Source organism: Legionella sp. PATHC035, assembly GCF_026191115.1.
Lineage (GTDB): Bacteria > Pseudomonadota > Gammaproteobacteria > Legionellales > Legionellaceae > Legionella.
The window spans coordinates 2465001-2522671 of record NZ_JAPHOT010000001.1 but is presented as its reverse complement, the minus strand read 5'-3'; the positions used below and the strand labels follow the sequence as shown (position 1 = coordinate 2522671).

Here is a 57671-nt window from a genome sequence, read left to right as displayed (position 1 = left end):
TCTTTAAGAATAAAACTCGAGTTTTTTTGATACTCGTGCTTGCTTGTTACTTTGAAAAAAGAAACGCCTAAGGATCTCTATCTTATAAAGATAATTTTGCAATGACATTGCTTTTGATTATATGTTTTTTTAATTGACTTAGATAGCTTTAACCAAGATCAAACTCTTGTCCGCGACGAACGAAACCGGCAAAACCATGAGATTTGGCGTCAGGTAACGTTCCATCATTGTAGTGATATAACCAAAGCTTGGCTTTGATCTTAGGATCCAATGTATCTAATTGATTGAAATGGGTATGCACCCCACTAGGCACATCTAATGTTTCGCAATCATGAAAAATTACTGTTGCGTCTCGAAAATAGTTTTTGAAACGATCTGGGGTAAATTGTGCATCAGTAGTGATAAAAAATGATTTTCCTTTATGGCCAATATTCAAACCATAGCTTGGCATCAATTCCTTATTTGAATGGATGTGAATTGTCTGAACTAAACTTAACTTCAAGCCCTCCCAATTGAAAATTTCACCATCTTTGACGATTTGAACCACAAAATAATCACTCAACGTTGCTTCTTTTTCATTAAGTGTTCTCAAGCCCCCACTTAAACTATGCTCCCATAATTGCTGCACCAAGTGTTCATGAATGATCAATTGAGGGGTTCCATTCTGAGCAGCAAATTTACGTTGAAAAGCGAGCCACTCGATTCCACCTATGTGATCAGCATGCAAATGGCTAACGTAAAGCGCATCTATATCTTGAGAACGATAACCGGCGTGAGTCAATGAAAAACGAATATCGGTGCCACAATCTATCAATAGTTTTTTACCATTATCGGCTATAAGTAACATATTGGATTGGAAGTTTCCAAAATCCGTTCCTATACCGCTGCCAGCCCCTAGAAATAACAATTTCATTAAATAATCCCTGAACTAAGTTAAGACTCGGCCTAAAATTCCTTAATAAAACAACCATCTTCTTCACTAAGAATAGCATTTAAAATGAGTTATTAGAAATAGCTCAACAATTATAAATGAGCTATTCTTCAAAGTAAGTTGACAAAGAACATGAGTCAAATGTGCTAAAAAAATTCCATCTTAAAAATACGCGCCTTTTAAACTATTTTTTCTTTTTTTTAGTAATCACGCTTGTGAGTTTGATCGTGTGTTTATTTGTATTAAAGTACATTGCTGTTCAAGAAGTTATTGATGGAAACGAGCGTTATCAACTGTATAAATTAGCCAATAAGCTCCGTCAGAGCTCCGATGACTTAACGGAGTTGTCTCGTCTTTATGTAATAACCGGTGAGAAAAAATACCGTGATTACTATTATGAAACTTTGGCCATACGTAATGGTACCTCCCCTCGCCCTGTAAATTATGACGAATTATACTGGGATTTAGTTATTGGTGATGATGTACCCCAATCCTATGGTCCAGCAAAATCATTAGCATCAATGATGTTAGAACATCATTTTACGCTCAAAGAGTTTTCCCTATTGACCAAAGCAGAAAATAAAAGCAATAAACTTGCAGAAACTGAAATTAAAGCGATGAATTTGGTCGATGGAACACATCAAGATAAATCAGGAATCGATAAACCTAATCCCGAATTAGCCAAACAAATGCTTTTTGATCAGGAGTATATGAAGGCAAAATTACAGGTGATGGAACCCTTACAGGAATTTTTTACCCTCGTTAATGACCGAACCTTCTTAACGAATGAAAGAATTGAAACCAAAATGTCCCAAATTATTGCTTTGGCACTCGCACTCTCATTTTTATCAACATTACTGATGCTCGTTTTTATTATTCATGCATTCAAAACATTATCAAGGGTCAATGAGGAAAATGATTTATTGCTATTGAATATCTTGCCTGAATCCATTGCCTCGCGCTTGAAAATGGGAGAGCAGGGTATTGCTGACGAATATCCGCAAGCCAGCGTGATGTTTGCAGACATTATTAATTTTACACAAATGACAGAACAATTAGGCGCCAAAAAGACCGTTGATCTCTTAAACCGCTTATTTGCTGAATTCGACAAACTCACAGAAAAATATTATGTAGAAAAAGTGAAAACCATTGGCGATAACTATATGGCTGTATCAGGCGTTCCGGAACAAACAACTCGACACGCGATCAATATTGCGAACTATGCTTTAGCTATCCAGGAAAGATTACTGACTTTTAATCAAGAAAATCAAATGAAACTCCAATTGCGCATTGGCATTACCTATGGTCCGGTAATCGCTGGGATCATAGGCCATAAAAAATTTGTTTACGACATATGGGGTAATGTGGTCAACTTAGCCAGTCGTTTAGAAGAATCCTCTCTTCCTAATAAAATCCATATTTCCGAAAAAATGGCTTTTATGCTTCAAGATGAATTCATTGTCGAACCACGAGGAACTGTGGATATGAAAGGGATCGGTGAAATAAAAACCTATTTCCTTTTGGGAAAAAAGGAAAAATAACGGCAGAAGTCTTTAGCAGTCTGAATGACAGCGTGGACATATCCCATATATATTTAATGCATGATCAGTCATCTTAAAATTGGCGCGTTCCGCTATAGTTTTTTGTCTCAGCTCAATAATTTCATCGACAAATTCCTCAACACAGCCGCATTTAATGCAGACGAGGTGATCGTGATGAGCTCCCTGACTCAATTCAAATACTGAATGTCCTCCTTCAAAATTATGTCGATTAACGAGTCCGGCAGCCTCAAACTGCGTTAATACACGATAAACCGTGGCAAGGCCTACATCTTCTCCAGTTTCCAATAAGGCCTTATAAACACCTTCCGCACTTAAATGATGATTTGGAGATTGTTCCAATATTTGCAATACTTTTAAACGTGGTAAAGTGATTTTTAATCCAGCATTCTTAAGTTGCTTGCTTTCTTCCATCAATGCCCTCTTCGCAGTTATGAACTTAGGTGTCTTTCAGTAAATGACGTGTTATTATGGCGAAATTTTTCACGATAGGCAAAAAAAATGAGAATAATAATCTTTCTACTAGGAATTGTATTTACTTTGACCCTAACTCAATGTACCACCTTTGACTTATCTCGACGCGTAGTACAGCAGGGAAATTTATTACCGCAATCTCGAATAGACCGACTTAAAGTAGGAATGAGCAAGAATGATGTTGCCATACTCATGGGTACCAGTCTGTTAAGCCCTACATTTAATAATAACCGCTGGGACTATGCATACACCTGGCGTAGAGGTCATGGGCCTATAACTATGTCTACATTAAGTTTATATTTCCACAACGACACCCTAACCCGTATAGAACGTGATCAATTTAAACCAGGAGCTGGACTCAATCACCCAGACATTAATCAGGAATAATAGAACTTATCAAGACATACTCATCCCGAGCATAGCGCATCCTTGAGACGCTCGGGATGAGGGCAAAAAAGCCCGGATCACGCTGCACTAATCCGGGCTACAAAGTATCCAGGCTACTTGCGTTGTCGAGCATGAGTCGCTTTTTGACGTCGTTTCTCTTTAGGATCCAGTATCAAAGGTCTGTATATTTCTACCCGGTCACCTTCCTGCAAAACCTGCTCCAAAGAAACTTGCTTTGCATAAATACCCACGGGCATATCTCGAGTTTCCGGGTAAGTTTGGTATATTCCTGAGGTACTCAATGCATCAGAAACAGTTGCTCCATGATGAAGATCGAGCGTCATATGAACTGTCTTTTTTTCCGCAGTCACGTATACCAGTTCCACTTTAACCATAAATAGCCTTGGCTCGTTCACAAAATGAATCAACCATTTTATCTGTTACTTGTTCAAATACTGGGCCAAGCAACATAGAAAACATACGCCCTGCAAATTCAAACTCTAAATCAAAAGAAACCTTGCATCCCTCTTCAACCTCATCAAAGCGCCAGAACCCTTCTAAATGGCTGAATGGACCGTCTACAAGACGAATTTCTATCATTTTATTAATTTGCAATCTATTGCGGGTAGTAAATGACTTACTCATCCCAGCCGCCCCAATAACTAAAGTGGCCTGAACCTCATCCTCATCACGATGATGTACTAAACTTTCTGCGCAATAAGGTAGAAACTCCGCATAGCGCTCTACTTCATTCACTAACGCAAACATTTGTTCACAGGTGTAATTAACGGTACGTGCCTTTCTCACTACGGGCATTATGCTTCTCCCCGAATTTTAAGTCTCAACCAAAGACTCAGATCTTTAATTTCCTCAAAACAAATTGAATGTTCCATGGGATACTTATAATAGGAAATATGTTCGTATCCCTTATTCAATAGCCAATCTTTACTTGATTCAGTCCATTGAGATAAAACAAGAGGATCAAATTGTCCTGCCCCCATAAAAAAAGGTGTGTCCTTATCCAGTTTGGGTCGGGTATGGGCTGCTAAAGGTAAATAAGCAGATAAAGCCACAACTCCAGCTAAACGAGCCGTTGTATGCAGCGCAGTATGTAAGGCCATCGCCCCACCTTGCGAAAAGCCTGCTAGGAAAATCTGATTGTAAGTAAAACCATCATTTAACTGTTCATCCATGACTTTACGAATCAGTAACTCGGATTGTTCAATCCCCTCTTTATCTTCCCTATCAATTAATTTCATGCCAACAATATCATACCAAGCAGGCATGATCATTCCGCCATTCAGGGTCACAGGGCGCTGGGGAGCACTAATAAATACATGACGTAACGCTACATCAGAGACAGTTAACTGATCGGCTAACCCCATCATATCGGACGCATCAGCTCCTAACCCATGCATCCAAATGACACATGCCTGCGCTTGAGCCTGTGACTCATTGATAAAAACATTCAAAACAAATCCCCTCACAGACAAAAAAGAGAAATTATCGCTAATGCCTCAACACAGTGCAAGTTATACCTTCTCGATATTTCATAGAATCTCCGAACAACAAAAATAAAAACAAAATCACACCATTTTGACCAATTTAAAAGCAAAAACCCCGTCCAAGCTATTTTATTATTAGGCAAGATGTATTATAGTGCGCTACAGTGGGTCAATAAGCGGCAAAAATATGTTAAAGAAATTAGAATCTAGATCATTTACCCTTACTATGTTGGGGACAGGCACAGTCTATACCCCTACTCTAAAAAACAAGAAAAAAGTACCTGTAAAAGCAGGAGATAAATTGCAAGAGTATTATCCTAAAGGAGAAACTCTCAGTCTTGTATCAATGTTGGTCAATACAAATAACCCTGTGGCTGATCAAAACCCGCTTGTTCCTTATCACTCCCCAGACATCGCTGTTGTTAATGGCCCTAAGAATGAGGGAACCGATGTTGGCGAAAAAATTGGAATTGGTCTGGGTATCGCATTAAATGCTCTTGTTCGAGGACAAACTGAACTCAATGAGATTGCCCACAGCAGAGGCGGGGTTGAATCCATCCTGATTGCTCATGAAATCAATGCGATAAAAGAGGCGATTCCCCTATGTGAAGATTTTGAGCATCTAATCAAAGAACTGACACGACAACAAACAGAGCGACACAAAGGTAAACCCACGAATAATACCCCAGACATTATTAAATCACTATTAACCCAATTACCTCAATCAACGGCAGAGAGAGAGCAATGGTTTCAGTCGTTAAAAACCAATATCTCTGACGTGTCAATGAACCTATTTATCATTGACCCGGTTCCTGGGGATCCATTCTGGCCGATAACATGGTATGACTCAAGATTCTATACCATTCCTCCTGTTGTTAAATATGCAGAAGTTATCTATTACGAAAATGAACACTCAGACTGGGGCTTTACACCAATCTATCCAGAAGCATCCGATCCAAAACAACAGGTAGTGATTCGCAATACCCTACCCGGACACCATGGTACAGGTTCTTCCGGCAGTAATGCATCACAACAGAGCATGGTCGTTTCTCCTGATAAAACCAAATCGACACACGTACAAAAATTAATGATTTTTAAACTGCTTCATTTTTTATTAAATCATGGTGTTGAATTTAAAGATGCTCAAGAAATTTTTCATAAACACACCGGACTAGGTAGAAAATATCTCGCTTTTCTGGAAGGCGTAGGAATTAATGAGAATATTGATATAGCTAAACTTGATTTTCCAACCATATTTCGTACGCTTTATGACAAAATTTACGCCAATAGAGCGGCATATGAAGCATTCAATACGACGCATTACACTGGGATGGGTGTTGCACCACAAAGAAAAGTGCTACGTACTGACCATAAATATGGTCTTTTAACGGAAATATTCCCTAAAAACATAGGATATGTTAATGAAGAGCACAGTGTATTAATGAAAGAGTTTTTCTTCAAAATATTCCACGAACCGTCACAAAAAGATCAAACCATTTTAGAGCTCATTCAATCAGCACATACTGTATTGTCTAAAAACATAAAAGTCATTACCAATCTTTCATCTTCTGTTTGTGAACATCAAATCGCTCCTGCAGCAATACTTGATAGTGAAAGTGCACGTAAAGATGTCTTGAGTTCTTTTGGGACATTGATTCAAAGAGTAAGCCAACAATATTTAATGGATGATTGGAGTAGCGAGAAGAAGCAAATTGAAAAAGAAGGACTTTTTGTTGCCATCATTGACCTATGGGCAGAATTTGCAGAACTAGCAAAAAGTGAAAATCAAACCATACAAGTATTTGTCGCATCACTCATCGATTTGACCCTAAACGGGATTAGTCAGACCGTTGCGCAACAACATGCGAATCTGGATGAAAAGTTTAATCGCCTTAGCACCCCAACTGATGCAAACTTAAGGTCCTTTTTTAATACCTTATTAACTCAGCTCAATAAAGAGGGGGCTTATTCTGATTTTGAAATTCAACAGGAAATTAATCAAATCTTTACCAGCCTTGAATTTGCTCAATTAGCAGATCATCCCATCACAATAAAAATAGAATACATTTGCAAACAACTAAAAGAAAAGCTGCCTCAAATTGAAATTGGAGAGAATTTAGTCGAGCAATTTGTAACACGGTTTGAAGAAAATTATGGCAGTTCTTTTGATGAATTTGAAAAACTGTATCATCAGATTGGAATTTTTATTAATGATGCAGCCGCATTAGGTCGACAATTCAAAACTGCAGAAGCGGTGTTTAACAAACATGAACTCTCTTTACGAAAAAAAGCTGAGGCATTAATTGATGTCGCCGCACAAAAATTTTATCGGGATAGGCCAAATGCATTACCTGAACCAGCAGAAAAAGGCACCTTTAAAGAATTAGTTGAACGACATGCCATAAATACTTATGGCGTAGTTGACCGGCTCAAACAAAAAAAAGCGCATTTGGAAGAAGAAAAGGAACACCTAAGTGCCCGTATCAAACTAATGGAGCAACAAATAGCGGAAAAGGAACAAATAGCAAAAGAAACAAACGCCTCACTCGAGTCAGAAAGAGCAAAAAAAATTGAATACCATTCGGCAATGAATAATGATAAAGAAGCTGAATATCTATTGCTCATTAATAAGAAACTTGTTCCATTAACCAAAGAGTATTTGGCCTTTCTCGACACCCAGTTGTCTCACAGACCTCCGGAGCTCGAAAAAAATGATGAGATAAAGGAAAAAGATGATAAAGTAAACTCTAAAATTCGCAGAGTAACGAAGTTGTATGAGATTTTGACCGACACAAACAAAATACCTCATCCCAAAGACCGTTTGCACTCCTTTTACACCAAGCTGGATAGGTATGAAAATCAATTCATAGCTCATCATGATCCTGATTGGGTCACCTTTCGCAGAAACCTGGTCATTGCCGCAGGCGTTCTTTTGACGCTTATCGTCCCTGGATTAATTGCACTGGCAATTTATGCTAATGTAGGTCATTCCTCTGTGAAATCATGTTATTTTTGGCGATCCTCCGGACAAAATGCAGTGACTTCATTTAACCGATACAGAGCAGCTGCTGATATTCCAATCGCTGTTGCAGATAAGGATAAAGAGGAAGGGAGCAGCCCGCCATCAATGCTTGAAGTGATGTAGTGATCTAGCTTGAGGTACAGCATACTCCAAGGTAATGGAATAGGATATTTTATCTCAAACCTGGGTTCCTGCGGTGCCTAACCCAGGCTAGAATCAGAAACAGTTCCTAGTACTTGAATTTTTATCTAAATAAATGGATAGTTACCGTTCTAAAACCATTTAACTACTCTAATGAAACAAATTCACTTTTTATTTATGCTTTGCCTTGCCATACTCTTAGTAGGTTGTGGACAAAAAGGACCACTCTATTTGCCAGAACCAACAACAAAGACGCAAGTGAGTAACGAGAATTCAAAATAATCCAGTTCAACAGGCAAATTATGAAAATTAAATTTACCAAAATGCATGGCTTGGGTAATGATTTCATGGTGATTGATGGCATTAATCAGCAGATTAATCTAAATTCTCAACAAATAATGTCTATGGCCGAACGCCATACTGGCATTGGTTTTGATCAATGCTTGCTTATTGAAGCAAGCATGCAGGACGGTATTGACTTTAATTATCGAATTTTTAATGCCGATGGCCAAGAAGTCGGTCAATGCGGTAATGGAGCACGTTGTCTTGCCTTATTCGCTAAATATTACGGATTAACTGATAAAAATCACTTAACTGTCGCAACGCGCACCACACAGATGAATTTGCATATCAATTCAGACTCTAGCGTTAGCGTCGACATGGGAATCCCACGCTTATCCCCATCGGATATACCATTCATTACCGAGCAACAATCCCCTGAATATTTTTTAGAACTTCAAGCGAACAAAACAGTACACTTTCATGCCTTAAGTGTGGGCAATCCACATGCGGTCTTGGTGGTAGAAGATACCGACAAAGCCCCTGTTCATGCCTTAGGAAAAGCAATCAGTTTACATCCCCGTTTTCCGGTCCAGGCCAATGTTGGATTCATGCAAATTGTGAATCAAAACCATATCAAATTACGAGTCTATGAACGTGGTTGTGGCGAAACACAAGCATGTGGAAGCGGCGCTGTTGCAGCAGCTGCCATTGGCCGCTTATATCATCAATTGGACCAACAAATAAAAGTAACCTTACCTGGTGGCGATTTATTAATTGAATGGTCATCCTTTAATGAGCCGATCATTCTAACCGGGCCAGCCGTTTTTGTTTATGAAGGTATCTTGTTTTAGCTTAAATACATTTCCTATGCAAAATTAACACAAGTATTGAATTTTCTTTACAAAGAGTTATTCTGAAAGAACGCCTCACACTCGCACTGTTCCAAATTTACACTAGACTTCGCTTCAAAGTGCGAAGGGAAGCGCAGAACCGCAGTGTACACCCAAGTACATGAGAACTCAGGCACCTGCTCGATGAATTAGTTTGTCGCTACGATAGAGTATCGAGAGAACTCTATTTGGAAATAGGGCGCTTGGTTAAAAGGAGAGTGTCATGACAGGAAGCAAAATACAAAGTTTTGACTTATTCAAAGCGGCTATGGGAAACCCGGACTATTTAACGGAAATTAATAAGGATACAAAAAGCCAAGCTCACTTTTTAACGACCATTGAGGAAGGGGAATTGACCATCCCGAATATTCTCGAGTCCATTCAAATTGTTAAAAATCCACAGATAAAATCGCTCTTAATTATTTACTTATTAAGTCAAAAAGAATATTTATCGTGTTTAAAGGGTGAATCACTGTTGCACAGGTTAACCCTTCAAGATCATCATATTCCTTCACGTCTTAATGCTCTAGTACATCAATTAGACTTAAAAACGCTCTCACCCCAATTAATAGAGAAACTAGAACCTGAGTCAGCAATTAGTATTCTTTGTTCTGTTCCTCATTTTCATCAATTGACTAAACTCCAAGTAGAGGCCCTTCTTGAACGATACCCTCTCTATGAAAGACACCAGGTTCTTACTTATTGGATTAATCATTTTGCTTTAATGCCTAATGCGCATTATGTTTTGGCTCATTTTATGAACATCGCAGGTCCAAATGTTATTGAGGAATTAGGCAAAATGGAACCGAGCCAAAAAGAAGCAGTGGTGGTTAATATCATTGAGAATTTAGGATTATTTCATACCATTCCTAATAAGTTTTTCGACCATGCGAACCAAGAATCTCATTTGCTATTGGCAATACGTCTCTATCTTAATGGTCACTACAATAGAACCTGTGCCTTTTTTATCAATCAATTAACGAAAAAACTGTTAGATAAAAATTACCCTTTCTCATTAGAGGCAGTAGAACTGCTTTTTTTCTTAAATGATAAGCTCGCATTTAAGGAGTTAGCAACTAGAACCGCATACTTAACCAATCGCTATTTACGAACTAACGCATTAAAAGGCAATGCGGCATTATTTTATCAAAATAAGCGAATCAATATGCCTAGGATGCTCCAAAATATGCATTTAAATCCGCCCATCCCCGGAATTCCTAAAGAACAAAAACCATCAGCCTCCCCTGATGAAAGTCCCTTTATAAAAGAGGTGGTTCAGCGTGGCAAGTCAATGAATTGTTTTGAGTATTTTTTAATACACTATAAAGGCAGTTCGGAGCCCATTCTTAAGTTACTTAATGATTATATTGAGTTTTATGAGCGGTCTGTGGACATCAACACCCGCAACAAAGCGATCCACCACATAGGGTTCATGTTGAAACGTCCCGAAATCGACCAAACGGTAAAAGAAACCATTTTTTCCGCTTTTTTAAACCACCCTGCTTTTTTTGATGAACAAATTATTTATCACTTATTTTTATTTGATGCAAAGAGAGTTATTCGTTATTTTGGTCTTCGTGGTGGAAAAGAAAATTATCAACGAGTCATTGACTTATGTACCTTAGCTCTAAAAAATCTTAACGCTGAAAAAAATCAGGAAACCATTCAAATCGCTCAAAAAGCCCTCTCTGAAGCACAATTAGAATTAAATTTTTCTAATGAGTATGGACTTATTTCTGATTTCATTAACTGGATTAAACGATGTTGGATATATGGATGGACCGGTTTTTTTAAACCAAATTCTCCCAATTTTGTTGCACCAACATCATACTATTTGGAAGAAAACAACAGCTCATCATCCTTAAGTCGAACAAAAAATGCCGAATCACCCCAAGAATCAGAAACAACGCTTCTGAATTTGTTGAACAAAATTGCCCTTCCTTTAACACAAGAAAAATTTGAAGAAATCATTAAAGCACTCGAAAGATTTTCGCTACAAACAATGCCAAAGAGTGAGTTAATTACTCGACAAAAATTGCATCAGTTATATCATTATGTAATGAAACATAGGGAAGAGAATGAACCTCTTTATCATTGGCTAAAAGACAACCAGAATCCATTCGTCGTAAATCAATTTCGTCTTGTAGCGCTGATGTTAAAGGAAAAATCACGCGGAGAGATTGATTCATTACTTGCTCAGGTCAACGAAGATTCTGATCAGCTGCAATATATTTCTGATGAGTTGGATGAGCTGATGCCCGAACTTGTAGTTGTTCCCATTAAAAAACCCGCACCAAGCTCTGAAACAAGTGATTTTGTAGCAAGTGCGGGTAAAATACTCTCCAAATATACATGCGAAGCAACTGTATATGCACAAAGTGCCTTGAGTTGGGCTGAAGGTTTTTTTGCCAAAATGAAAAAACCTGAACTAACGGAAGAAGATACCTTTGAAGTAGAACATATTGAATCGTTTAAAACGATAATAAACAGTAAAGGAACGATTACGACTTGAGTTTCCAACGTTTATGCATCCAATTCCATTGTTCTGGATGAGCCAAAATAATGCGTTCTAACGCTTGATTATAGGCTAAGGTATTATAATAAAGAGACTCTTGAGCCGTATCATAATCTTTCCATGGAATGGGATCATAAAACTCCAGCACATGTTTCCCATTGGGTAATCTATATCCAGCAGCCGGAATTACCGGAACGCCGGTATAACGAGACAGGGTTGCAAGGCTGCGGTAAGTTCCTGCCTTCACGCCAAAAAACTCAACAGCGATACCATCTCGGTTGGCCAGTGAGGCGTGTTGATCAAGGACAAAAATTACTGCATGATTTTTTTCCAAAGCAGCACAAACCTTATCTAGAGAATTTTTTTTAGGAATTACATTTAAGCCGACTTGGTAGTACTGTTTAAATAAACTTCGTTCGATAAATTTAATTGACAAAGTCCGACGAATAAAATGAAACTGGCCTTGGAATTCTTTAAAATTTAAAACACCTCCAATGGGTGCAACCTCCCAATTGCCAAAATGTCCTGTCAGAACTAGAACTCCTTTTTGTTGTGCTACAACTGCCAACATATGTTCATGGCCACGCACCTCTACCAGATTGCGTAAATCCGCTTCTGACATAAAACGTAATTGAATTGCTTCTTTAAAGGATTTAAGCAAATGTGTGTAGTATGATGTAGCCAGTCGTCTTTTTTGCGTGCTATTCAATTGCTCGCCAAAAACACGATCAATATTTGCCATCACGACTTTTCGCTTATAGGGCAAAAACTTATAGACGAATCGACCAAGTAAACTTATGGGCAATTCATTAATTTTTTGTTCTAATTCAGTCACAAGCTTTGATCACCAAACAAGCATTCATACTGGCAAATCCTCGATTGATCGTCAGTGCATAAGGACCACGTTTTAACGCTTGATGCTCCGTGCTTACAGATAATCCTTGGCAACTGGGTGCAACCTTTTGCAAATTCGCTATACCCGGTACACACTTGGAAGAGAGTGCATAAGTAGCCATTACTGTGTCAATCAAACCAGAGGCACATATAGTATGCCCCATAGACCATTTGAATGCCGTTACAGGAATTTCTTGTTCGGCAAAAACACTTTGTATCGCCTGAGATTCACTGTAATCGGATTTACTGTTCCCATTACCATGCGCAACAATAAAACCTAAGTCATTAGGATTTAATTGGACACATTCTAAAGTACGATCTATCAAGTCAGCCAGTTGCGCCCCACTTGTATCCAGAGAAAACAACCCTTCCGCTTCAGTGGTTGATAATCCCCCCATAACTTCACCATAGCACGTGGCTGAGCGCGCACGCATACTGGCCTCACTTTCTAATACTAAAGCAGCAGCACCTTCGGCCAAAATCGTACCATCATGCGACTCATCAAAAGGTTTTAAGTGTTGATTGCTTAATACCCCTAATTGCTCATAGTAAAATAAGGCTTGAGGTTCAGTAGCCATATCATAGGCAACTACTACCGCTCGCTCGGCCTGACCACTGCGAATAGCATGATAGGCTTCCAATAAAGCTTGTGTTCCACCAACCGCATGGTTTGTTACATTATGATTGGGGCCTTTAAACTCATAGGTTATTCCTGTGTATGCAAGAACATTATTAGGCAATATGCGTAATAACCACATCGGGTGAACTGTTTCAAATAGATGCTGTGCAAATTGGTGCATATCCTTTTGAGTTTTTGCAAGTAAAGGTAAAAAATCATATTGTTGAAAATATTTATTCCCTGGCGAACCCACGAAAACCGCCGTTTGTTCATTAAATGAATTAGGGTCTTCAAGGGTATCACGATAAGCAATCATTTGACTGTGCTCGATTGCTTGAACTGCAGCATGAATTCCCATGACATCCTGTCGTGAGATGACTTTCATCAACTTGCGATCGGGGAGCATTTTTGCTGGATTAAATTCTTTTAACTCCCCACCCAAACGATGAGGCCATTGCGATAAATCCCAGTGAGTTATTTCAGCAATTCCATTTTTACCCGAAAGAATTGCATCCCAGGTTGCATCCGCAGTAGCGCCTGAAGCGGTTAGTGCACTTCGTCCTGTAATAAATACTCTGTTACTCTGACTCATATACCCGCTCCTTCAAATTCAGGATGCTTAAATAACAAGCAACTATTGGAGCCACCAAATCCAAATGAGTTGGAGAGAACCACTCCCAAAGAGCGTTCACGCGGTCCATCAACCACATAATCCAAATCACACTCCGGATCGGGAGTAGTTAAATTAGCAGTCTTGGGTATCGTTGCTTGCTCTATCGATTTAATTGATAAAACAGCCTCCAGCGCACCGGCCGCAGCAATCAAATGTCCGGTTTGACTTTTGGTCGAACTCACAGGCAAGTTTGCGACAGACTCTCCAAAAACGGCTTTAATGGCATTGGTTTCACTTAAGTCATTCATTTTCGTTGAGGTACCATGAGCATTAATGTAATCCACATCAGAAGCTTGGACTCCCGCATCTTGCAGAGCACGCTCTATTGCTTGTATTGCCCCATCGCCATTTGGATGCGAATCAGTAATTCGATAAGAACTTAATGAATTTCCTTCGCCAGCCAATTCTGCGTAAATACGAGCGCCACGCGCTTTTGCCTTACTCCATTCTTCCAGAATTAAAAAAGCAGCCCCTTCTCCTAAAACAAAACCATTACGGGTCCCATCAAAAGGTCTACTTGCTGTTTCAGGCGTGCTGTTATAAGTAGATAAGGCACCTAATAAGCAAAAACTGGATAATCCCAAAGGATTAATCATTGAATCAAATCCTCCAGCCAGCATAAAATCAGCTTCACCCCGACGAATGACTTGCATTGCTAACCCCAGTGCTTGTCCACCTGATGCACAAGCTGTATGCACCGAGGAAGCATAACCTCTGATGCCAAATTGTTGGATCAACAAAGAAAGTCCTGAATTTGGCGTTGTTTTACCGAAATCAGATAATTTATAAAATTCTTGCGTATTCGCCAGCAAACGCGCCCAATCTGCTTCACCATTTGGGGCACAAATTTCTTGAAATCGAGATAAGTAATCAAATTCAGCAGTCATCATCCCACTGCCGGTGACAACCCCCCACTGCGCTGCGGTTTGTGCTGTTGGCAAAATCCCTGCGTCATCAAAAGCCTGCTGGGCTGCTTCAAGCGCATAGCGGGTAAAATACACGGAAAAGCGACTGCGTTTGGTAGTTAAATGAGGGGCAAGCGAAAAATTCTTCACCTCGGCCGCAATATAGGTTGGAAAAGCACTGGCATCAAATTGTTTGATTTCAGAAATACCTGAACGTCCCTCCAATAAATTGGACCATGTAGACTGAACGTCAAGCCCTAAAGGAGAAACAGCTCCCATACCTGTAATCGCAACTCGTCTTTTTTTCACTTTTATTTACCTCTGGGAATAAGCACTACATCGACCACACAAACCCGTTTACCTGAAACCTCACTACGATAAGCAAGAATTAATTCATCTTCTGTTTGCTTTTTGACTGTTACAAAACATTCAAGAACATCACCTGGATAGACAAACTCATTCATTTTTATTTTGCGACACTCGCTCACTTGATAGTCAACTGCATACCCTGCGCGCCGAATAAATTCGCGCGCCAAATTTAATTTACATTCCAATAATACCGTCATGGGTAATACCGGTTTTTTGGGAAAGTGGTCTGCGAAATAAAGGGCCGCGCGGGATATTCTTTTTTCTGCGGTTAAACTAACCCCTGGTTGACTGGAACGAATTCGGTCAAACGTCATGGACACTACAGGCAAGTTCAAATCCATAATCAGATCGTCACTCAATATTGGGGCGCTCTCCTTACTGATAGCCAACCAATCACCTGGTCGATTAATTTCGCAATATTGCTGTTTCACTTCATCTAAATCGATAAAATCATCCATAGGAAGTAACGGTCCTAAGGCGCCTTCGATACTGAACACACGTTCATTACCCACTCTCGCTTCACTATGATATTGCATTACTGAGCTATCTAAGTGCTCAATAAAGGACTCAAGCAATAAAGTTTCACCTACATAGGCGGGCCGATGCATGGAAGATTTAGCAACAATCCCCGCCACAGGTCTGCAGGTAAATTCTTGGAGCGCCATCACATTCCATGCAGCCAATTGCCCCAGGGTTTCTCCGATTAATGAGGGGATAAAACAGGGGCGTCCCTGCGCATCAACTGTGAGGCATGTATCATTAGGGGTCACATGTTTGATTCCCCGGATCACCTGACCAGGAGATGACTCCACTATACGATCAACGAATAAGAATCTCATCAGTATTTATTAAGCCCTATTAACCTTGAATTTAAAAAAACACCCGAATTAAGCTTCAGATCCAGCAGTTTGTTGTTCTTTGATTGCAGCAACAACTAATTTACAAAATGTTTCAATGGTAAATAGCATCGGTATTTCATTGACTTTCATATTGGGCTTAAATTGCTCAGCAGGAACTTCACTTAAATAATTTTGCAATACCTTCAAACCCTTTTCGGTAATAATACCGCCTTTCTCGAATTCATCTTCTGCTAAGTCACCACGTGCATTTTTTTCTAATTGACCACGAGGGATTTTAATTTTGAATTCTTTTTCTAATTGGAATACCAAATCAAGAAAATCAATGGATTCTGCGCCTAGATCTGCTATCAACCGACTGTTAAGAGATACTTCTTCTACATCAATCACTAGCACATCAGCAACAATTTCCCTAACTTTAGGATAAACGTCTGCTACATTCATATTTTTTCCTCAGAGATAGCTAATTTACAAAGCCGAAAATTATACCATACATTTTTTTAAAGGCATAAAGTTAAGAATGATTAGGTATTAACCAACTTGACTATACCCTGCATCAACAAATAAAGTATGCGCATTAATCATGGCGGCTTCAGGCAAACATAAGAGATAAATGGCATTAGCCACATCTTGAGTTGTCAAGGGTCTATCACTCAATGAGTGCGCCTGATATTCATCAAGCAACTGTTCTCTATTTGGAAAATGCTTCAATGCGTCGGTATCAACTACTCCAGCAGAAACAGTATTCACAGTAATACCATCAACAGCCAACTCAAGGCTCAAAGAACGTACTAAAGCTTCAAGAGCTGCTTTAGATGCTCCAATAAATGCATAATTTGGAATCGCTCGAGACGCACCAAGACTTGATAAAGCAATAATTCGACTCCCCTTGGGCATCAATGAACGTGCTTCCGTTGCCAAATGATTTAACGCCAAAGCATTAGTTTCCAAGCACCAGCGCCAATGTTTGGTAGACATCTTAAGTGCTGACTTTAAAACACCACTTGCCGCATTACTGATTAGAAAATCAAGGCGATCAAAATGTGTACGGAATTGAGCAAACATTTCTTTTACCGATTGATGATCGGCAACATTCGCCTGCAGAGCGACCGCTTTGCGCCCCATAGCCTGGATTTCTTCGACTAAAGATTGAGCTTCATCAGAACTGTTGTAATAAACTATGGCGATATCACTTCCTGCTTGAGCTAACTTTAATGCAGTTGCTTTACCGATGCCTCGAGCCCCGCCAGTAATTAATCCAACTTTACCTGCAAAAACCAAACTCATGGAATATTCCTCATTAACTTCACGTGATTAAAAAAAGTAGTGTTGATGCAATACCATCGTGACAGCCCATAAATCATAGTCCGTTTAGCGCGTAAATTGACCAACAATTACAAAAAACTACATTTTCATTTTTATTGAGCAATAAAGCAATGTTTCATGTATTAAATTTTTAAATATCTTGTTTCTAGAAGGCTAACTTTGTACTATCCGCACACGATAAAGATAAATATATATTAATGAATGAAGCATTCCTGGTTTAAAACGGTATTTCCTATAGCCGCGATTTTTTCTTTCCGCATGATGGGTTTGTTTTTACTCATCCCTGTATTCAGTATTTATGCAGAAAATTTACAAGGCGCAACGCCGACACTAGTAGGGCTTGCTCTAGGAATTTATGGTCTTGCTCAAGGGCTCCTGCAAATGCCTTTTGGTATGCTCTCCGATAAAGTTGGAAGAAAACCTATAATCGCCATAGGCTTAGTCCTATTTGCTTTAGGTAGCCTACTTGGTGCGATAACGAATTCTATTTATGGGATGATAATTGCCAGAGCCTTACAAGGTACGGGTGCAATTGGTAGTGTTTTAATCGCCTTACTCGCCGATTTAACCCCTGATGAGCAACGCACTAAAGCCATGGCAGTCATTGGGATGACTATTGGAACCTCTTTTAGTCTCGCTATGGTTTTGAGTCCCGCTCTTACCCACCATTTTGGTCTAGCTGGTATTTTTAACTTAACGACTCTATTAGCAATAGCAGGGATCATCTTGCTTTATTTGGTCATACCCAAACCGATCAATGAACGTTTTCACGTTGATAGTGAAACAAATCCCGCTTTATTTAAGCAAGTTATTTCTAACATGCAACTGCAACGCCTGAATGTTGGCATTTTCTGCCAACATTTTATTCTCACCGCCACCTTTTTTGCTATCCCCTTCATCCTGAGAAAGCAAGTGGAACAAGGCCATTTATCACAGCAATGGCATTTTTATCTGCCCATTATGGTCATTTCATTTATACTCATGATCCCGTTTATTATTCTTGCGGAAAAGAAAAAGCGCATGAAAAGTGTTTTTCTGTCATCCGTATTCATAATGGCTTTGACTCAGTTATTATTGGCCTACTCCTTTCAAAATTGGATGAGTCTCTGTACGCTCATACTCATTTACTTTATTGCTTTTAATATCCTCGAGGCCGCATTGCCCTCTTTAGTATCCAAGCAGGCAAATCCTAATAATAAGGGAACTGCTATGGGTATTTATTCAACCAGCCAATTTTTAGGACTATTTCTTGGTGGGGCATTAGCAGGTATTTTGTATCAATGGAATAGCAGCCAGGGCATTTTTATTAGTAATGCCATCTTAGCTATTCTATGGTTACTTATTTCTCTGCCAATGAAATCAAACGTGTCTTTTTCAACCCTTATTTTACCCTCTCCTTGGCTCCAGAAAAATGAACAAATTATCAGTCAACTATTGAATGCTGACGGAGTAATTGAAGTCGCATTCGCAGAAAAGGAGCAGGTTATTTATTTGCGTGTAGATAGAGAGCGCTATCTTGAGGGCAGTGCAGAAAAAATCATTTATCACGGAAAACACCAATAATGGAGCTATGAATGAAAATTTCTTTGAAACATCAAGCCACGGAACACAGTAACGCAGCATCCTGTACCGTCACCGAGCATCATCTTAATGATCCCATGCTTGATTGTGCTATTGCAAAAATATCAGGTCGATACCCTGAGACACGACGCGTCGTCAATTTAGCATGTAATGAATTAGCTTATGTCTTCCAAGGAGAAGGGAAACTCGTTGTCAATCATACGGAATATAAATTATCTGCTGGCGATGCAGTATTAATTGAGGCTGGTGAAAAATACTACTGGGAAGGGACTATGCAACTGTTTATTTCTTGTCGCCCTGCCTGGAGTCAAGAACAGCATCAATTGACCGATTAAATAGCGCGCCCTTAAGCAAACAGGCAATAGTGTCAACGTAAACGTTTAGATGTAGCCCGTATTAGCGCAGCGTAATACGGGATTGAAGATTTATTTCCCTATCAAGAGTGTGTCTAATTCGGGCTACCGAAGTTAATTTTCTTCACAGTTACTGGCGAACCAGGCGCAAATTTTTACCTGTAAATGGGGTCTTTTCAGTAGAACGGTATGGATTGATATCCAAACCGCCTCGCCTTGTATACCGACCATAGACCGTCAACTTTTCTGGTTTGCAATAATTCATGATATCGACAAAAATTCGTTCGATACATTGCTCATGAAACTCATTATGATTGCGGTATGAAACCAGATATTTTAATAAACCCTCTCGATTAATTTTTTTGCCTTTGTAAGCAATTTGTACGCTTCCCCAATCAGGTTGATTTGTAACCAGACAGTTTGATTTTAAAAGATTTGAATACAAAGTTTCTTCAACAAGTTCATTGCCTACAGCAAGAAATGCGGGTTCAACTAGATATACCGAACATTCTATATCAAGCTGATCAAGCGAATCCCCCACTAATGAGCGTTGTATAGAAAATTGATCCGAAGAATCCAAAAGATGAATGTTGACCCAAACCTCTGCGCCAACACGCTCCTGTAAATCCTTTTTAATTGTATTTTCTAATTCACTCACACTTGAAATCCGTGTGTTGTTAAATGAATTAAAATAAAGTTTTAAGGATTTTGATTCGATTAAGTTAGGGGAGTTGCACTCATAAAACAACTCAGCAACCGCAACCATAGGCTTCCCTTTGGCATTAAGCCAGGAAACTTCATAGTGATTCCAGCAATCAAAGCCATAAAAAGGTAATCGAGTCGGATCCACTCCAATTTCCTGTCGTTTTCCTGCCCTGGGAATAGGATATAACCGATTTGGATTATAGGTTTCATCATAAGCAGATTTTTTACCTAATTCAGATTGTTCCGCGTCAGATTGATATTGTTGCAACACGTCGTCATTCATTGTATTTAACTCCAAGATTTCTATTATTTTTGCGGTACTTTTCCAGTTCACAGGCTGATTCATTTCCATTTGACTGGAAATATAAGTAAGGAGAGCTGCCGCTTCATTGATTCGAGCTGCTTTTTCAGTCAGTTCACGTGCTTGTATGCCTATAGAAGTCATCACATCAAAATTAGGATTTTCCATGATCTTTTTTATGGTTGACAAAGAAAAGCCCAAAAATTTTAGCGTAGTAATCTGCTGCAATCGAATTAAATCCATTTCAGAATAGAGACGATATCCATTCTCTAAACGCTTTGTAGGTTTTAATAAGCCAATTTCATCATAATATTGTAAAGACCTAACTGTTAATGAGGTCATTTGGCTAATTTCTTTAATTTGGTAATATTTCATTTAATCTTCTCCTGAATCATAATTTTAAACTATCACGTAACGTGATAGTCAAGAGAATAATTTATAAATATACTGCAAGGACTACAAATAATGTCTAAAAAAGACTTTGGTTGGTTAAAATATATTACAGAAATCCAAGCAATCGCTCAAAATGGATTGACCTATGCAAATAATGAATTTGATAAAGAGCGTTATTTAAGACTCCGTGAGGTTGCTTCTGAATTTATTGCGAATTATTCAGACGCTTCACTCGCTGAGATAAAGCAAATATTTTCATCAGAAAAAGGATATGCAACGCCTAAAGTTGATGTGCGGGCTTTTATTCTAAAAGATAATAAACTCTTATTAGTGAAAGAGCGCACTGATGCGTTATGGTCCTTGCCTGGTGGATGGGCAGAAACAAATGAATCAGCATCGGAATCAGTGATTAGAGAAGCTAAGGAAGAAACTGGATTTGATGTTTCTGTCATCAGACTACTCGCTCTATGGGATAAACAAAAACATGATCATCCATTACAATGGCCTCATACCTATAAATGTTTCTTCCATTGTGAAATTGTGTCCGGGACAGCAAAAGAAAATCTCGAAATTTCTGAAATCGATTTTTTTGATTTAGCACGTCTTCCGCCCCTCTCAACACCTAGAGTTACACAAAAACAAATTACGCGTCTTTATGAACTTGTTGCTAATTCAGATAAAACTCTTTTTGATTAAAGGTATATTGGCAGCGACTGTATGCCTACATTGTTCATAAAGAACAAAAAATGAAAAAACTATTTGAAAAGAATTGCAATGAACTATTGTGAATCAACAAGCATATTACCTATGGGATACACTTGCTGCATTTATTTAGAAATAATCCAATTAAAGTTCACTGCAACACATCAGTGCAAGGGATATATAAATTAGGTATACTCTTCTCCTAACTTTCGCATACAGGAGATCAGAAATGGCACGTGGTATAAATAAAGTCATCTTAATTGGTAACGTCGGTGTTGACCCTGATGTACGCTATTTACCCAATGGCAATGCGGTAACGACACTTTCCATTGCTACCAGTGAAGCATGGAAAGATAAAGCAACTGGTGAAAAGCAAGAGCGAACCGAATGGCATCGCGTAGTCTGTTTTAACCGCTTAGGTGAAATCGCTGGTGAATACGTCCGTAAAGGTTCTAAACTCTATATTGAAGGCAGTTTAAGAACGAGAAAATGGCAAGATCAACAGGGTCAGGATAGATATACTACAGAGATTGTAGCAAATGACATTCAATTGTTAGACAGTAAAGGGGCTGGTTCATCCAGTTTTGATGAAATGCCACAGGCTCAATTTGCGCCAAGCAATCAAAGTGCGGCAAGACAGCAACCAACTCAAGTACCACAAGATGCATTTGATCAATTGGATGATGATGTCCCATTCTAAGTTCATCTGAATATTAGCCTCATCTCTTGTTTTACTGCCCTTACTGATAAGGCGCCTTTTATTCACTGTTACTTGGGCGAGGCCGGAGCCTTAACCTAGGTTTCAGTGATACAATCATTTCCGGACTAGGTCTTCTCCTGCCACTCAACTCGATACTTTGCTTTTCATTATTTAAAATTTAGGAACACAAACTGTTATATACACTATATGCTGAACCAATAATTTACTCATTCATCCTATTGAGGTTCTTATGGATAAAATAAATTTAATTGAAAAATTTAAACTTTTTAACGAGTTCTGGTCGCCACATATTGTTGGGGAGCTTAATGGCCAATATGTCAAACTTGCAAAATTCAAGGGAGAATTTATCTGGCATAGCCATGCGAATGAAGATGAGCTATTTTTAGTTGTTAAAGGAATTCTAGACATTGAGTTCAGGGATAAAAGAGTCAGCTTAAATGAAGGCGAATTTTATATCGTACCAAAGGGCGTAGAACATAAGCCGATTGCTCATGAAGAGACCCATGTTCTCCTGATAGAGCCCAAATCAACCGAACAAACAGGGGGAATCGAAAGTGATTTACTCGTCAACAAACAATCTTGGATTTAACTTTAACGAAAAAAGACTAACACTCGTTAATACTCACCGGAGCATAGAATTTTCTACATACTTCTTTATTAATTTAGGCTGTAAGATAGTCTACGATTGTCAAAAAAAAACCCGCAGGAAGCGGGTTCTTTAGTTAGTGAGGATGCTGAAATTTATTCTTCAGATTCATCACTAACTACAGGTCTGTCTAAGAGCTCAACAATTGCCATAGGCGCGTTGTCACCATCTCTAAAACCACATTTAATGATACGTACATAACCACCTGGACGCTCAACAAAACGTGGGCCTAAATCTTTAAACAATTTACCAACAGCAGACTTAGATCTCAAAATATCAAACGCATGACGGCGTGTCGCTACTGAATCAATTTTTGAAACAGTAATTAAAGGTTCAATATAACGTCGTAGATCTTTAGCCTTGGGCAGAGTTGTTTTTATCAACTCATGCTCAATCAAAGAACAACACATGTTTGCAAACATAGCCTTTCTGTGGCTACTTGTACGGCCAAAACTACGACCTGAATTACGGTGACGCATAACCAAAACTCCTAAACTTTATTCGCCAAGATTTGCTGGCGGCCAATTCTCAAGTTTCATACCCAGCGATAATGAACGTGAAGCTAAAACATCCTTAATTTCGGTTAAAGATTTCTTACCAAGGTTAGGAGTTTTTAAGAGTTCATTTTCAGTTCTTTGTACTAAATCGCCTATATAATGAATATTTTCTGCTTTCAAACAATTCGCAGAACGAACAGTTAACTCTAAATCATCGACAGAACGTAGTAGAATAGGATCAAAATCATTGCGTTCTTTATTATCTGCGCGTGACTCTTCAAATTTCATGTCTACAAAAGCATGAAGTTGTCTTTGAAGAATACTAGCAGAAATTCGTATTGATTCTTCAGCATCAATAGTCCCATTAGTTTCTAACTCAATAGTTAACTTATCGAGGTCAGTTCGATTTTCTACACGAGCACTATCAACATAATAAGCCACTTTTTTAACTGGAGAGAAACTATTATCAATTTTAAGTTTCCCAACTGATTTTCTTTCTACTTCATCATCGAAATGTCTAATGAATGAATCAGTACTGTGGAAACCAATTCCTCGTTCAACCTTCAATGTCATATTTAATTTGCCTTTTTCATTCAAATTAGCTATGACCAACTCTGGATTAATAATTTCTAATCCGTGAGTCAATTGAATGTCTCCAGCTGTAACTTGACAAGGACCTTGCTTGCTTAACGTTACAATCGCTTCTTCACCGACTGTCATTTTTGTCGCAACTAACTTCAGGTTCAGTAAGATGTCCACGACATCTTCCTGTACACCTTCAATTGTGCTGTATTCATGTAGAACACCATCAATTGAAACTTCGGTAATCGCACTTCCGGGCATTGATGATAGTAAGATACGTCTCAAAGCATTGCCGAGAGTATGACCAAAGCCACGCTCCAAAGGCTCTAAAACTATTTTAGCTTTATAGGGCGATTCTGCCTGGACCTTAAGAACATTAGGTGTCAACATTTCATTGATTTCAGTATACATTCAGCTATTTCTCCGAGCTTACTTAGAGTAAAGTTCTACAACTAAGTTTACGTTGTAGTCTGAAGATAAGTCAGTTAACGTTGGTGCTGTAGAGAATGTTCCTTTGAAAGAAGAAGTATCTACAGTAATCCAATCGCATGCAGCTCTTTGTTCTGATAAAGCTAAAGCAGCCTGGATACGACCTTGAGCTCTTGCTTTTTGACGAACAGATATAACATCACCTGGTTTTACTAGGAATGATGGAACGTTAACTACTTTATCATTAACAAGTATCGCTTTATGCGTAACTAATTGACGCGCTTCAGCACGTGTACTTGCAAAACCCATACGATAGACAACATTATCTAAACGTCGTTCAAGCAACGACATCAGATTTTCGCCTGTTGCACCTTTCATACGAGCAGCCATTTTGTAATAGCCACGGAATTGCTTTTCAAGAACACCATATAATCTTCTGATTTTTTGTTTCTCTCGAAGCTGAATTCCATAACCATTCATACGTGGTTTTTTATCACCATGTTGTCCAGGTAACTTTTCTGATTTACATTTGGACTTATGATCACGGACACCGCTTTTAAGTAATAAATCACAACCTTCACGACGTGATAACTTACATTTTGGACCAAGATATCTAGCCATTAATTACTCCTGAGTCTTATACACGACGTTTTTTCGGTGGCTTACACCCATTATGAGGTATACCAGTAACATCGGTAATTTCAACAATTTTGAAATCCTGTGATATTAATTCACGAATAGTGGATTCTCTTCCAGGTCCGGGACCATGAACAAATACAGCCACAGATTTCATACCGTATTCTTTTGCAACAGCAGCAGCACGCTCAGTAGCAACCTGTGCAGCATAAGGAGTACTCTTTCTTGACCCTCTAAACCCTGAGCCACCAGATGTTGCCCAACACAGTGCATTACCTTGTCTATCAGTAAAGGTCACTATCGTATTATTAAAAGAAGCATGAACATGGACGATACCATCAGATACGACACGTTTTGCCTTTTTGCGTACTTTTTGTTGTTTTGACTTAGTTATTGCCATCTTACTTTCCTACATGAAAAATCAAACGGTAGTGCCTTTTCTGCGACCTTTTCGTGTACGAGCATTAGTTTTCGTACGTTGTCCGCGCAATGGCAACCCTCTTCTGTGTCTTAGACCACGATAACATCCTAGATCCATAAGGCGCTTAATGTTCATCGTCACAACACGACGCAAATCACCTTCCACTGTTATTTTTGCAATTTCTGTTCTTAAAGACTCAAGTTGAGCATCGGTCAGTTCTGAAACCTTTTTAGAGGGTTCAATACCAACTGTAGAACACAGTTTTAAGGATGTAGGTTTACCAATACCATATATTGCTGTTAAAGCAATCACAACATGTTTGTGATCAGGTATATTTACTCCTGCAATACGAGCCATTAACTTCTCCGAACGTTATTTGTTCTGTCGAAAGGGACAGAAGAATACTATTTTTATAAAATTAAATCAAGCAGAGTTTAACCTTGCTTTTGTTTATGTCTGGCATCTTTACAAATAACTCGTATAGTGCCACTTCTTTTAATAATCTTGCAATTGCGACAAATTCGCTTTACAGATGCTCTTACTTTCATTCTTAACTCCGAAAAAAATCATAAAAGACCAGGTAATTTAGTACCTTTAAAATTAGCCTTTTTCATTAAAGAATCATATTGCTGGGTCATTAAATGTGCTTGTACCTGAGCTACAAAATCCATAATAACAACTACGATAATCAGCAATGACGTTCCTCCGAAATAAAAAGGGACATGCCATGTATACATCAGAATCTGAGGCAAAAGACAAACCAGAACCAAATAAATTGCACCAACTAATGTCAAACGAGTCATTACACCATCTATATATTTAGTTGTTTGTTCACCTGGTCTAATTCCGGGTATGTATGCACCAGATTTTTTTAAATTATCAGCAGTATCTTTGGGATTAAACACCAGAGCTGCATAAAAGAACGCAAAAAATATAATAGCAACTGCATATACTATTAAATATAAAGGCTGTCCAGGAGATAATGCCATTCCAACATCAGCAAGCCACCCTAAACCTTTAGTATGTGAGAAAAACTGTGCCAAAGTTGCCGGTAATAAGATAATGCTGGATGCAAAAATAGGTGGTATTACACCAGACATATTAATCTTTAAAGGTAAATGACTTGTTTGAGCGGCATAAACCTTTCTACCTTGTGTTCTTTGGGCATAGTTAACTCTTATACGTCGCTGTGCGCGCTCCATAAATACTACAAATCCTGTTACTACTACCACTACCACTGCAATAATAATTAACGTCAAAGCTTGCATTTGCCCTTCTTTAACTTGCTGAAGAACAGAGGCAATTGCTGTAGGCATGCTTGATACAATTCCTGAAAAGATAATTAGCGATATTCCATTGCCAACACCTTTTTCAGTAATCTGCTCGCCTAACCACATTAAGAACATAGTTCCTGTAACCAAAGTCACAACTGCAGTAAAGTAAAACGAAAAGTCAGCTTGAAGTGCAATTTGTTGTCCAGCTAACCAACGTGCCATCCCTAAAGATTGAAACACAGAAAGCAGCAGAGTTAAATACCGGGTGTATTGGTTTATTTTCCTACGTCCAGACTCACCTTCCTTTTTAAGTTGTTCGAGCTTGGGTGATACAACTGAGAACAACTGGATGATAATGGACGCTGAAATGTACGGCATAATACCAATAGCAAAAACCGTAACACGCGATAATGCACCACCAGAAAACATATTGAATAAGCCAAAAATTGTATTCTGTTGTTCATTAAAAAAATTAGCCAATCGTGCGGGGTCTAAACCTGGAACAGGGATATGAGCACCCAACCGATAAACTAATATGCCAAGAACAACGAACAATAATCTTGATTTTAGTTCAGCCAATCCACCACGTGATTGGCTTGCATTATGTTTTTGGTTTTTCATAGTCACTCTTCTATGCTGCCGCCTAAACCTTCAATGGCTAAACGAGCTCCTTTAGTGACCCTTAAACCTTTAAGTTTGATGGCTGTAGTTAATTCACCGGATAAAATAACTTTTACATCTTTAATAGAACTGTTTATAAGGCCCGCTTCACGTAAAACATTTAAATCAATTACATCAGCAGACAACTTTGCCAGTTCACTCAGACATACTTGATCTACAGTTTTACCAACTCGTGATTTAAAGCCCATTTTTGGCAGTCTTCTTTGAATAGGCATTTGTCCGCCCTCAAAGTTTATCTTATGATAACCACCAGCTCTTGCTTTTTGACCTTTATGTCCTTTACCACTTGTTTTACCTAGCCCGGATCCTATACCACGTCCTAAGCGTCTTTTAGGGCGTCTTGAACCAGGATCTGGTGATAGTGAATTTAAATTCATTATGCACTCTCCTCAACCAGCAATAAGTAATCCACTATATTAATAAGACCACGGATTGCTGGCGTATCATTATGTGATACGCTTGAATTAGTTTTACCTAGACCTAATTGTTTTACTATAGAAATATGCTTTGGCTTTCTGCCTATAATGCTTTTTACCAAAGTGATTTTAATTTTCTTTTCCATAATTAGCCCGCCATAACTTCTTCAACAGTTTTACCACGCTTGGCCGCAACATAATCTGGAGTACCGATATTAGTTAAAGCAGCGATCGTAGCTCTTACTATATTACTTGGATTGGTTGAACCAATACTTTTAGCTAATATATTTTGTACGCCTAAAACTTCTAATACGGCTCTCATCGCGCCACCGGCAATAATTCCAGTACCTTCACTAGCTGGTTTCATAAATACTTTAGAAGCCCCATAATTCCAAGTAATTTCGTGGAAAATAGTTGAACCGGAAAGTGGAATATAAACCATGTTTTTCTTTGCTTGTTCCATAGCTTTTTGAATTGCAATTGGAACTTCTCTCGCTTTACCTCTACCAAAGCCAACTTTACCTTTGCCGTCGCCAACAACAACAAGTACTGCGAAACCAAAAACACGGCCTCCCTTGACAACTTTAGCGGTACGGTTAACCGACACTAACTTTTCTTGGTAGCCATCTGATTTTGGTGATGATTCATCGTATGCCATAATCGTTCCTTAAAAATCTAATCCAGCTTCGCGGGCACCTTCTGCAAGGGCTTTCACTCGGCCATGATATTTATAACCAGCACGATCAAATGCAACTTGAGTAATGCCATGCTCACTCGCACGCTTACCTAGTAATTTCCCAACTAGATTAGCTTGTTCTACTTTACATTTACCAGTCAAGTTAGCTCGTAACTCTTTATCCTTAGTTGAACATGCTACCAGTACTTTATCTCCAAGCGTGTCTGCTTGAACAATTTGCGAATAAATATGCAAACCGCTTCTATAAACTACCAGTCTTGCTCTTCCCGATTTACGAATCAGTGCTTTTGCTTTTAATCCACGTCGAGCACGTGAGTTGTGTTTATTCATGACTTAAACCTTATTTCTTTTTCGCTTCTTTACGAGCAATATACTCGCCAGCAAGTTTAACACCTTTACCTTTATAAGGCTCTGGTGGTCTAAATGCTCTTATTTCAGAAGCTACTTGACCCAAAATTTGTTTATCAACACCTTTCAGTAATATCACGGTATTACTTGGAGTTTCAACTTGAACACCTTTTGGTAAGTGGTATTCAATAGGATGAGAGAAACCTAAAGATAAGCTAATTGATTTATCTTTAGACTGTGCTCTATAACCTACACCAACTAGTTCCAAGGTTACAACAAAACCTTCGGTTACACCCTTAACCATGTTATTCACTAATGCTCTTGCCGTGCCAGCTTGAGCCCAAGCTTTAGGATCATTTGCAGCAGGAGCAAACTCAACATGATTAGAATCTTTGTTCTTAGTTACTTTGACTAACCTATTGATTTTTTGGGTTAGTGTTCCTTTTGGCCCTTTTACAGTAATTTCACCATCACCTATTGTGATTTCAACATTTGCTGGTTGAACTACTGGGGCTTTTGCTACTCTAGACATATTATTCCTCGCAAGTATTAAGCCACTTCACAGATGACTTCGCCACCAACGCCTTTCATCTTTGCAGATATATGGGTCATTATACCTTGAGATGTAGACAATATAGCCACTCCAAAACCAGGAATAGAGGTTAAATCCTTATAAGATTTATATACTCGTAACCCAGGTCTACTAATTCTCTTAATGAGCTCAATAACAGGTCTGCCATGGTAATACTTCAGCTTTATCGTCATTAATTTAAGATTATTATCTAGTGGTTCTACAAAGAAGTTTTCAATATAGCCTTCTTCTTTTAAAACACGAGCAATTTCTTCTTTCAATTTAGAAGAAGTTAAAGTTATTTGCTGATGTTTTGCTTGTTGACCATTTCTAATTCGGGTCAGCATATCAGCAACTGGATCATGCATACTCACAATCGTTCTCCAATTAAAAAATTACCAGCTGGATTTTCTTCCGCCAGGTATATTACCAACCATTAGTTGTTGTCTTAAGCAAATTCTACAAAGACTAAATTTACGATACACGCCATGTGGACGACCACAGCATTGGCATCGTGTTTTAAAACGAACAGGATTTGAATTAACAGGCAATTTAGCTAACTTTAACTGACTATCCATAATTACCTGAAAATCATCAGATGATTTAATCAATTGTTTTAATTCGTTTCTGCGTTTACTGTGCTTATCTACTAGTTTTTTACGCTTTAACTCTCTCATAAGCATTGATTTCTTAGCCACAATTTCACCCTTATTTTTTATCTCTATCTTTCAATGGAAGGTTAAAGGCTTCTAATAAAGCTTTAGCTTCTTCATTTGTTTTAGCACTTGTAGTAATACAAATATCTAAACCTCGGATACCATCTGTTTTGTCGTAATCAATTTCTGGAAATACGATTTGTTCATGTATTCCCATACTGTAGTTACCAGTTCCATCAAAAGATTTAGGATTTAAACCACGAAAATCTCTCACACGCGGTAAAGTTACGGAAATTAATCGATCTAAGAACTCGTACATACGTTGACGTCTTAGTGTTACTTTACAGCCTATTGGCCATCCTTCTCTAATTTTAAAACCAGCAATAGATTTTCTTGCTTTAGTAACAACAGGTTTTTGACCAGCAATTAAAGTCATATCTTCAACAGCATGATTCATCACCTTTTTATCACCAACAGCTTCACCAACACCCATATTCAAAGTGACTTTGAGCAGTTTAGGAACTTCCATAACGCTGGAATAGTTGAACCGTTTCATCATCATTGGGATGATTTCTTTTTTATAAAATTCATTAAGTCTTGCCATTTCAACCACCTAATTAAACACGGTCAATTATTTCATTGTCAGATTTAAAATATCTAACTTTTTTACTAACACCGTTACTCTCAATAAATTTAAATCCTACTTTATCTGCTTTATTCGTGTTGGGATTAAAATGAGCAACGTTTGAAACGTGTACTGGCGCCTCAAGAGTAATAATTCCACCCTTGTTTTCAGGCTTTTGTGGGTTAGGCTTAACATGTTTTTTTATTAAGTTTCCACCTTCAACAACAACGCCATTTTCAGTGACACGTAGGACTTTACCTCTATGACCTTTACTTTTACCGGCAATTATAATTACATCATCGCCTTTTTGAATACGTTTCATATCTAAATCCTTCTCACAAAACTTCTGCAGCCAGAGATATTATTTTCATAAATCTCTCTCGTAGCTCGCGAGTAACGGGGCCAAATATACGAGTACCTATTGGCTCGTTTTGGTTATTTAAAAGTACTGCTGCGTTGCCATCGAAACGAATTAAAGAGCCATCATCTCTACGAACGCCTTGTGCTGTACGGACTACTACAGCTTTCATTACAGCACCTTTCTTTACTTTACTTCTTGGTATAGCATCTTTAATGCTAACTTTAATTACATCACCTACACGGGCATATCTACGGTGCGACCCGCCAAGCACTTTAATACACATAACTTTACGTGCTCCGCTATTGTCAGCCACTTCGAGCACTGTCTGCATTTGGATCATTTTTTACTCCAGCTCTGATTTCGACCAGAAAAAGGTTGCTGATTATATCAGGCCTTTTAGGGTTTTAAAAGTAAATCAACAGGGTTGATTAAGAAATTACTTCGACTAATACCCAGCTTTTTGTTTTAGAGAGTGGTCTTGACTCACGGATCTTGACAATATTACCAATTTTACATACTTGATTTTCATCATGAGCATGTAATTTGGATCTACGTTTCATAATTTTTCCATACTTTGGATGCTTAACAGAACGTTCAATCATCACAACTATGGTTTTATCCATTTTGTCACTAACTACTTTTCCAACCATTGTTCTGGCATTTGATTCACTATTAGACATGTCACTTACCTGCCTTTTCAGTCAACATTGTTTTAACTCTTGCCACTGACTTACGCACCATGGTGATGAGATGTGTTTTATCTAGTGAGCCACTTGCTTTCTTCATTCGCAAATTTAATTGTTCTTTACGCAATGAAAGCAATTCGTTTTGCAGTTCTTCTACAGACAAACTGCGTAATTCTTCAATCTTTTTCATTACATCACCTTCCTTTCTTCGAATATAACTTTGAAAGGAAGTTTTGCTTTAGCCAGATCAAAAGCTTCCATCGCAAGCTCTCTGGATACACCTTCCATTTCAAATAAAACCTTACCTGGTTGTATTTGAGCAACCCAGTATTCAACGCTACCTTTACCTTTACCTTGTCGCACTTCTAAAGGTTTTTGTGTAATAGGCTTGTCAGGGAATACTCTAATCCAAATTTTACCACCACGTTTAATATGACGTGTCATTGCTCTTCGAGCTGCTTCGATTTGTCTTGCGGTTAAACGACCACGCTCAAGAGCTTTCAAACCAAATTCACCGAAGCTGATGTTGCTGCCGCGTAAGGCTAAACCTCTATTACGGCCTTTCATCTGTTTTCGGTATTTTGTACGTTTAGGTTGTAACATGATTCTTAATCCTCACTCACTGGGCAACGTCAGATGATCTTTTCTTTTGTGGGAGAATTTCGCCCTTGAAGATCCAGACTTTTACACCAATAATACCGTAGGTAGTTTTAGACTCTGCTGTACCATAATCAATATCTGCTCTGAAAGTATGCAAAGGAACTCGCCCTTCTCTATACCACTCACTGCGCGCGATTTCAGCACCACCAAGTCTGCCGCTGACACAAATTTTAATTCCTTTAGCACCAGCCTTAAGAGCAGAAGTTACTGCACGTTTCATAGCGCGTCGGAACATAACACGTTGTTCTAACTGTTGCGCAATTCCCTCAGCAACTAAGGTTGCATCAAGTTCAGGCTTTTTAATTTCTTCAATATTAAGGTGTACTGGTACGCCTAATTTGCTGGAAATTTCACTACGTAATGTTTCAATACCACCACCTTTTTTACCAATAATTACACCAGGTCGTGCGGTTTGTATTGTAACTACAGCATTATTAGCAGGACGTTCAATAAGAATTTTGCTTACAGCAGCAGCCATAAGTTTCTTTTTCAGTTCAGTACGTAATTTTATATCTTGAATTAAAAATTCAGCATATTTTTTACCAGCGAACCACTTAGAGTTCCAGTCTTTAATAATACCAAGGCGTATGCCTATAGGGTTAACTTTTTGTCCCATTGCTATTCCTCGTCAGACACTTTAATCGTGATATGGCAGGTACGTTTACAAATTCTATTTGCACGTCCTTTAGCTCTGGGACTAATGCGTTTTAAAGTCATTGCTTCATCAACACAGACCATACCTACTTTTAAATCATCAATATCTGCCCCATTATTATTTTCAGCATTAGCAATTGCTGACTCCAATAATTTGAGCATTAATTGAGCACCTTTTTTTGGTGTAAACTTGAGGACATCAAGTGCACCAGATACTTTCATATTTCGTATCATATCTGCTACCAATCTGCCCTTTTGAGCGGATAAGGGAGCACCTTTCAATTTTGCTGTAACTTCCATCATATCCTCTTATTTACCTTTAGCCTTTCTGTCACCAGAGTGGCCTTTGAAAGTTCGAGTCATGGCAAACTCACCTAATTTATGACCGACCATATTATCTGTTATGTAAACAGGGATATGATCTTTACCGTTATGAACAGCAATTGTCAGGTCAATCATTTCAGGAACGATTGTTGATCGTCTTGACCATGTTTTAATTGGTTTCTTTGATTTCGATTCAATTGCAGCTTCTACTTTGGCAATCAAATGATGGTCAACAAAAGGACCTTTTCTTATAGAACGAGCCACTTGATATCCTCTCAATAATTATTTCTTTTTACGTCTTCTGACAATAAAATTATCAGTACGCTTATTACTTCTGGTTTTGTAACCTTTAGTAGGTAAGCCCCATGGAGACACTGGATGACGTCCACCAGAAGTACGACCCTCACCACCACCATGTGGGTGATCAACTGGGTTCATAGCAACCCCACGTACTGTTGGACGAATACCTCTCCAACGTTTTGCTCCGGCTTTACCTAATGCGCGCAAACTATGCTCACTATTACTTACTTCACCAATTACCGCTCTGCAAAGAACATGAATTTTGCGCATTTCGCCTGAACGAAGTCTTAATGTTGCATAAATGCCTTCTTTAGCAACTATTTGTCCGCTCGCTCCAGCACTTCTTAAGACCTGGGCACCTTTTCCTGGTTTCATCTCAACACAGTGAATTGTAGTACCAACAGGAATATTTTTTAGTGGAAGACAATTACCTATGCTAATAGGTGAATCAGCACCACTTACTACTGTATCGCCCACGTTTAAATTAGATGGAGCAATAATATATCTTCTTTCACCATCTTTATAAACAATTAGTGCAATGAGTGCAGTACGGTTTGGATCGTATTCAATACGCTCAACACGAGCTTCGATCCCATCCTTATTGCGTTTAAAATCAATAATACGATATTGGTTACGCTGACCACCACCGATATGTCTTACAGTGATTCTACCTTGGTTATTCCGTCCACCAGTTTTCTTCAGTTTTTCAACTAAAGCATCATGTGGTCTTCCTTTATGAATATGGTGATGAACCACGCGCAATTCGCCACGCTTTCCTGGCGATGTAGGTTTAGATTTTAATAGTGCCATCTTAATCTGCCTTATTCGGTAGCTGTAAAGTCAATATCTTGATCAGCATGAAGGGTTACAAATGCTTTTTTCCAGTCACTACGTTTTCCATTCATTTGCTTAAAACGCTTTGTTTTTCCCTTCACATTGACAACCGATACATTTTTAACTTTAACGTTAAATATATTCTCTACCGCCATTTTAATTTCAGTCTTAGTTGCAGTTTTCAATACTTTGAAAGTGAACTGTTTCAGCTTATCAGCTATGACAGTAGCTTTTTCAGAAGTATGTGGTTCACGTAGAACCATCAACAATCTTTCAGCGTTCATTGTAACTGTTCCTCAATTTTTTTAATTGCAGCTTCTGTAACAACAACTTTCTCAAATTTGAGTAAAGAAACAGGATCTATAGTTGTAACGTCGCAGATATCGTAGTCAATTAAGTTTCTAGAACCAAAATATTCATTCTCACCAACTTCACCCATCACAATGAGTGCATTTTTAATGTTAAGTTGGTTCATTTTATTAACAAAATCTTTAGTTTTTTTGCTTTCGCATTGGAAATCGCTAACAACAATCAAGTTACCAGTGCGGCAAAGTTCTGAGATTATACTACGTAATGCACGTTTGTACATTTTTTTATTAATTTTTTGTGAATAATCTCTTTTTTTAGAAGCGAATGTAACACCACCGCTTCTCCATATTGGGCTTCTAATCGTACCAGCACGTGCACGACCAGTACCTTTTTGGTTCCATGGTTTTTTACCACCGCCACTAACTTCAGAACGTGTTTTTTGTGCGCTATTACCGCTACGCGCGTTATTCATATAAGTTACTACAGCTTGATGAATTAAGCCTTCATTATAACCATATGCAAATACTTCTTGATTCAGTGTTAATTTTGCATTTGTATCTATAGTAGTAATTTCCATCACTCACCTCGTACTTGCTTTTTAACTGCAGGCTTAATCTCAACTCGTGAGCCAGGAGCACCAGGTATAGCACCTTTGATAAGAAGTAAATTTCTTTCGGCATCGACGCGCACCAGTTCAAGACTTTGAACAGTACAGCGAACATTACCCATGTGACCAGCCATTTTCTTACCTTTGAACACACGGCCTGGAGTTTGGTTTTGACCAATAGAACCAGGGACACGATGCGATCTTGAGTTACCATGTGTTGCGTCTTGTGTTCTAAAGTTATAACGTTTTACTGTACCAGCAAAACCTTTACCTTTAGTGGTTCCAGCAACATCGACAAATTGTCCAGCAGTGAATACATCAGCTACTGAGATTACTTGTCCTGCTTTGTATGTGTCTTCAGAGTCAACTAAAAACTCAACCAGCATGTCACCTGCTTCAACCTCTGCTTTTGCGAAGTGACCAGTTAATGCTTTGTTAACTTTACTTGCTTTTTTTGTGCCACCAGTTAATTGAACAGCAGAGTAGCCATCAGCCTCTTTAGTTTTAACTTGTGAAACTCTATTAGGGTGAACTTCAACGACAGAAACTGGAACTGAAACTCCATCCGCCATGAAGACCCGCGTCATACCGATTTTACGGCCTAATAAACCGATCATCATTCTAACACCTCTTTAATATCCTTCACCCTAATATTTAGTCATCAAGGCTTATCTGAACATCAACCCCAGCAGCCAGATCCAACTTCATCAATGCATCTACTGTTTTTTCAGTTGGATGAACGATAACGACCAGGCGTTTATGAGTACGTAATTCATATTGATCTCGAGCATCTTTATTAACATGCGGTGAAGTCAATACAGTAAATTTTTCCTTACGGACAGGCAGAGGTATTGGCCCACGAACTTGTGCGCCAGTACGTTTTGCTGTCTCAACAATTTCTCGAGTTGATAAGTCAATCAACCGATGATCAAAGGATTTTAATCTTATTTTAATGTTTTGATTGCTACTCATTCTAATTACTCGATAATTTTAGCGACAACACCGGCGCCAACTGTACGGCCACCTTCCCGAATTGCGAAACGTAAACCTTCATCCATCGCAATAGGAGCATGCAGATTAATGGTTAATTGTACGTTATCACCAGGCATTACCATTTCTACTCCAGAGGGCAGATCACAGGTGCCTGTTACGTCTGTCGTTCTGAAATAAAATTGGGGTCTGTATCCATTAAAGAATGGTGTATGACGTCCGCCTTCTTCTTTTGATAATACGTATACTTCCGCTTCAAATTTTGTATGCGGCTTAATTGTTCCTGGCTTAGCTAATACCTGGCCACGCTCAACTTCGTCGCGTTTCGTTCCGCGTAACAATACGCCCACGTTATCTCCAGCGCGTCCTTCGTCCAACAACTTACGGAACATTTCAACGCCGGTACAAGTGGTTTTTTGAGTGTCTCGGATACCAACAATCTCAATCTCTTCACCCACTTTGACTATTCCACTTTCTACACGACCAGTTACTACTGTTCCGCGTCCAGAAATAGAGAATACGTCTTCAATTGGCAACAAGAATGCTTTATCGATGTTTCGTACTGGCTCAGGGATGTAAGAGTCCATGGTCTCAACCAATTTCTCAATCGCTGCAACACCAATCTCGCTCGTATCACCTTCCAATGCTTTCAATGCAGAACCAACAACAATTGGAATATCATCGCCAGGGAAATCGTAACTGCTTAGCAAATCACGTACTTCCATCTCAACCAATTCTAACAACTCTGGATCGTCAACCATATCTGCTTTGTTCATGAACACAACAATATAAGGTACACCTACTTGGCGTGATAACAGAATGTGCTCTCTGGTTTGCGGCATAGGACCATCTGCAGCGGATACTACCAGTATCGCTCCGTCCATTTGTGCCGCTCCAGTAATCATATTCTTAACGTAGTCAGCATGTCCTGGGCAATCCACGTGTGCATAGTGGCGGTTTGCTGATTCATATTCTACGTGTGCTGTAGAAATAGTAATCCCGCGTTCACGCTCTTCTGGCGCAGCATCAATTTGGTCATATGCCTTTGCTGTTCCGCCATACTTCTTAGCCATAATTGTGGTAATCGCCGCTGTCAATGTGGTCTTACCATGGTCAACGTGACCGATTGTGCCCACGTTTACGTGTGGCTTCTTACGTTCAAATTTTTCCTTCGCCATTTTCAATTAACCTCGTTAACTTTATTGTTTCTTAATAATTGCTTCAGCAATGTTCGTTGGTGCTTCCGCGTACTTAGAAAATTCCATAGTATATGTAGCTCTTCCTTGAGTCGCAGAACGTAAATCGGTCGAATAACCAAACATCTCTGCCAATGGAACTTCTGCCCTCACAATTTTTCCTGCAGGGGAATCTTCCATTCCTTGAACTAAACCACGTCGTCTGTTAAGGTCGCCCATAACATCCCCCATATAATCTTCAGGGGTAACAACTTCAACACTCATAATCGGTTCAAGTAATACAGGTTTAGCTTTTAATGCACCTTGCTTGAAGCATTGTGAACCAGCGATTTTAAATGCCATCTCACTAGAATCCACTTCATGGAATGAGCCATCAAACAACGTGACTTTAACATCCACTACAGGATAACCAGCGATAACACCATTTTGCATCTGTTCTTGAACCCCTTTATCAACTGCAGGGATGTATTCTTTAGGAATAACACCACCGACGATTGCATTGATAAATTCGTAACCTTTTCCAGGCTCTTGAGGTTCAATTTTCAACCAAACGTGACCGTATTGTCCACGTCCACCTGACTGTCTTACAAATTTGCCTTCTTGCTCCACAGGTTGTTTTAGTGTTTCACGATAGGCAACTTGAGGCTTACCAACATTAGCTTCCACATTAAACTCACGTTTCATGCGGTCAACAATAATTTCCAGATGAAGCTCACCCATTCCTTCAATAATGGTTTGTCCAGATTCTTCATCAGTATGAACTCTGAATGATGGGTCTTCTTGGGCTAACTTACCAAGGGCAATACCCATTTTTTCTTGGTCCGCCTTTGTTTTGGGCTCAACCGCAACTGCAATTACTGGATCTGGAAAGTCCATTCTTTCTAAGATAACAACACTTTCTGTATCACATAAAGTATCACCAGTCATTACTGTTTTGAGTCCAACCGCAGCAGCAATATCACCCGCTCTTACTTCTTTAATTTCTTCGCGGGAATTGGCATGCATTTGTAATAAACGTCCAATACGCTCTCTTTTTGCTTTCACCGAGTTGTAAACCGTATCACCGCTTTTTAAAACACCAGAATAAGTTCTAAAATAAGTTAGTGTTCCAACAAATGGATCCGTTGCAATTTTAAACGCCAAAGCTGAGAACGGTGCATCATAACTTGTCTTGCGTGAGGCTGGATTACCGTCCTCATCCACTCCTTGCACATCAGGAATATCAGTTGGGGAAGGCAAATACTCAATGACACCATCCAATACTGCTTGAACCCCTTTATTTTTAAAGGCTGAACCGCAGAATACAGGGACAATTTGGTTGCTAATTGTCAATTGACGAAGTGCTGTCTTAATTTCTGCTTCGGTAAGTTCTTCACCTTCAAGATATTTTTCCATAAGTTCTTCTGTTGCTTCGGCAGCGGCCTCAACAAGTAGGGCACGATATTCTTCGCATTGCTCTTTAAGATCCTCAGGAACCTCTTTATATTGGAAGGTCATCCCTTTATTTTCTTCATCCCAATGAATTGCTTTCATCTTAATGAGGTCAATAACCCCTTTAAACTCTTCTTCAGCACCAATAGGTAGTTGAACAACAACAGGATTAGAACCTAGCCTTTGTTTAATTTGGCTCACCACTCGCAGGAAATTAGCTCCCATTCTATCCATCTTATTGACAAAGACGATACGTGGCACGCCATATTTATTAGCTTGACGCCAAACTGTTTCAGATTGTGGCTCTACGCCAGATACTGAATCGAACACAACAACAGCACCATCAAGTACGCGTAGTGAACGCTCTACTTCAATCATAAAGTCCACATGTCCTGGAGTATCAATAATATTGATACGGTGAGGCTCGAACTGCTTGTCCATGCCTGGCCAGTAACATGTTGTTGCTGCTGAAGTAATGGTAATACCGCGCTCCTGCTCCTGGACCATCCAGTCCATTGTTGCAGCACCGTCATGCACTTCACCAATTTTATGAGACATACCAGTATAGTACAGTACGCGCTCTGTCGTTGTAGTTTTTCCAGCATCGACATGCGCAGCAATGCCTATGTTTCTATACAACTTTAATGGAGTAGACACGGATTACCTCTCTCTTAATTCCATCTAAAATGCGCAAACGCCTGGTTGGCTTTTGCCATTTTATGTGTATCTTCGCGCTTCTTCACTGCGGAACCTTTACTTTCGTAGGCATCCATCAGTTCTCCAGCTAAGCGTAACATCATTCCTTTTTCACCACGAGTACGAGCCGCTTGAACAATCCAGCGCATACCTAGTGCAATACTTCTATCAGTTCTAACTTCGACTGGAACCTGATATGTAGCACCACCAACACGACGTGAACGTACTTCAACGCTAGGGCGAACATTGTCTAATGCATTTTCAAAGTAGCGAAGAACTGTTGCTGAACCACTTGTTGAACCTGATTCACCTTCTTCTTCATCTGCTTTTTTAAGTTTCTTTACGCGCTCTTCCATAACAGATAAAGCACCGTAAATTATTTTTTCAGCGGTAGATTTTTTACCACTGACCATTAATACGTTAATGAATTTTGCTAATAGCTCACTATGATGTTTAGGATCTGGCAAAATTTCTCTTTTGGGGACTTCTCTTCTTCTAGGCATTTCGATTTCCTACAATCAGTTATTTTTTATCTTTTGGCTTCTTGGTACCGTATTTAGAACGACCTTGTTTACGATCGTTAACACCTGAAGTATCCAAGCTTCCTCTTACTGTGTGGTAACGCACACCAGGCAAGTCTTTAACACGACCACCTCTAATAAGAACCACAGAGTGTTCTTGAAGGTTATGGCCTTCACCACCGATATATGATGAAACTTCAAATCCATTCGTCAAACGTACACGAGCAACCTTACGCATAGCTGAGTTAGGTTTTTTTGGTGTAGTAGTGTAAACGCGTGTGCACACACCGCGTCGCTGTGGACATGACTCTAGTGCAGGTACGTTACTTTTCTTCTTTACGTCCACACGAGGCTTTCTTACTAACTGATTAATAGTAGCCATTTATACTTAACTCCGATCTGTCTCTTTTGATTATTTCGAATGCATAAGGAGGCCGGATTCTATATAGCCACGGCAGATTTGTCAAGTTTAATCTGCCGAATTTCGAATCCGAACTAGTGTTCTTGATTGTCTGCGTTTAATGCTTCACTTAACGCATGTTCAACATCACTTGCAGTAACGGTATGCACTGGGTGCTCACCGGCTGCAGCCTTAGCTCTTTTTGCCTTACGGCCTTGATGGTATGCATAGCCTGTTCCTGCGGGAATCAAGCGGCCAACCATCACGTTTTCTTTTAATCCTCGTAAATCATCAACTTTGCCGCTTACTGCAGCTTCAGTTAGAACTCTTGTTGTTTCCTGGAACGATGCCGCAGAAATAAATGACTCAGTTGCTAAGGAAGCCTTTGTGATACCCAATAATATAGGAGTACCGCGAGCTGGTTGTTTATCTTCAGCAATAAGCTTGTCATTTTCTTGCAACAAGACGCTTTCTTCTACCTGCTCTCCTGCCAAGAATTTTGAATCTCCAGCAAAAGTAATTACACGCTTACGAAGCATTTGTCGTACGATTACCTCGATATGCTTATCGTTAATTTTTACACCTTGTAAACGATATACGTCCTGTACCTCATTGACGATGTAATTGGCTAAAGCACCAACACCGAGTAAGCGTAAAATATCATGAGGATTGAGTGCACCTTCTGCGATAATTTCACCGCGCTCAACATGCTCCCCTTCGAAGACAGAAATATGTCTCCACTTGGGTATCAATTCTTCATGACATTGATCTTCAGAAACATTGATAATTAATCTTCTCTTACCTTTTGTTTCTTTACCAAAGCTAACCATTCCTGAAACCTCAGCCATAACCGCTGAATCTTTAGGTTTACGTGCTTCAAATAAGTCAGCTACCCTTGGTAGACCCCCTGTAATATCGCGTGTTTTAGAGCGCTCTTGTGGAATACGGGCGATAACATCCCCAATACCCACGTGACCGCCATCCTCAAAATTAACGATCGCATCTACAGGCAGGTAGTATTGAGCAGGAACATTAGTTCCGGCAAGATAAATATCTTCGCCATTTTCTGCAACAAGTTTTACCATTGGACGTAAATCACGGCCTGCGGCACTACGTTGTTTTGCATCGATAACAACAATATTACTTAAGCCAGTTAATTCATCAGTTTGTCGATTCATGGTAATACCATCAATTAAGTCGACAAATTTCAGATATCCAGTTACCTCGGAAATAACTGGGTGAGTATGTGGATCCCAAGTTGCGATCACTTGTCCAGCTTCTACAGATGAATTATCGTGAACTGAAATTACAGCACCGTAAGGTAACTTATAACGCTCTCGCTCACGTCCGAATTCATCCACAATAGTTACTTCACCAGAACGGGATACCGCGACTAGATTTTTGTTTTCATGAGTTACTGTCTTAATGTTGTGTAAACGAATAACCCCTTTCGTTTTAATCTGGATATTATTCGCCGCTGTTGCTCTAGATGCAGCTCCTCCAATATGGAAAGTACGCATTGTAAGCTGTGTACCCGGCTCACCAATTGATTGTGCTGCGATAATACCTACGGCTTCACCGGTATTAACGAGATGACCTCTTGCTAAATCACGGCCATAGCACTTCGCACAAAGTCCAAAGCGAGTTTGGCAGGTAATCGGTGAACGGACCATGATTTGATCGACACCTTGCTTTTCAAGCTTTTCAACCCACTCTTCATCCAATAGAGTTCCCGCTGTTACAACGGGCTCACTCTGATTAGGAATATAAACATCAGCAGCAACTACGCGTCCTAATACACGCTCATGTAGCGGCTCAACGATATCACCACCTTCAATCAGTGGCTGCATTAAAATACCTGTGTCAACACCACAATCGTCTTCAGTGATCACCACGTCCTGAGCCACATCAACTAAGCGTCGTGTTAAGTAACCTGAGTTAGCAGTTTTTAACGCTGTATCGGCCAAACCTTTACGAGCACCGTGAGTGGAAATAAAGTATTGAAATACGTTCAAACCCTCGCGGAAGTTTGCAGTAATTGGTGTTTCAATAATTGAGCCGTCTGGTGCAGCCATCAATCCCCGCATACCAGCAAGCTGTCTAATTTGTGCTGCAGAACCCCTAGCACCTGAGTCAGCCATCATAAAGATTGGGTTAAAGGACTCTTGTCTTACTCGATTACCTTGAGCATCAACAGCTTCTTCGGTTGCTATTTTAGTCATCATGGATTTAGCAACGAGTTCATTAGTTCTCGACCAAATATCAATTACTTTGTTATAACGTTCGCCATTAGTTACCAAGCCTGAACGGAATTGAGATTCAATTTCGCGAACTTCGTTATCGGCATGTTCAATAATGCTGGCTTTATCATCCGGTATTTCCATATCTTCAATACCGATTGATACACCAGAACGTGTTGCATATTTGAAACCGGTATACATCAATTTATCAGCAAAAATAACTGTTTCTTTCAAGCCAAAGTTTCGGTAGCAACTGTCAATAACTTTAGAGATGACTTTCTTGGTCATCGTTCGGTTAATCGTCGCAAAAGTCATCCCTTTGGGTAGGACTTCAGCAAGAATTGCACGACCCACTGTGGTTTCAACTAAATGATGGCCAGGCTCACCTTCTTTAGGCATACGAATTTTAATTTTCGCATGAATATCTAGATGACCTGATTCATAAAAGTTTTGTGCTTCTTGAGCACTAACAAAAATTTTACCTTCACCTAACGCATTCACCTTTTCACGAGTTAAATAGTACAAACCGAGTACAACGTCCTGGCTAGGAACGATGATTGGCTCACCGCTCGCAGGTGACAAAATATTGTTGGTCGACATCATTAAGGAGCGAGCTTCTAACTGCGCTTCTAGAGTCAATGGCACGTGCACCGCCATTTGGTCACCGTCAAAGTCAGCATTGTAAGCGGTACAAACCAGAGGATGAAGCTGAATCGCCTTGCCTTCGATTAATACTGGCTCAAAAGCTTGAATACCTAATCGGTGCAATGTAGGAGCACGGTTTAACAGAATAGGATGCTCACGAATTACATCATCTAGAATATCCCAAACAACTGACTCTTCTCGCTCAACCATTTTCTTGGCCGCTTTAATTGTCGTAGCTAAACCCCTGAATTCGAGTTTACTGAATATAAATGGTTTGAACAGCTCAAGTGCCATTTTCTTTGGAAGACCGCACTGATGCAGTTTTAAAGTTGGCCCGACCACAATTACAGAACGACCTGAATAGTCAACTCGTTTACCCAACAGATTTTGACGGAAACGGCCTTGCTTTCCTTTAATCATGTCGGCTAAGGATTTAAGCGGTCTTTTGTTTGTGCCAGTAATCGCACGACCACGACGTCCGTTATCCAATAACGCATCAACCGATTCTTGTAACATTCTCTTTTCATTACGCACGATAATATCAGGCGCATTCAGATCGAGAAGTCGTTTTAAACGATTGTTTCGGTTGATAACTCGACGGTACAAGTCGTTAAGATCAGAGGTAGCAAAACGGCCACCATCTAATGGAACCAGTGGTCTTAAATCAGGTGGTAGAACTGGCAATACATCCATAATCATCCACTCTGGTTTATTACCAGAATCGTAAAATGCTTCAAGAAGTTTTAATCTTTTAGTGATTTTCTTAATCTTTGTTTCTGAACTTGTAGTCGGTAATTCTTCGCGTAAGTTCTTGATCTCTTCTTCCAGATCAACTTGGCGTAATAAATCACGAATTGCTTCTGCACCCATACGCGCATCAAATTCATCACCGTATTGTTCCATTGCATCAAGGTATACTTCATCATTGAGCAATTGGCCACGCTCAAGCTCAGTCATTCCTGGGTCAACGACAACAAACGCTTCAAAATAGAGAACACGTTCAATGTCTCTTAAGGTCATATCCAGTAATAAACCAATTCTGGAAGGTAATGACTTCAAGAACCAGATGTGCGCAACTGGACTTGCAAGTTCAATATGTCCCATGCGTTCGCGGCGTACTTTAGCCAATGCAAGCTCGACACCACATTTTTCACAAATAACGCCTCGATGTTTGAGTCGTTTGTACTTACCACATAAGCACTCGTAATCTTTTACTGGACCAAAAGTTTTAGCGCAGAATAAACCATCTCGTTCCGGCTTAAATGTACGGTAATTTATCGTTTCTGGTTTTTTTACTTCACCATATGACCAAGAGCGAATTAATTCAGGGGAAGCCAACGCAATTTTTATTGCATCAAATTCTTCGCTTTGTCCTTGTTGTTTAAGGATCCCAAGCAAATCGCTCATCACAGGAGCCTTTCTCATTGGTTCATTCATTGGATCGTCGTTTAGAGTACTCAAGTCTATGCCTCCAAAAATTTGTTAATCAGTATTTAACGCTGAAAATTAATCGTGGTCGAGTTCGATATCTATTCCCAAAGCACGGATTTCTTTCAATAATACGTTGAAAGATTCAGGCATTCCTGGGTCCATACGATGATCGCCATCGACAATATTTTTGTAGATCTTTGTTCTACCTCCAACGTCATCTGATTTCACAGTCAACATTTCCTGTAATGTATAAGCTGCGCCATACGCCTCGAGAGCCCATACCTCCATCTCCCCAAAGCGTTGCCCCCCAAACTGTGCTTTACCACCTAGCGGTTGTTGTGTTACTAGGCTGTATGAACCAGTCGAGCGAGCATGCATCTTATCATCAACTAAATGGTTGAGTTTCAACATGTACATGTAACCTACAGTAACTGGGTTATCAAATCTGTTTCCTGTTCTACCATCGATCAAAAAGGTTTTACCATCAGAAGATAAGTCCGCCAACTGCAGCATACTTTTTATCTCTTCTTCGGAAGCACCATCAAACACAGGTGTTGCCATCGGTACACCTGCACGCAGATTATCTGCCAATCGAAGCATCTCCTCGTCATTCAAAGAATCTAGATGCACTCTTTGGACACCATCATGGTTGTATATTTTAGCCAAGAAGGATCTGATTTCGTTTGCATTTTGTTTTGAATCGAGCATTTGGGCAATTTTATTACCTAGCCCTTTAGCAGCTAAACCAAGATGTGTTTCGAGAACCTGTCCAATGTTCATACGAGACGGTACGCCCAATGGATTTAAAACGATATCTACTGCTGTACCATCTTCCATATGAGGCATATCTTCAACAGGAACTACAATAGAGATAACCCCCTTGTTTCCATGTCGACCAGCCATCTTGTCGCCTGGTTGGATTCTTCTCTTCACAGCAAGATATACTTTAACAATTTTTAAAACACCAGGAGCTAGATCGTCTCCCTGGATTATTTTCTTACGGCTGTCGTTAAAGCGTTTTTCCATTTCTTTAGACAACATTTCCAATTGTTTTGAAAGTTGTTCTAACTGTTGGCTAATCACATCATTTTCAAGACGAATATCAAACCATTTATCTCTGTCTATTTTATCCAAGTATTCCTGGTTTATTTTGGAACCTGGTTTGAGATTTCCTGGACCACCTGTTGCCACTTTATCAAGAATTATGTTGGCTACACGATGATAGATATCTTCTTCACGGATACGACGCTCGTCAACGAGGTCTTTACGGACTCGTGCTAGATGTTCTTCTTCAATACTTTTTGCACGAGCATCTTTCTCTAGACCATCACGTGTAAATACTTGTACATCAATTACAGTACCGTTCATTCCAGATGGAACACGAAGCGAAGAGTCCTTCACATCAGAAGCTTTTTCACCGAAAATTGCACGAAGCAATTTCTCTTCTGGAGTCAGTTGGGTTTCACCTTTAGGTGTCACTTTACCGACTAAAATATCACCGGCTTTAACTTCCGCACCAATAAATACCACTCCAGACTCATCAAGATTTGAAAGTGCTGACTCGCCAACATTTGGTATGTCTGCGGTGATTTCTTCAGTACCTAATTTGGTATCACGAGCAATACATGTTAGTTCTTCTATGTGGATTGTGGTGAAACGATCATCTTGTACAATGCGCTCAGATATGAGGATAGAGTCCTCGAAGTTATAACCATTCCAAGGCATAAACGCGACCAGCAAATTCTGACCTAATGCAAGCTCACCCATATCAGTACAAGGGCCATCAGCTAAGATGTCTCCTCTTTGTATGATATCACCCGTATTAACGATTGGACGCTGGTTAATACATGTATCCTGGTTGGAACGGAAGTATTTGGTAAGATTGTAAATATCAACACCAGTTTCACCAGCTGTAGTCTCATCATCATTCACGCGAACCACAATACGCGATGCGTCAACAAGATCAATGACTCCACCACGCTTTGCCACTACAGATACACCAGAATCTGACGCAACTATTCGTTCCATTCCTGTGCCTACTAAGGGTTTTTCAGAACGCAAGGTAGGTACTGCTTGTCGCTGCATGTTTGATCCCATCAAAGCACGGTTCGCATCATCATGTTCTAAGAATGGAATGAGCGATGCAGCTACAGAAACGATTTGCTTTGGAGAAATATCCATGTAGTTAATATTGTCAGGTGTAGTTAACGAGAACTCATTTTGATGTCTACATGGAACTAAATCTGCTAGGATGTTTCCATCTTTATCAAGAGCCACACTTGATTGTGCGATATACTGGTCCACTTCTTCGATAGCTGAGAGATATTCAATCTCATCAGTCACACGACCATTCACCACTTTACGACAAGGAGTTTCAATAAATCCATAATCATTGGTTCTGGCATAAACAGACAATGAATTAATCAAACCAATGTTCGGACCTTCGGGTGTTTCAATAGGACATACTCGACCATAGTGTGTGGTATGTACGTCACGCACCTCAAAGCCTGCACGTTCACGTGTTAAACCACCTGGGCCTAATGCCGAAACTCTTCGCTTATGGGTAACACCAGATAAGGGGTTAACCTGATCCATAAATTGTGATAACTGACTTGAACCAAAGAACTCTTTAATTGCAGCTGAAACAGGCTTAGCATTAATTAAATCTTGCGGCATAAGATTTTCTGATTCAACTAAGCTCAAGCGCTCCTTAACAGCTCGCTCAACGCGTACAAGACCAACTCTGAATTGGTTTTCAGTCATTTCACCAACACTTCGTACCCTTCGGTTACCAAGGTGGTCAATATCATCAACCATACCAATACCATTTCTAATGTCGATCAACGTCTTGATCACAGCCATTATATCTTCTTTAGTCAAAGTACCTGGGCCATCATCATTTTTTCTTCCGACGCGTCGATTAAACTTCATCCTACCAACGGCGGATAAATCATAACGTTCATCAACAAAAAATAAGTTTTTAAACAAAGCTTCAGCAGCCTCTTTAGTTGGTGGTTCGCCAGGACGCATCATGCGATAAATTTCAACAAGCGCCTCCAACTGACTTGAAGTTGGATCGATTTTCAATGTATCAGATATATATGAACCATGATCCAAGTCATTTGTATAAATCATGTCAAATTCATGGATTCCATTAGAAGCCATTACATCAAGTAGCTCATCAGTTACTTCATCATTTGCCTGAGCAATAAACTCTCCGGTAGAAGTATCGATTATATTTTTAGCTAGAGTTTTTCCTATCAAATAGTCACGCGGAACGATCAGATCTTTCATCTGCGCTTTTTCCATTTGTTTGATATGGCGCGCGGTGATCCTTCTGCCTTGTTCTACAATTAGTTCTCCAGTTCCAGGAACATGGATATCAAATGAAGCAATTTCACCTCGTAATCTTTGAGGTATCAGATCAATATGATATTCGCCATTTTTCAGATGGCAGCTTGTCATTTCAAAAAATTCATTGAGAATATCTTCTGTTTCATATCCTAAAGCTCTTAAAAGGATACTGACAGGAAGTTTACGTCTTCTATCAATTCGAACGTAAACACAATCTTTTGGATCGAATTCAAAATCTAACCAGGAACCACGGTAGGGTATAATGCGTGCAGAATATAATAACTTACCAGATGAATGAGTTTTGCCTTTGTCATGTTCAAATATAACACCTGGAGAACGATGTAATTGAGAAACAACGACTCTCTCGGTACCGTTTACAACAAACGTACCCACGTCAGTCATTAAAGGGATCTCACCCATAAAAACATCTTGTTCTCTAATATCTTTGATTGGCTTAGGATCTTCACTTGCATCTTTATCAAGAACAACAAGTCTTATTTTAACTCTTAATGGCGCAGAATAAGTTAAGCCTCTTAGTTTGCATTCACGAACATCGAATGCTGGTTCACCCAATTTGTAACCAACATATTCTAATCGTGCATTGCCAGAAAAGCTTTCGATGGGGAATACAGAAGAAAATGCAGCATGCAATCCTGTATTAAAGTGTTCATTTGACTTGCTATCAGCCTGAAGAAAATCTCGATATGATTTTAATTGAATTTCAAGCAGATTTGGTATTGCCATTTTATCGGCCTGCGTACCAAAGCTTTTGCGAAATCGTTTTTTCTCAGCATGCGAATATTGAGGTTTAGCTTCTGCAACGGCCATGGTGTTTCCTCTGTAAATTATTGATGACTTCAAACACGTAAACCCAGCCATGAAACCATGGCTGGGTCCTATCTCACTGATATAACTTTATTATTTAACTTCTACTGAAGCACCAGCTTCTTCAAGTTCTTTCTTGATGTTAGCAGCTTCATCTTTAGATACACCTTCTTTAATTGTTGAAGGAGCACCTTCTACTAAATCTTTAGCTTCTTTCAAGCCAAGACCAGTAATACCACGGACTGCTTTAATAACGTTTACTTTATTTGCGCCAAAGCTGGTCATAACAACTGTAAACTCAGTTTGTTCTTCAGCAGCGGCAGCAGCACCACCAGCAGCTGGAGCAGCAACAGCAACAGCAGCAGCGGCAGCAGAAACGTTAAATTTCTCTTCCATAGCTTCGATTAATTCAACAACTTCCATAACAGACATATTTGCTATGGTTTCTAAAATATCATTTTTTGACACAGCCATTACTAGCTCCTGATTTAAAATTAATTTAATGATTAAATGATTTAACCTGCTTTTTTATCTTTTACTGCTGCTAAGGTTCTTACTAATTTAGCATGAGGCTCAGCAAGAGTTCTGACAAATTTCTCAACTGGCGCTTTCATCACATACATCAACTTGGCAATCGCTTCATCACGAGTCGGCAAGCTAGCAACAGCATCAATTTGATCTGCCTTATATACTTTTCCGCCAACTGATAATGCTTTGATCTCAAGTTTTTCAAATGTCTTAGTGAATTCTTTAAGCAGTCTTGCAGCATCACTTGGTGCTTCCAATGACAATGCGATGAACAACGGGCCAACAAGCAAGTCGTTCAAGCATTCAAACTCAGTGTCTTTAAAAGCTCTTCTTGTTAAAGTATTTCTTACAACTCGAAGATAAACACCTGATTTGCGTGCTTCACTACGTAAATGCGTCATTTGATTAACGGTTAAACCACGATAATCAGCAACTACTGCCGAAATAGCCTTTGAGGCGACCGCAGTCACTTCTTCAACAACAGCTTTTTTTTCAGCTAAATTTAATGTCACGTTACTGACCTCCTAAAGTATACAAATCACAAGGATTTGCCAGTTATGGTGGCCGTCTCTTTATATTAAATTGGAGCCGGTTCACCGTCTGCGCAGGAAATTAAGCGTTAGCACCTGCGGTCTTCGACGGCATGGAACCAAATCTATGCCGTGAATTCCTAAAAAATGGGTGATTATATTACACAGGTATTGATGAAATATCAATAGCTATACCGGGTCCCATTGTTGTAGATAAAGATATTTTCTTTAAATATTGACCTTTTGACGAAGTCGGCTTGGCTTTTTTTAGGTCATTAATCAAAGCAACGATATTTTCAATGATGTCTTCCGCGGTAAAATCTACTTTACCAACTGTACAGTGAATAATACCATTCTTATCTGTTCTGTAACGTACTTGGCCTGATTTTGCATCTTTAACAGCCGCTTCAACGTTTGTAGTTACGGTACCCACTTTTGGGTTTGGCATTAAGCCTCTTGGACCTAAAACTTGGCCTAATTGACCGACGATACGCATTGCATCTGGCGTGGCAATAACCACATCAAAGTCCATCGCACCACCTTTGATTTTATCTGCCAAATCTTCAAAGCCAACAATATCAGCACCAGCATCTTTAGCTTTAGTAGCATTTTCGCCTTGGGCAAATACAGCGACACGTACAACTTTTCCAGTACCTTTAGGCAAGTTAGTTGAAGAACGTACTACTTGATCAGATTTACGAGGATCAACACCAAGGTTAACGCTAATATCTAAACTTTCACGAAATTTAGTTGAAGCAAATTGTTTTAAAAGGTTAATTGCTTCACTAGCACTGTATAAATGATTTTGTTTAATTGTCTCTAAAATCTTTTTTTGTTTCTTAGATACTCTAGCCATGGCAACCCCCTTATTCTAAACCTTCAACGTCAATACCCATACTGCGCGCAGTACCTGCGATACTTCTTACTGCTGCTGCTAAGCTTGCTGCAGTTAAATCAGGTTCCTTTATCTTCGCAATTTCTTCAAGCTGCTTGACGTTAAGTTTTGCCACCTTTTTAGTATTAGGTGTACCACTTCCACTTTGAATACCGGCAGCTTTCTTCAGAAGAACTGAGGCTGGTGGCGTTTTAGTAATAAAGGTAAAGCTACGATCACTGTATACAGTGATTACAACTGGAGTAGGTAATCCTTGCTCCATTTGTTGGGTGGCGGCGTTAAATGCCTTACAAAATTCCATAATGTTAACACCACGTTGACCTAAAGCTGGGCCTACTGGTGGACTTGGGTTTGCTTTACCAGCTGGAATTTGCAATTTAATATATGCTTCTACTTTTTTTGCCATGTTTACTCCTTATGGGTCATACGCCGAGTACCTAAAGAAAAGTTGCCTTTACTCTATTAACTTCAGCTCCCCTTTTACACAAAATAGCCCTGTATAATTCTTATTAAGTTTAAAAAGACTTATCAGGGCACCTTAGCGAACTAAGTTTTCTCTACTTGACTAAATTCAAGTTCTACTGGAGTAGAGCGTCCAAAAATCAGCACTGCTACTCTTAATCTATTTTTCTCATAATTGACTTCTTCAACTACTCCGTTAAAGTCAACAAATGGACCTTCTTTGACGCGCACGACTTCACCGGGTTCAAAGAGAATTTTGGGTCTTGGTTTAGTAACACCATCTTCAACACGTTGCATAATCGCACGGGCTTCTTTATCAGTAATAGGCGTAGGAGTCTGGCTAGTCCCACCAATAAAACCCAGAACTCTAGGTATCGCTCTTATCATATGCCAAGTTTGATCATCCATAACCATGTTTACTAAAACATAGCCGGGGAAAAACTTACGTGTGCTTTTGCGCTTTTGACCCGAACGCATTTCAACCACTTCTTCTGAGGGAACCACAACCTCACCAATTTTATCTTCCAAATTGTGGTGCTGTGCACGAGATTTTATTTCACGCATAACGAAATTTTCATAACCTGAATAGGCATGTACGACGTACCATTGTTTCGATTTGTGTTCTTCCACCGAATTCACCCTAAATGCGTTATTTTAGCAATTGCCCACATCATTACTGAATCAACTCCCCAGAGTATAAATCCGGTTACTGCAACCATGACGATAACAATGGTTGTTGTTTGTATCGTTTCTTGGCGAGTAGGCCAAACAACTTTTAACAATTCAACTTTTGATTCTTGAGCAAATTTAAATACTTGTTTGCCCGCAGATGTCATGTAGGCAAAGAATAAAGACAATAACAACCAAACAAGCCATACTATGGACTGAATGGGACCTGAAAAAGTATAGTAATAGGTGCAAAAAAATGCTGCTGCAGTAATAAGAACTACAGACGTCCATGATAATACATCTTTAGTATTACTTTGATTTTCGTTCGAACTTTTCATATTCACTTGTAAGTTGGCAGGCCAGGAGGGAATCGAACCCCCAACCTGCGGTTTTGGAGACCGCCACTCTGCCAATTGAGCTACTGGCCTAAATTAATTGGCATGAATGAATGATATTCATGCCAACAAAATTTAACTTTACTACTCGATAATTTTCGCAACAACACCGGCGCCAACTGTACGGCCACCTTCCCGAATTGCGAAACGTAAACCTTCATCCATCGCAATAGGAGCATGCAGATTAATGGTTAATTGTACGTTATCACCAGGCATTACCATTTCTACTCCAGAGGGCAGATCACAGGTGCCTGTTACGTCTGTCGTTCTGAAATAAAATTGGGGTCTGTATCCATTAAAGAATGGTGTATGACGTCCGCCTTCTTCTTTTGATAATACGTATACTTCCGCTTCAAATTTTGTATGCGGCTTAATTGTTCCTGGCTTAGCTAATACCTGGCCACGCTCAACTTCGTCGCGTTTCGTTCCGCGTAACAATACGCCCACGTTATCTCCAGCGCGTCCTTCGTCCAACAACTTACGGAACATTTCAACGCCGGTACAAGTGGTTTTTTGAGTGTCTCGGATACCAACAATCTCAATCTCTTCACCCACTTTGACTATTCCACTTTCTACACGACCAGTTACTACTGTTCCGCGTCCAGAAATAGAGAATACGTCTTCAATTGGCAACAAGAATGCTTTATCGATGTTTCGTACTGGCTCAGGGATGTAAGAGTCCATGGTCTCAACCAATTTCTCAATCGCTGCAACACCAATCTCGCTCGTATCACCTTCCAATGCTTTCAATGCAGAACCAACAACAATTGGAATATCATCGCCAGGGAAATCGTAACTGCTTAGCAAATCACGTACTTCCATCTCAACCAATTCTAACAACTCTGGATCGTCAACCATATCTGCTTTGTTCATGAACACAACAATATAAGGTACACCTACTTGGCGTGATAACAGAATGTGCTCTCTGGTTTGCGGCATAGGACCATCTGCAGCGGATACTACCAGTATCGCTCCGTCCATTTGTGCCGCTCCAGTAATCATATTCTTAACGTAGTCAGCATGTCCTGGGCAATCCACGTGTGCATAGTGGCGGTTTGCTGATTCATATTCTACGTGTGCTGTAGAAATAGTAATCCCGCGTTCACGCTCTTCTGGCGCAGCATCAATTTGGTCATATGCCTTTGCTGTTCCGCCATACTTCTTAGCCATAATTGTGGTAATCGCCGCTGTCAATGTCGTCTTACCGTGGTCTACGTGACCAATTGTGCCCACGTTTACGTGTGGCTTCTTACGTTCAAATTTTTCCTTCGCCATTGGAAAGTCTCCCCATTGCTAATTGACATTATGGTGCCCACAACTGGACTCGAACCAACGACCTCTTCCTTACCAAGGAAGTGCTCTACCGCCTGAGCTATGTGGGCTTTATATTAGCTTGCTGATTCATACGAACAAGCAAATATTTCTAATTTATATAATTTGGAGCGGGTGATGGGAATCGAACCCACGCTATCAGCTTGGAAGGCTGAAGTTCTACCATTGAACTACACCCGCTTTTATCCTTTCTTTTTAACTGGTGGAGGGGGAAGGATTCGAACCTTCGAAGGCAGAGCCGTCAGATTTACAGTCTGATCCCTTTGACCGCTCGGGAACCCCTCCAAAAAGAACGTTATTGTCTTTTAAGATGAATAGAATGTCAACATTTTGTTAACGGCCAACCTAATAAGATGGTGCTGGCACCAGGAATCGAACCCGGGACCTACTGATTACAAGTCAGTTGCTCTACCAACTGAGCTACGCCAGCATATTCGCTTTTTCCCATTTTAACTGGGTTTTTTCAGTGAAATTTAACTTTCTAAAGATCACTTTAAATAAAACCCTGGCGATGACCTACTTTCACATGAGGAAGCCTCACACTATCATTGGCGCGGGTTCGTTTCACTTCTGAGTTCGAGATGGAGTCAGGTGGTTCCAAACCGCTATGGTCGCCAGGAAAACTGGTTTCACATGATTAATGGGCGCATTATACCCGAATCATGCGTTAGGTAAATAAAGAGTACACATTTTTTTTGCTGATTGGGCGTTAGCCCAACCGGCTTTTCTTGTATTCACATTCAGTTAATCTGAAGTAATTCAGATTATATGGTCAAGACAATCAGCCAATTAGTACAAGTTAGCTGCACACATTACTGCGCTTCCACACCTTGCCTATCAACGTCGTAGTCTTCAACGGGCTTCATGGGAAAACTCATCTTGAGGGAGGCTTCCCGCTTAGATGCTTTCAGCGGTTATCCCGTCCGAACTTAGCTACCCGGCGATGCGACTGGCGTCACAACCGGTACACCAGAGGTTCGTCCACTCCGGTCCTCTCGTACTAGGAGCAGCTCCTCTCAATTTTCCTACGCCCACGGCAGATAGGGACCGAACTGTCTCACGACGTTCTAAACCCAGCTCGCGTACCACTTTAAATGGCGAACAGCCATACCCTTGGGACCTGCTTCAGCCCCAGGATGTGATGAGCCGACATCGAGGTGCCAAACACCGCCGTCGATATGAACTCTTGGGCGGTATCAGCCTGTTATCCCCGGAGTACCTTTTATCCGTTGAGCGATGGCCCTTCCATTCAGAACCACCGGATCACTAAGACCAACTTTCGTTCCTGCTCGAGCCGTCGCTCTCGCAGTCAAGCACCCTTATGCCTTTACACTCTTGGTACGATGTCCGACCGTACCGAGGGTACCTTTGTGCTCCTCCGTTACTCTTTGGGAGGAGACCGCCCCAGTCAAACTACCCATCATACACTGTCCTCATCCCGGATTACGGGACCAAGTTAGAACCTCAATAACAACAGGGTGGTATTTCAAGGATGGCTCCATGAGAACTAGCGTCCTCACTTCATAGCCTCCCACCTATCCTACACAGTTATCATCAAAGTCCAGTGCAAAACTATAGTAAAGGTTCACGGGGTCTTTCCGTCTAGCCGCGGGTACACTGCATCTTCACAGCGATTTCAATTTCACTGAGTCTCGGGTGGAGACAGTGTGGCCATCGTTACGCCATTCGTGCAGGTCGGAACTTACCCGACAAGGAATTTCGCTACCTTAGGACCGTTATAGTTACGGCCGCCGTTTACCGGGGCTTCGATCAAGAGCTTCTCCGAAGATAACCCCATCAATTAACCTTCCGGCACCGGGCAGGCGTCACACCCTATACGTCTTCTTACGAATTTGCAGAGTGCTGTGTTTTTAATAAACAGTCGCAGCCACCTGGTCTCTGCGGCCCTCTCCAGCTCTGAAAGTAAATCCCATCACCAGAAAGGGCGTACCTTCTCCCGAAGTTACGGTACCATTTTGCCTAGTTCCTTCACCCGAGTTCTCTCAAGCGCCTTAGTATTCTCTACCTGTCCACCTGTGTCGGTTTGCGGTACGGTTCTCTATAAGTTATGGCTAGCAGCTTTTCCTGGGAGCCGGGCATCAATAACTTCGCTGTACACCGAAGTGTCAGCACCACGTCGCACCTCAGAGTTAACAATGGTCCGGATTTGCCTAAACCATCCCCCTACATGCACGTACCAGGACAACCAACGCCTGGCTTATCTAGCCTTCTCCGTCCCCACTTCACCACTTATAAAAAGTCCAGGAATATTAACCTGGTTCCCATCGACTACGCTCTTCAGCCTCGCCTTAGGGGCCGACTCACCCTGCTCCGATTAACGTCGTGCAGGAAACCTGGGACTTCCGGCGTGAGGGCTTTTCACCCTCATTATCGTTACTCATGTCAGCATTCGCACTTCTGATACCTCCAGCAGACTTCTCAATCCACCTTCATCAGCCTACAGAACGCTCCCCTACCACGTGCACTTAGTGCACATCCGCAGCTTCGGTGACTAGTTTTAGCCCCGTTACATCTTCCGCGCAGGCCGACTCGACCAGTGAGCTATTACGCTTTCTTTAAAGGGTGGCTGCTTCTAAGCCAACCTCCTGGCTGTCTATGCCTTCCCACATCGTTTCCCACTTAACTAGTACTTTGGGACCTTAGCTGGCGGTCTGGGTTGTTTCCCTCTTCACGACGGACGTTAGCACCCGCCGTGTGTCTCCCGTGATTCAATTAGCCGGTATTCGGAGTTTGCATCGGTTTGGTAAGCCATGACAGCCCCCTAGCCGAAACAGTGCTCTACCCCCAGTAATCATTCACGAGGCGCTACCTAAATAGCTTTCGGGGAGAACCAGCTATCTCCGGGCTTGATTAGCCTTTCACTCCTAGTCACACGTCATCCGATAATTTTTCAACATTACCCGGTTCGGACCTCCAGTTGGTGTTACCCAACCTTCATCCTGCACATGACTAGATCGCCCGGTTTCGGGTCTACTCACAGCGACTCGCGCCCTATTCAGACTCGATTTCTCTACGGCTTCCTTATTCAGTTAACCTCGCCACTGAAAGTAACTCGCTGACCCATTATACAAAAGGTACGCAGTCACACCTCAAGGGTGCTCCCACTGCTTGTACGCAAACGGTTTCAGGTTCTATTTCACTCCCCTCTCCGGGGTTCTTTTCGCCTTTCCCTCACGGTACTGGTTCACTATCGGTCAGTAAGTAGTATTTAGCCTTGGATGATGGTCCACCCATATTCAACCAGGATTACACGTGTCCCGGCCTACTTGTTCGCGTGCTTAGTTCTTAATGCAACCTATATATACGGGGCTTTCACCCTCTATGGCCAACCTTCCCAAATTGTTCTACTTCATTGCACTATAAATCACACCAGGCTCCTCCCCGTTCGCTCGCCGCTACTTGGAGAATCTCTTTTGATTTCTTTTCCTTCGGGTACTTAGATGTTTCAGTTCCCCGAGTTCGCCTCTACTACCTATGTATTCAGTAGTAGATGACCATGACTGCTCATGGCCGGGTTCCCCCATTCGGACATCTCTGGTTATACGCTCGTTTCCAGCTCACCAAAGCTTTTCGCAGGATTCCACGTCCTTCTTCGCCTCTTACTGCCAAGGCATCCACCGTTTGCGCTTCTCTTCTTGACCATATAATCTCAATTACCTCAAAATTATATGCTTTACACAATACAAGACGCTTGTGTTACCTCTTCATTTACCCAAATTTTTAATGAACGTCTGGTTATTCCAGATTAAAATATTCTCACAAAAAATACTTTAATCTGAATAAACCCTATG

The 57671-nt window shown here is 40.1% G+C and carries 63 protein-coding genes, 5 tRNA genes, 2 rRNA genes and 1 pseudogene; 11 read left to right on the top strand and 60 right to left on the bottom strand.

All coding sequences use genetic code 11. From position 1 onward, the window contains the following. Positions 1–148: 148 nt before the first annotated feature. A complete protein-coding gene (locus OQJ13_RS11195) occupies positions 149–913 on the bottom strand; it encodes an MBL fold metallo-hydrolase (protein WP_265710897.1) in 765 nt (254 codons plus the stop codon). Between the two features lie 161 nt (positions 914–1074). Here OQJ13_RS11195 and OQJ13_RS11190 point away from each other — a divergent pair, with 161 nt between their 5' ends. Beyond that, entirely contained in the window at positions 1075–2472 is a 1398-nt protein-coding gene (locus tag OQJ13_RS11190; protein WP_265710896.1) for an adenylate/guanylate cyclase domain-containing protein, read from the top strand. 12 nt (positions 2473–2484) lie between these two features. On the opposite strand, the gene fur is transcribed toward OQJ13_RS11190, so the two are convergent. After that, a complete protein-coding gene (gene fur / locus OQJ13_RS11185) occupies positions 2485–2904 on the bottom strand; it encodes a ferric iron uptake transcriptional regulator (protein ID WP_265710895.1) in 420 nt (139 codons plus the stop codon). A gap of 56 nt (positions 2905–2960) precedes the next feature. Here fur and OQJ13_RS11180 point away from each other — a divergent pair. Then, positions 2961–3351 (top strand): annotated as a pseudogene (locus tag OQJ13_RS11180) (outer membrane protein assembly factor BamE). Positions 3352–3464: 113 nt separating this feature from the next. On the opposite strand, the gene OQJ13_RS11175 reads toward OQJ13_RS11180, so the two are convergent. From OQJ13_RS11175 to OQJ13_RS11165, 3 genes are read right to left on the bottom strand one after another with little or no spacing between them, the layout of a single operon-like run. After that, on the bottom strand, positions 3465–3746 hold the full coding sequence (locus OQJ13_RS11175; RefSeq protein WP_265710894.1) for an RnfH family protein: 282 nt from the start codon (positions 3744–3746) through the stop codon (positions 3465–3467). Then, the gene (locus tag OQJ13_RS11170) at positions 3739–4167 is read right to left on the bottom strand and encodes a type II toxin-antitoxin system RatA family toxin (RefSeq protein WP_028381357.1); all 429 of its coding nucleotides are present in this window, start codon (positions 4165–4167) and stop codon (positions 3739–3741) included. Before OQJ13_RS11170 ends, OQJ13_RS11175 begins: the two co-directional genes overlap by 8 nt. After that, positions 4167–4823 (bottom strand): alpha/beta hydrolase, encoded by a 657-nt coding sequence (locus OQJ13_RS11165; RefSeq protein ID WP_265710893.1) that lies wholly within the window; start codon positions 4821–4823, stop codon positions 4167–4169. The genes OQJ13_RS11170 and OQJ13_RS11165 overlap by 1 nt, the downstream gene beginning before the upstream one ends. Positions 4824–5043: 220 nt before the next feature. On the opposite strand from OQJ13_RS11165, the gene OQJ13_RS11160 reads away from it, so the two are divergent. The 4 genes from OQJ13_RS11160 (at position 5044) to OQJ13_RS11145 (ending at position 11703) form a co-directional block, all read left to right on the top strand. After that, complete coding sequence (locus tag OQJ13_RS11160; RefSeq protein WP_265710892.1) at positions 5044–8001, top strand: hypothetical protein; 2958 nt, start codon at positions 5044–5046, stop codon at positions 7999–8001. A gap of 171 nt (positions 8002–8172) precedes the next feature. Then, the gene (gene lptM, locus OQJ13_RS11155; protein WP_322783745.1) at positions 8173–8301 is read left to right on the top strand and encodes an LPS translocon maturation chaperone LptM; all 129 of its coding nucleotides are present in this window, start codon (positions 8173–8175) and stop codon (positions 8299–8301) included. Between the two features lie 20 nt (positions 8302–8321). Further along, positions 8322–9152 (top strand): diaminopimelate epimerase, encoded by an 831-nt coding sequence (dapF, locus tag OQJ13_RS11150; protein ID WP_265710891.1) that lies wholly within the window; start codon positions 8322–8324, stop codon positions 9150–9152. A gap of 262 nt (positions 9153–9414) precedes the next feature. Beyond that, the gene (locus OQJ13_RS11145) at positions 9415–11703 is read left to right on the top strand and encodes a hypothetical protein (RefSeq protein WP_265710890.1); all 2289 of its coding nucleotides are present in this window, start codon (positions 9415–9417) and stop codon (positions 11701–11703) included. On the opposite strand, the gene OQJ13_RS11140 is transcribed toward OQJ13_RS11145, so the two are convergent. From OQJ13_RS11140 to fabL, 6 genes are all read right to left on the bottom strand, one after another. Then, positions 11693–12541, bottom strand: coding sequence for a lysophospholipid acyltransferase family protein (locus OQJ13_RS11140; protein ID WP_265710889.1), 849 nt, complete (start codon positions 12539–12541; stop codon positions 11693–11695). The genes OQJ13_RS11145 and OQJ13_RS11140 overlap by 11 nt on opposite strands. Beyond that, entirely contained in the window at positions 12534–13811 is a 1278-nt protein-coding gene (locus OQJ13_RS11135; protein ID WP_265710888.1) for a beta-ketoacyl-[acyl-carrier-protein] synthase family protein, read from the bottom strand. Before OQJ13_RS11135 ends, OQJ13_RS11140 begins: the two co-directional genes overlap by 8 nt. Continuing rightward, a complete protein-coding gene (locus OQJ13_RS11130; RefSeq protein ID WP_265710887.1) occupies positions 13808–15106 on the bottom strand; it encodes a beta-ketoacyl-[acyl-carrier-protein] synthase family protein in 1299 nt (432 codons plus the stop codon). Before OQJ13_RS11130 ends, OQJ13_RS11135 begins: the two co-directional genes overlap by 4 nt. Before the next feature lie 2 nt (positions 15107–15108). Next, complete coding sequence (locus OQJ13_RS11125; protein ID WP_265710886.1) at positions 15109–16005, bottom strand: 3-hydroxyacyl-ACP dehydratase FabZ family protein; 897 nt, start codon at positions 16003–16005, stop codon at positions 15109–15111. Positions 16006–16053: 48 nt separating this feature from the next. Beyond that, positions 16054–16467, bottom strand: a complete 414-nt coding sequence (locus OQJ13_RS11120) for an acyl carrier protein (protein ID WP_028381366.1) — start codon at positions 16465–16467, stop codon at positions 16054–16056. A gap of 87 nt (positions 16468–16554) precedes the next feature. Further along, positions 16555–17310 (bottom strand): enoyl-[acyl-carrier-protein] reductase FabL, encoded by a 756-nt coding sequence (gene fabL, locus OQJ13_RS11115; RefSeq protein WP_058388339.1) that lies wholly within the window; start codon positions 17308–17310, stop codon positions 16555–16557. A 240-nt stretch (positions 17311–17550) separates the two neighbouring features. Between fabL and OQJ13_RS11110 the strand changes: the two genes are divergently transcribed. After that, the gene (locus tag OQJ13_RS11110; RefSeq protein ID WP_265710885.1) at positions 17551–18912 is read left to right on the top strand and encodes an MFS transporter; all 1362 of its coding nucleotides are present in this window, start codon (positions 17551–17553) and stop codon (positions 18910–18912) included. 11 nt (positions 18913–18923) lie between these two features. Beyond that, on the top strand, positions 18924–19265 hold the full coding sequence (locus OQJ13_RS11105; RefSeq protein WP_265710884.1) for a cupin domain-containing protein: 342 nt from the start codon (positions 18924–18926) through the stop codon (positions 19263–19265). Between the two features lie 148 nt (positions 19266–19413). Here the strand turns inward: OQJ13_RS11105 and queF are convergent, their stop codons facing one another. Then, positions 19414–20664 carry an NADPH-dependent 7-cyano-7-deazaguanine reductase QueF gene (gene queF, locus OQJ13_RS11100; RefSeq protein ID WP_265710883.1) on the bottom strand — a complete coding sequence of 417 codons (1251 nt, stop codon included), beginning with the start codon at positions 20662–20664 and terminating at the stop codon, positions 19414–19416. A 90-nt stretch (positions 20665–20754) separates the two neighbouring features. On the opposite strand from queF, the gene OQJ13_RS11095 reads away from it, so the two are divergent. From OQJ13_RS11095 to OQJ13_RS11085, 3 genes are all read left to right on the top strand, one after another. Then, a complete protein-coding gene (locus OQJ13_RS11095; protein ID WP_265710882.1) occupies positions 20755–21378 on the top strand; it encodes an NUDIX hydrolase in 624 nt (207 codons plus the stop codon). A 235-nt stretch (positions 21379–21613) separates the two neighbouring features. Then, a complete protein-coding gene (ssb, locus tag OQJ13_RS11090) occupies positions 21614–22084 on the top strand; it encodes a single-stranded DNA-binding protein (RefSeq protein WP_265710881.1) in 471 nt (156 codons plus the stop codon). A 250-nt stretch (positions 22085–22334) separates the two neighbouring features. Next, complete coding sequence (locus OQJ13_RS11085; protein WP_265710880.1) at positions 22335–22694, top strand: cupin domain-containing protein; 360 nt, start codon at positions 22335–22337, stop codon at positions 22692–22694. A gap of 152 nt (positions 22695–22846) precedes the next feature. Here the strand turns inward: OQJ13_RS11085 and rplQ are convergent, their stop codons facing one another. The 48 genes from rplQ to OQJ13_RS10845 all read right to left on the bottom strand — a co-directional run bounded on the left by rplQ (position 22847) and on the right by OQJ13_RS10845 (position 57521). Beyond that, a complete protein-coding gene (gene rplQ, locus OQJ13_RS11080; protein WP_265710879.1) occupies positions 22847–23230 on the bottom strand; it encodes a 50S ribosomal protein L17 in 384 nt (127 codons plus the stop codon). Between the two features lie 18 nt (positions 23231–23248). Next, the gene (locus OQJ13_RS11075; protein ID WP_028381374.1) at positions 23249–24241 is read right to left on the bottom strand and encodes a DNA-directed RNA polymerase subunit alpha; all 993 of its coding nucleotides are present in this window, start codon (positions 24239–24241) and stop codon (positions 23249–23251) included. 18 nt (positions 24242–24259) lie between these two features. Next, entirely contained in the window at positions 24260–24880 is a 621-nt protein-coding gene (rpsD, locus tag OQJ13_RS11070; protein WP_265710878.1) for a 30S ribosomal protein S4, read from the bottom strand. Between the two features lie 16 nt (positions 24881–24896). Next, on the bottom strand, positions 24897–25295 hold the full coding sequence (gene rpsK, locus OQJ13_RS11065; RefSeq protein WP_003633055.1) for a 30S ribosomal protein S11: 399 nt from the start codon (positions 25293–25295) through the stop codon (positions 24897–24899). A 21-nt stretch (positions 25296–25316) separates the two neighbouring features. Continuing rightward, positions 25317–25673, bottom strand: a complete 357-nt coding sequence (gene rpsM / locus OQJ13_RS11060) for a 30S ribosomal protein S13 (protein WP_028381376.1) — start codon at positions 25671–25673, stop codon at positions 25317–25319. 77 nt (positions 25674–25750) lie between these two features. After that, positions 25751–25864 (bottom strand): 50S ribosomal protein L36, encoded by a 114-nt coding sequence (rpmJ, locus tag OQJ13_RS11055; protein ID WP_010946099.1) that lies wholly within the window; start codon positions 25862–25864, stop codon positions 25751–25753. 18 nt (positions 25865–25882) lie between these two features. Continuing rightward, a complete protein-coding gene (secY, locus tag OQJ13_RS11050) occupies positions 25883–27211 on the bottom strand; it encodes a preprotein translocase subunit SecY (protein ID WP_265710877.1) in 1329 nt (442 codons plus the stop codon). Positions 27212–27213: 2 nt separating this feature from the next. Continuing rightward, positions 27214–27648, bottom strand: coding sequence for a 50S ribosomal protein L15 (rplO, locus tag OQJ13_RS11045; RefSeq protein ID WP_265710876.1), 435 nt, complete (start codon positions 27646–27648; stop codon positions 27214–27216). After that, positions 27648–27833 (bottom strand): 50S ribosomal protein L30, encoded by a 186-nt coding sequence (gene rpmD, locus OQJ13_RS11040; protein ID WP_028381379.1) that lies wholly within the window; start codon positions 27831–27833, stop codon positions 27648–27650. Before rpmD ends, rplO begins: the two co-directional genes overlap by 1 nt. 2 nt (positions 27834–27835) lie before the next feature. Beyond that, positions 27836–28345 (bottom strand): 30S ribosomal protein S5, encoded by a 510-nt coding sequence (gene rpsE, locus OQJ13_RS11035; protein WP_028381380.1) that lies wholly within the window; start codon positions 28343–28345, stop codon positions 27836–27838. A gap of 9 nt (positions 28346–28354) precedes the next feature. Next, entirely contained in the window at positions 28355–28714 is a 360-nt protein-coding gene (gene rplR, locus OQJ13_RS11030) for a 50S ribosomal protein L18 (protein ID WP_265702128.1), read from the bottom strand. A gap of 10 nt (positions 28715–28724) precedes the next feature. Then, on the bottom strand, positions 28725–29264 hold the full coding sequence (gene rplF, locus OQJ13_RS11025) for a 50S ribosomal protein L6 (protein WP_265710875.1): 540 nt from the start codon (positions 29262–29264) through the stop codon (positions 28725–28727). Between the two features lie 17 nt (positions 29265–29281). After that, positions 29282–29677, bottom strand: coding sequence for a 30S ribosomal protein S8 (gene rpsH / locus OQJ13_RS11020; protein WP_028381383.1), 396 nt, complete (start codon positions 29675–29677; stop codon positions 29282–29284). Between the two features lie 21 nt (positions 29678–29698). Next, complete coding sequence (gene rpsN, locus OQJ13_RS11015) at positions 29699–30001, bottom strand: 30S ribosomal protein S14 (RefSeq protein ID WP_028381384.1); 303 nt, start codon at positions 29999–30001, stop codon at positions 29699–29701. A gap of 10 nt (positions 30002–30011) precedes the next feature. Further along, positions 30012–30563: a 50S ribosomal protein L5 gene (gene rplE, locus OQJ13_RS11010; protein ID WP_028381385.1), complete on the bottom strand. Its 552-nt coding sequence runs from the start codon at positions 30561–30563 to the stop codon at positions 30012–30014. Positions 30564–30576: 13 nt separating this feature from the next. Next, positions 30577–30906, bottom strand: coding sequence for a 50S ribosomal protein L24 (rplX, locus tag OQJ13_RS11005; RefSeq protein WP_265710874.1), 330 nt, complete (start codon positions 30904–30906; stop codon positions 30577–30579). 13 nt (positions 30907–30919) lie between these two features. Beyond that, on the bottom strand, positions 30920–31285 hold the full coding sequence (rplN, locus tag OQJ13_RS11000; protein WP_006872243.1) for a 50S ribosomal protein L14: 366 nt from the start codon (positions 31283–31285) through the stop codon (positions 30920–30922). Positions 31286–31373: 88 nt separating this feature from the next. After that, positions 31374–31625 (bottom strand): 30S ribosomal protein S17, encoded by a 252-nt coding sequence (gene rpsQ, locus OQJ13_RS10995; RefSeq protein WP_019233369.1) that lies wholly within the window; start codon positions 31623–31625, stop codon positions 31374–31376. 1 nt (position 31626) lies between these two features. Further along, on the bottom strand, positions 31627–31821 hold the full coding sequence (gene rpmC / locus OQJ13_RS10990; protein ID WP_265710873.1) for a 50S ribosomal protein L29: 195 nt from the start codon (positions 31819–31821) through the stop codon (positions 31627–31629). Continuing rightward, positions 31821–32234: a 50S ribosomal protein L16 gene (gene rplP, locus OQJ13_RS10985; protein WP_003633085.1), complete on the bottom strand. Its 414-nt coding sequence runs from the start codon at positions 32232–32234 to the stop codon at positions 31821–31823. The genes rpmC and rplP overlap by 1 nt, the downstream gene beginning before the upstream one ends. Before the next feature lie 16 nt (positions 32235–32250). Continuing rightward, complete coding sequence (gene rpsC, locus OQJ13_RS10980; protein ID WP_265710872.1) at positions 32251–32907, bottom strand: 30S ribosomal protein S3; 657 nt, start codon at positions 32905–32907, stop codon at positions 32251–32253. Between the two features lie 2 nt (positions 32908–32909). Beyond that, a complete protein-coding gene (gene rplV / locus OQJ13_RS10975) occupies positions 32910–33245 on the bottom strand; it encodes a 50S ribosomal protein L22 (RefSeq protein WP_003633087.1) in 336 nt (111 codons plus the stop codon). Positions 33246–33254: 9 nt separating this feature from the next. Then, entirely contained in the window at positions 33255–33533 is a 279-nt protein-coding gene (gene rpsS / locus OQJ13_RS10970; RefSeq protein ID WP_010654828.1) for a 30S ribosomal protein S19, read from the bottom strand. Between the two features lie 18 nt (positions 33534–33551). After that, a complete protein-coding gene (rplB, locus tag OQJ13_RS10965; protein ID WP_265710871.1) occupies positions 33552–34379 on the bottom strand; it encodes a 50S ribosomal protein L2 in 828 nt (275 codons plus the stop codon). 11 nt (positions 34380–34390) lie between these two features. Continuing rightward, the gene (gene rplW, locus OQJ13_RS10960; RefSeq protein WP_027272068.1) at positions 34391–34687 is read right to left on the bottom strand and encodes a 50S ribosomal protein L23; all 297 of its coding nucleotides are present in this window, start codon (positions 34685–34687) and stop codon (positions 34391–34393) included. After that, positions 34684–35289, bottom strand: a complete 606-nt coding sequence (rplD, locus tag OQJ13_RS10955; RefSeq protein ID WP_265710870.1) for a 50S ribosomal protein L4 — start codon at positions 35287–35289, stop codon at positions 34684–34686. The genes rplW and rplD overlap by 4 nt, the downstream gene beginning before the upstream one ends. Further along, complete coding sequence (gene rplC, locus OQJ13_RS10950; RefSeq protein ID WP_265711930.1) at positions 35289–35936, bottom strand: 50S ribosomal protein L3; 648 nt, start codon at positions 35934–35936, stop codon at positions 35289–35291. The genes rplD and rplC overlap by 1 nt, the downstream gene beginning before the upstream one ends. Positions 35937–35973: 37 nt before the next feature. Then, positions 35974–36291 (bottom strand): 30S ribosomal protein S10, encoded by a 318-nt coding sequence (gene rpsJ, locus OQJ13_RS10945; protein ID WP_010654833.1) that lies wholly within the window; start codon positions 36289–36291, stop codon positions 35974–35976. 5 nt (positions 36292–36296) lie between these two features. After that, positions 36297–37487: an elongation factor Tu gene (gene tuf / locus OQJ13_RS10940; RefSeq protein ID WP_265710865.1), complete on the bottom strand. Its 1191-nt coding sequence runs from the start codon at positions 37485–37487 to the stop codon at positions 36297–36299. Positions 37488–37508: 21 nt separating this feature from the next. Further along, complete coding sequence (fusA, locus tag OQJ13_RS10935; RefSeq protein ID WP_265710869.1) at positions 37509–39593, bottom strand: elongation factor G; 2085 nt, start codon at positions 39591–39593, stop codon at positions 37509–37511. 14 nt (positions 39594–39607) lie between these two features. Beyond that, a complete protein-coding gene (gene rpsG / locus OQJ13_RS10930; RefSeq protein WP_265710868.1) occupies positions 39608–40135 on the bottom strand; it encodes a 30S ribosomal protein S7 in 528 nt (175 codons plus the stop codon). Positions 40136–40154: 19 nt separating this feature from the next. Next, a complete protein-coding gene (rpsL, locus tag OQJ13_RS10925) occupies positions 40155–40535 on the bottom strand; it encodes a 30S ribosomal protein S12 (protein WP_010654837.1) in 381 nt (126 codons plus the stop codon). Between the two features lie 113 nt (positions 40536–40648). Then, on the bottom strand, positions 40649–44845 hold the full coding sequence (gene rpoC / locus OQJ13_RS10920; protein ID WP_265711929.1) for a DNA-directed RNA polymerase subunit beta': 4197 nt from the start codon (positions 44843–44845) through the stop codon (positions 40649–40651). 99 nt (positions 44846–44944) lie between these two features. Further along, complete coding sequence (gene rpoB / locus OQJ13_RS10915; RefSeq protein WP_265710867.1) at positions 44945–49051, bottom strand: DNA-directed RNA polymerase subunit beta; 4107 nt, start codon at positions 49049–49051, stop codon at positions 44945–44947. Positions 49052–49141: 90 nt separating this feature from the next. Then, on the bottom strand, positions 49142–49522 hold the full coding sequence (gene rplL / locus OQJ13_RS10910) for a 50S ribosomal protein L7/L12 (RefSeq protein ID WP_028381774.1): 381 nt from the start codon (positions 49520–49522) through the stop codon (positions 49142–49144). Positions 49523–49563: 41 nt separating this feature from the next. Then, positions 49564–50088: a 50S ribosomal protein L10 gene (gene rplJ, locus OQJ13_RS10905; RefSeq protein ID WP_028381773.1), complete on the bottom strand. Its 525-nt coding sequence runs from the start codon at positions 50086–50088 to the stop codon at positions 49564–49566. Positions 50089–50266: 178 nt separating this feature from the next. Then, positions 50267–50962, bottom strand: coding sequence for a 50S ribosomal protein L1 (gene rplA / locus OQJ13_RS10900; RefSeq protein ID WP_265702116.1), 696 nt, complete (start codon positions 50960–50962; stop codon positions 50267–50269). Positions 50963–50972: 10 nt separating this feature from the next. Next, on the bottom strand, positions 50973–51407 hold the full coding sequence (gene rplK, locus OQJ13_RS10895; protein WP_010654844.1) for a 50S ribosomal protein L11: 435 nt from the start codon (positions 51405–51407) through the stop codon (positions 50973–50975). 140 nt (positions 51408–51547) lie between these two features. Continuing rightward, positions 51548–52093, bottom strand: a complete 546-nt coding sequence (gene nusG, locus OQJ13_RS10890; RefSeq protein ID WP_028381771.1) for a transcription termination/antitermination protein NusG — start codon at positions 52091–52093, stop codon at positions 51548–51550. A 5-nt stretch (positions 52094–52098) separates the two neighbouring features. Then, positions 52099–52470 carry a preprotein translocase subunit SecE gene (gene secE / locus OQJ13_RS10885; protein WP_265710866.1) on the bottom strand — a complete coding sequence of 124 codons (372 nt, stop codon included), beginning with the start codon at positions 52468–52470 and terminating at the stop codon, positions 52099–52101. A 14-nt stretch (positions 52471–52484) separates the two neighbouring features. Beyond that, positions 52485–52560, bottom strand: a tRNA-Trp gene (locus tag OQJ13_RS10880). Positions 52561–52611: 51 nt separating this feature from the next. Continuing rightward, a complete protein-coding gene (tuf, locus tag OQJ13_RS10875; protein ID WP_265710865.1) occupies positions 52612–53802 on the bottom strand; it encodes an elongation factor Tu in 1191 nt (396 codons plus the stop codon). 31 nt (positions 53803–53833) lie between these two features. Continuing rightward, positions 53834–53909: transfer RNA gene (locus OQJ13_RS10870), tRNA-Thr, on the bottom strand. A gap of 56 nt (positions 53910–53965) precedes the next feature. Then, positions 53966–54039, bottom strand: a tRNA-Gly gene (locus OQJ13_RS10865). 20 nt (positions 54040–54059) lie between these two features. Beyond that, positions 54060–54144, bottom strand: a tRNA-Tyr gene (locus OQJ13_RS10860). Positions 54145–54213: 69 nt separating this feature from the next. Then, positions 54214–54289: transfer RNA gene (locus OQJ13_RS10855), tRNA-Thr, on the bottom strand. Between the two features lie 73 nt (positions 54290–54362). Next, positions 54363–54478 (bottom strand): 5S ribosomal RNA (gene rrf, locus OQJ13_RS10850). A 149-nt stretch (positions 54479–54627) separates the two neighbouring features. After that, positions 54628–57521: ribosomal RNA gene (locus OQJ13_RS10845) — 23S ribosomal RNA — on the bottom strand. Positions 57522–57671 lie beyond the last annotated feature (150 nt).

Bases quoted from the DNA above. Each gene is read 5' to 3' on its own strand.
- rpoC (WP_265711929.1), bottom strand. From the start codon at position 44,845: ATGAGCGATTTGCTTGGGATCCTTAAACAACAAGGACAAAGCGAAGAA.
- OQJ13_RS11075 (WP_028381374.1), bottom strand. From the start codon at position 24,241: ATGTATACTGAAATCAATGAAATGTTGACACCTAATGTTCTTAAGGTC.
- dapF (WP_265710891.1), top strand. From the start codon at position 8,322: ATGAAAATTAAATTTACCAAAATGCATGGCTTGGGTAATGATTTCATG.
- OQJ13_RS11095 (WP_265710882.1), top strand. From the start codon at position 20,755: ATGTCTAAAAAAGACTTTGGTTGGTTAAAATATATTACAGAAATCCAA.
- rpmC (WP_265710873.1), bottom strand. From the start codon at position 31,821: ATGAAAAAGATTGAAGAATTACGCAGTTTGTCTGTAGAAGAACTGCAA.
- rplD (WP_265710870.1), bottom strand. From the start codon at position 35,289: ATGGAAATTACTACTATAGATACAAATGCAAAATTAACACTGAATCAA.
- secE (WP_265710866.1), bottom strand. From the start codon at position 52,470: ATGAAAAGTTCGAACGAAAATCAAAGTAATACTAAAGATGTATTATCA.
- rplK (WP_010654844.1), bottom strand. From the start codon at position 51,407: ATGGCAAAAAAAGTAGAAGCATATATTAAATTGCAAATTCCAGCTGGT.
- rpsL (WP_010654837.1), bottom strand. From the start codon at position 40,535: ATGGCTACTATTAATCAGTTAGTAAGAAAGCCTCGTGTGGACGTAAAG.
- OQJ13_RS11085 (WP_265710880.1), top strand. From the start codon at position 22,335: ATGGATAAAATAAATTTAATTGAAAAATTTAAACTTTTTAACGAGTTC.
- rpsK (WP_003633055.1), bottom strand. From the start codon at position 25,295: ATGGCAATAACTAAGTCAAAACAACAAAAAGTACGCAAAAAGGCAAAA.
- OQJ13_RS11195 (WP_265710897.1), bottom strand. From the start codon at position 913: ATGAAATTGTTATTTCTAGGGGCTGGCAGCGGTATAGGAACGGATTTT.
- rplC (WP_265711930.1), bottom strand. From the start codon at position 35,936: ATGATCGGTTTATTAGGCCGTAAAATCGGTATGACGCGGGTCTTCATG.
- rplR (WP_265702128.1), bottom strand. From the start codon at position 28,714: ATGAATAAACACAACTCACGTGCTCGACGTGGATTAAAAGCAAAAGCA.
- tuf (WP_265710865.1), bottom strand. From the start codon at position 37,487: ATGGCGAAGGAAAAATTTGAACGTAAGAAGCCACACGTAAACGTGGGC.
- rplQ (WP_265710879.1), bottom strand. From the start codon at position 23,230: ATGCGTCACCGTAATTCAGGTCGTAGTTTTGGCCGTACAAGTAGCCAC.
- fabL (WP_058388339.1), bottom strand. From the start codon at position 17,310: ATGAGTTTGGTTTTTGCAGGTAAAGTTGGATTAATTACTGGCGGGGCT.
- rpsD (WP_265710878.1), bottom strand. From the start codon at position 24,880: ATGGCTAGATATCTTGGTCCAAAATGTAAGTTATCACGTCGTGAAGGT.
- rplA (WP_265702116.1), bottom strand. From the start codon at position 50,962: ATGGCTAGAGTATCTAAGAAACAAAAAAAGATTTTAGAGACAATTAAA.
- OQJ13_RS11160 (WP_265710892.1), top strand. From the start codon at position 5,044: ATGTTAAAGAAATTAGAATCTAGATCATTTACCCTTACTATGTTGGGG.
- tuf (WP_265710865.1), bottom strand. From the start codon at position 53,802: ATGGCGAAGGAAAAATTTGAACGTAAGAAGCCACACGTAAACGTGGGC.
- OQJ13_RS11135 (WP_265710888.1), bottom strand. From the start codon at position 13,811: ATGAGTCAGAGTAACAGAGTATTTATTACAGGACGAAGTGCACTAACC.
- rplO (WP_265710876.1), bottom strand. From the start codon at position 27,648: ATGAATTTAAATTCACTATCACCAGATCCTGGTTCAAGACGCCCTAAA.
- rpsM (WP_028381376.1), bottom strand. From the start codon at position 25,673: ATGGCTCGTATTGCAGGAGTAAATATACCTGATCACAAACATGTTGTG.
- OQJ13_RS11125 (WP_265710886.1), bottom strand. From the start codon at position 16,005: ATGAGATTCTTATTCGTTGATCGTATAGTGGAGTCATCTCCTGGTCAG.
- ssb (WP_265710881.1), top strand. From the start codon at position 21,614: ATGGCACGTGGTATAAATAAAGTCATCTTAATTGGTAACGTCGGTGTT.
- rplL (WP_028381774.1), bottom strand. From the start codon at position 49,522: ATGGCTGTGTCAAAAAATGATATTTTAGAAACCATAGCAAATATGTCT.
- rplW (WP_027272068.1), bottom strand. From the start codon at position 34,687: ATGAACGCTGAAAGATTGTTGATGGTTCTACGTGAACCACATACTTCT.
- rpmJ (WP_010946099.1), bottom strand. From the start codon at position 25,864: ATGAAAGTAAGAGCATCTGTAAAGCGAATTTGTCGCAATTGCAAGATT.
- rplB (WP_265710871.1), bottom strand. From the start codon at position 34,379: ATGGCACTATTAAAATCTAAACCTACATCGCCAGGAAAGCGTGGCGAA.
- rplP (WP_003633085.1), bottom strand. From the start codon at position 32,234: ATGTTACAACCTAAACGTACAAAATACCGAAAACAGATGAAAGGCCGT.
- rplE (WP_028381385.1), bottom strand. From the start codon at position 30,563: ATGGCAAGACTTAATGAATTTTATAAAAAAGAAATCATCCCAATGATG.
- OQJ13_RS11170 (WP_028381357.1), bottom strand. From the start codon at position 4,167: ATGCCCGTAGTGAGAAAGGCACGTACCGTTAATTACACCTGTGAACAA.
- rpmD (WP_028381379.1), bottom strand. From the start codon at position 27,833: ATGGAAAAGAAAATTAAAATCACTTTGGTAAAAAGCATTATAGGCAGA.
- lptM (WP_322783745.1), top strand. From the start codon at position 8,173: ATGAAACAAATTCACTTTTTATTTATGCTTTGCCTTGCCATACTCTTA.
- rplX (WP_265710874.1), bottom strand. From the start codon at position 30,906: ATGAAACGTATTCAAAAAGGCGATGATGTAATTATAATTGCCGGTAAA.
- queF (WP_265710883.1), bottom strand. From the start codon at position 20,664: ATGAAATATTACCAAATTAAAGAAATTAGCCAAATGACCTCATTAACA.
- rplN (WP_006872243.1), bottom strand. From the start codon at position 31,285: ATGATCCAAATGCAGACAGTGCTCGAAGTGGCTGACAATAGCGGAGCA.
- rplF (WP_265710875.1), bottom strand. From the start codon at position 29,264: ATGTCTAGAGTAGCAAAAGCCCCAGTAGTTCAACCAGCAAATGTTGAA.
- OQJ13_RS11110 (WP_265710885.1), top strand. From the start codon at position 17,551: ATGAAGCATTCCTGGTTTAAAACGGTATTTCCTATAGCCGCGATTTTT.
- fur (WP_265710895.1), bottom strand. From the start codon at position 2,904: ATGGAAGAAAGCAAGCAACTTAAGAATGCTGGATTAAAAATCACTTTA.
- rpsC (WP_265710872.1), bottom strand. From the start codon at position 32,907: ATGGGACAAAAAGTTAACCCTATAGGCATACGCCTTGGTATTATTAAA.
- OQJ13_RS11120 (WP_028381366.1), bottom strand. From the start codon at position 16,467: ATGAATGTAGCAGACGTTTATCCTAAAGTTAGGGAAATTGTTGCTGAT.
- OQJ13_RS11175 (WP_265710894.1), bottom strand. From the start codon at position 3,746: ATGGTTAAAGTGGAACTGGTATACGTGACTGCGGAAAAAAAGACAGTT.
- rpsE (WP_028381380.1), bottom strand. From the start codon at position 28,345: ATGGCATACGATGAATCATCACCAAAATCAGATGGCTACCAAGAAAAG.
- rpoB (WP_265710867.1), bottom strand. From the start codon at position 49,051: ATGGCCGTTGCAGAAGCTAAACCTCAATATTCGCATGCTGAGAAAAAA.
- rplV (WP_003633087.1), bottom strand. From the start codon at position 33,245: ATGGAAGTTACAGCAAAATTGAAAGGTGCTCCCTTATCCGCTCAAAAG.
- OQJ13_RS11145 (WP_265710890.1), top strand. From the start codon at position 9,415: ATGACAGGAAGCAAAATACAAAGTTTTGACTTATTCAAAGCGGCTATG.
- rpsG (WP_265710868.1), bottom strand. From the start codon at position 40,135: ATGCCTAGAAGAAGAGAAGTCCCCAAAAGAGAAATTTTGCCAGATCCT.
- secY (WP_265710877.1), bottom strand. From the start codon at position 27,211: ATGAAAAACCAAAAACATAATGCAAGCCAATCACGTGGTGGATTGGCT.
- rpsQ (WP_019233369.1), bottom strand. From the start codon at position 31,625: ATGTCTAATAGTGAATCAAATGCCAGAACAATGGTTGGAAAAGTAGTT.
- OQJ13_RS11105 (WP_265710884.1), top strand. From the start codon at position 18,924: ATGAAAATTTCTTTGAAACATCAAGCCACGGAACACAGTAACGCAGCA.
- rpsJ (WP_010654833.1), bottom strand. From the start codon at position 36,291: ATGAGTAGCAATCAAAACATTAAAATAAGATTAAAATCCTTTGATCAT.